This window comes from Streptomyces spiralis, from assembly GCF_014654675.1.
Classification (GTDB): domain Bacteria; phylum Actinomycetota; class Actinomycetes; order Streptomycetales; family Streptomycetaceae; genus Streptomyces; species Streptomyces spiralis.
Genome location: NZ_BNBC01000005.1, coordinates 173015 through 230685, shown reverse-complemented (window position 1 = coordinate 230685; position 57671 = coordinate 173015). Strand labels below are relative to the sequence as shown.

51 protein-coding genes and 2 pseudogenes (2 of these 53 running past the window's edge) are annotated in these 57671 nt (G+C 72.7%); 39 read left to right on the top strand and 14 right to left on the bottom strand.

What is annotated here, in order from left to right:
* From pheS to IE318_RS08215, 5 genes are all read left to right on the top strand, one after another.
* A protein-coding gene (gene pheS / locus IE318_RS08235; protein ID WP_189898102.1) for a phenylalanine--tRNA ligase subunit alpha crosses the window boundary here: on the top strand, positions 1-1118 show its 3' portion. 1 nt of this gene lie to the left of the window's left edge; 1118 of the gene's 1119 nt are visible here — the last part of the coding sequence; only part of the start codon is in view: it crosses the left edge, with 2 bases visible at positions 1-2; its stop codon occupies positions 1116-1118.
* Complete coding sequence (gene pheT / locus IE318_RS08230; RefSeq protein WP_189898099.1) at positions 1118-3622, top strand: phenylalanine--tRNA ligase subunit beta; 2505 nt, start codon at positions 1118-1120, stop codon at positions 3620-3622. The genes pheS and pheT overlap by 1 nt, the downstream gene beginning before the upstream one ends.
* Positions 3623-3876: 254 nt before the next feature.
* Positions 3877-4794 carry a PP2C family protein-serine/threonine phosphatase gene (locus IE318_RS08225; protein WP_229903398.1) on the top strand — a complete coding sequence of 306 codons (918 nt, stop codon included), beginning with the start codon at positions 3877-3879 and terminating at the stop codon, positions 4792-4794.
* 335 nt (positions 4795-5129) lie between these two features.
* Entirely contained in the window at positions 5130-6470 is a 1341-nt protein-coding gene (locus IE318_RS08220) for an NsdA family TPR-like regulatory protein (protein WP_189898097.1), read from the top strand.
* 93 nt (positions 6471-6563) lie between these two features.
* Positions 6564-7094: an NUDIX hydrolase gene (locus tag IE318_RS08215; RefSeq protein WP_189898094.1), complete on the top strand. Its 531-nt coding sequence runs from the start codon at positions 6564-6566 to the stop codon at positions 7092-7094.
* A 107-nt stretch (positions 7095-7201) separates the two neighbouring features.
* Here IE318_RS08215 and IE318_RS08210 read toward each other — a convergent pair whose 3' ends face one another.
* The gene (locus tag IE318_RS08210; RefSeq protein ID WP_030182922.1) at positions 7202-8062 is read right to left on the bottom strand and encodes a 3-hydroxybutyryl-CoA dehydrogenase; all 861 of its coding nucleotides are present in this window, start codon (positions 8060-8062) and stop codon (positions 7202-7204) included.
* Positions 8063-8280: 218 nt separating this feature from the next.
* Between IE318_RS08210 and IE318_RS08205 the strand changes: the two genes are divergently transcribed.
* On the top strand, positions 8281-9540 hold the full coding sequence (locus IE318_RS08205) for a glycoside hydrolase family 10-like protein (protein WP_189898092.1): 1260 nt from the start codon (positions 8281-8283) through the stop codon (positions 9538-9540).
* A 1-nt stretch (position 9541) separates the two neighbouring features.
* On the opposite strand, the gene IE318_RS08200 is transcribed toward IE318_RS08205, so the two are convergent.
* Positions 9542-9745 carry a DUF1918 domain-containing protein gene (locus tag IE318_RS08200; RefSeq protein WP_030182915.1) on the bottom strand — a complete coding sequence of 68 codons (204 nt, stop codon included), beginning with the start codon at positions 9743-9745 and terminating at the stop codon, positions 9542-9544.
* Positions 9746-9866: 121 nt separating this feature from the next.
* Positions 9867-10784, bottom strand: coding sequence for a DMT family transporter (locus IE318_RS08195; RefSeq protein ID WP_189898091.1), 918 nt, complete (start codon positions 10782-10784; stop codon positions 9867-9869).
* On the opposite strand from IE318_RS08195, the gene IE318_RS08190 reads away from it, so the two are divergent.
* The 3 genes from IE318_RS08190 to IE318_RS08180 all read left to right on the top strand — a co-directional run bounded on the left by IE318_RS08190 (position 10783) and on the right by IE318_RS08180 (position 13461).
* Positions 10783-12276: an aminotransferase-like domain-containing protein gene (locus tag IE318_RS08190; RefSeq protein ID WP_189898088.1), complete on the top strand. Its 1494-nt coding sequence runs from the start codon at positions 10783-10785 to the stop codon at positions 12274-12276. The genes IE318_RS08195 and IE318_RS08190 overlap by 2 nt on opposite strands.
* Before the next feature lie 18 nt (positions 12277-12294).
* Positions 12295-12792 (top strand): GNAT family N-acetyltransferase, encoded by a 498-nt coding sequence (locus IE318_RS08185; RefSeq protein ID WP_189898086.1) that lies wholly within the window; start codon positions 12295-12297, stop codon positions 12790-12792.
* Between the two features lie 75 nt (positions 12793-12867).
* Entirely contained in the window at positions 12868-13461 is a 594-nt protein-coding gene (locus tag IE318_RS08180; RefSeq protein ID WP_189898083.1) for a histidine phosphatase family protein, read from the top strand.
* On the opposite strand, the gene IE318_RS08175 is transcribed toward IE318_RS08180, so the two are convergent.
* Complete coding sequence (locus tag IE318_RS08175; protein WP_229903397.1) at positions 13443-13907, bottom strand: DUF6314 family protein; 465 nt, start codon at positions 13905-13907, stop codon at positions 13443-13445. The two genes, IE318_RS08180 and IE318_RS08175, sit on opposite strands and share 19 nt — an antisense overlap.
* 75 nt (positions 13908-13982) lie before the next feature.
* Here IE318_RS08175 and IE318_RS08170 point away from each other — a divergent pair.
* The 9 genes and pseudogenes from IE318_RS08170 to IE318_RS08130 form a co-directional block, all read left to right on the top strand.
* Positions 13983-14207: pseudogene (locus IE318_RS08170) on the top strand (hypothetical protein); the annotation flags it as partial.
* Positions 14208-14457: 250 nt separating this feature from the next.
* Entirely contained in the window at positions 14458-17124 is a 2667-nt protein-coding gene (locus IE318_RS08165; protein ID WP_189898081.1) for a YfhO family protein, read from the top strand.
* 20 nt (positions 17125-17144) lie between these two features.
* Positions 17145-18095, top strand: a complete 951-nt coding sequence (locus IE318_RS08160) for a glycosyltransferase family 2 protein (RefSeq protein WP_030182903.1) — start codon at positions 17145-17147, stop codon at positions 18093-18095.
* Positions 18096-18130: 35 nt separating this feature from the next.
* A complete protein-coding gene (locus IE318_RS08155; protein WP_189898175.1) occupies positions 18131-18541 on the top strand; it encodes a GtrA family protein in 411 nt (136 codons plus the stop codon).
* 44 nt (positions 18542-18585) lie between these two features.
* Complete coding sequence (gene argC / locus IE318_RS08150) at positions 18586-19614, top strand: N-acetyl-gamma-glutamyl-phosphate reductase (protein ID WP_189898078.1); 1029 nt, start codon at positions 18586-18588, stop codon at positions 19612-19614.
* Complete coding sequence (gene argJ / locus IE318_RS08145) at positions 19611-20762, top strand: bifunctional glutamate N-acetyltransferase/amino-acid acetyltransferase ArgJ (RefSeq protein WP_189898076.1); 1152 nt, start codon at positions 19611-19613, stop codon at positions 20760-20762. The genes argC and argJ overlap by 4 nt, the downstream gene beginning before the upstream one ends.
* Before the next feature lie 162 nt (positions 20763-20924).
* Positions 20925-21854, top strand: a complete 930-nt coding sequence (gene argB, locus IE318_RS08140) for an acetylglutamate kinase (RefSeq protein ID WP_030166275.1) — start codon at positions 20925-20927, stop codon at positions 21852-21854.
* The gene (locus IE318_RS08135) at positions 21851-23047 is read left to right on the top strand and encodes an acetylornithine transaminase (RefSeq protein WP_189898074.1); all 1197 of its coding nucleotides are present in this window, start codon (positions 21851-21853) and stop codon (positions 23045-23047) included. The genes argB and IE318_RS08135 overlap by 4 nt, the downstream gene beginning before the upstream one ends.
* A 7-nt stretch (positions 23048-23054) precedes the next feature.
* Positions 23055-23606, top strand: coding sequence for an arginine repressor (locus IE318_RS08130; RefSeq protein ID WP_030166281.1), 552 nt, complete (start codon positions 23055-23057; stop codon positions 23604-23606).
* Positions 23607-23794: 188 nt separating this feature from the next.
* Here the strand turns inward: IE318_RS08130 and IE318_RS08125 are convergent, their stop codons facing one another.
* The 5 genes and pseudogenes from IE318_RS08125 to IE318_RS08105 form a co-directional block, all read right to left on the bottom strand.
* The gene (locus tag IE318_RS08125) at positions 23795-24595 is read right to left on the bottom strand and encodes an FAD:protein FMN transferase (RefSeq protein ID WP_189898072.1); all 801 of its coding nucleotides are present in this window, start codon (positions 24593-24595) and stop codon (positions 23795-23797) included.
* Between the two features lies 1 nt (position 24596).
* Positions 24597-25067 (bottom strand): annotated as a pseudogene (locus IE318_RS08120) (FMN-binding protein); the annotation flags it as partial.
* Between the two features lie 27 nt (positions 25068-25094).
* Complete coding sequence (locus IE318_RS08115; protein ID WP_189898067.1) at positions 25095-26477, bottom strand: ferredoxin reductase family protein; 1383 nt, start codon at positions 26475-26477, stop codon at positions 25095-25097.
* A gap of 61 nt (positions 26478-26538) precedes the next feature.
* On the bottom strand, positions 26539-27045 hold the full coding sequence (locus IE318_RS08110) for an FMN-binding protein (RefSeq protein WP_189898065.1): 507 nt from the start codon (positions 27043-27045) through the stop codon (positions 26539-26541).
* A 7-nt stretch (positions 27046-27052) separates the two neighbouring features.
* A complete protein-coding gene (locus IE318_RS08105) occupies positions 27053-28405 on the bottom strand; it encodes a ferredoxin reductase family protein (RefSeq protein WP_189898062.1) in 1353 nt (450 codons plus the stop codon).
* 153 nt (positions 28406-28558) lie between these two features.
* Here IE318_RS08105 and IE318_RS08100 point away from each other — a divergent pair, with 153 nt between their 5' ends.
* Both IE318_RS08100 and IE318_RS08095 read left to right on the top strand, forming a co-directional pair.
* Positions 28559-29308 (top strand): response regulator transcription factor, encoded by a 750-nt coding sequence (locus IE318_RS08100; protein ID WP_189898060.1) that lies wholly within the window; start codon positions 28559-28561, stop codon positions 29306-29308.
* Between the two features lie 17 nt (positions 29309-29325).
* Complete coding sequence (locus IE318_RS08095) at positions 29326-30837, top strand: sensor histidine kinase (RefSeq protein ID WP_189898058.1); 1512 nt, start codon at positions 29326-29328, stop codon at positions 30835-30837.
* A gap of 9 nt (positions 30838-30846) precedes the next feature.
* Here the strand turns inward: IE318_RS08095 and IE318_RS08090 are convergent, their stop codons facing one another.
* Positions 30847-31434: a pyridoxamine 5'-phosphate oxidase family protein gene (locus tag IE318_RS08090; protein ID WP_189898172.1), complete on the bottom strand. Its 588-nt coding sequence runs from the start codon at positions 31432-31434 to the stop codon at positions 30847-30849.
* A 145-nt stretch (positions 31435-31579) separates the two neighbouring features.
* Here IE318_RS08090 and IE318_RS08085 point away from each other — a divergent pair, with 145 nt between their 5' ends.
* The 5 genes from IE318_RS08085 to IE318_RS08065 all read left to right on the top strand — a co-directional run bounded on the left by IE318_RS08085 (position 31580) and on the right by IE318_RS08065 (position 37486).
* The gene (locus tag IE318_RS08085; protein WP_189898056.1) at positions 31580-32782 is read left to right on the top strand and encodes an argininosuccinate synthase; all 1203 of its coding nucleotides are present in this window, start codon (positions 31580-31582) and stop codon (positions 32780-32782) included.
* Positions 32783-32854: 72 nt separating this feature from the next.
* Positions 32855-34282 (top strand): argininosuccinate lyase, encoded by a 1428-nt coding sequence (gene argH, locus IE318_RS08080; RefSeq protein WP_189898054.1) that lies wholly within the window; start codon positions 32855-32857, stop codon positions 34280-34282.
* Between the two features lie 80 nt (positions 34283-34362).
* Positions 34363-35334, top strand: a complete 972-nt coding sequence (locus tag IE318_RS08075) for an aldo/keto reductase (RefSeq protein WP_189898052.1) — start codon at positions 34363-34365, stop codon at positions 35332-35334.
* An 83-nt stretch (positions 35335-35417) separates the two neighbouring features.
* On the top strand, positions 35418-35966 hold the full coding sequence (locus IE318_RS08070) for a TetR/AcrR family transcriptional regulator (protein WP_189898050.1): 549 nt from the start codon (positions 35418-35420) through the stop codon (positions 35964-35966).
* Positions 35963-37486, top strand: a complete 1524-nt coding sequence (locus IE318_RS08065) for an MFS transporter (RefSeq protein ID WP_189898048.1) — start codon at positions 35963-35965, stop codon at positions 37484-37486. The genes IE318_RS08070 and IE318_RS08065 overlap by 4 nt, the downstream gene beginning before the upstream one ends.
* A gap of 132 nt (positions 37487-37618) precedes the next feature.
* On the opposite strand, the gene IE318_RS08060 is transcribed toward IE318_RS08065, so the two are convergent.
* Complete coding sequence (locus IE318_RS08060) at positions 37619-38239, bottom strand: lysophospholipid acyltransferase family protein (protein WP_229903396.1); 621 nt, start codon at positions 38237-38239, stop codon at positions 37619-37621.
* Positions 38240-38650: 411 nt separating this feature from the next.
* On the opposite strand from IE318_RS08060, the gene IE318_RS08055 reads away from it, so the two are divergent.
* The 3 genes from IE318_RS08055 (at position 38651) to IE318_RS08045 (ending at position 40994) form a co-directional block, all read left to right on the top strand.
* Positions 38651-39868 carry a glycerophosphodiester phosphodiesterase gene (locus IE318_RS08055; protein ID WP_189898045.1) on the top strand — a complete coding sequence of 406 codons (1218 nt, stop codon included), beginning with the start codon at positions 38651-38653 and terminating at the stop codon, positions 39866-39868.
* Positions 39869-39944: 76 nt separating this feature from the next.
* Positions 39945-40451 carry an RNA polymerase sigma factor gene (locus IE318_RS08050; protein ID WP_189898043.1) on the top strand — a complete coding sequence of 169 codons (507 nt, stop codon included), beginning with the start codon at positions 39945-39947 and terminating at the stop codon, positions 40449-40451.
* 45 nt (positions 40452-40496) lie between these two features.
* Complete coding sequence (locus tag IE318_RS08045) at positions 40497-40994, top strand: GNAT family N-acetyltransferase (protein ID WP_189898041.1); 498 nt, start codon at positions 40497-40499, stop codon at positions 40992-40994.
* Here the strand turns inward: IE318_RS08045 and IE318_RS08040 are convergent.
* Together IE318_RS08040 and IE318_RS08035 are read right to left on the bottom strand one after the other, a co-directional pair.
* Positions 40984-41427, bottom strand: coding sequence for a hypothetical protein (locus IE318_RS08040; protein ID WP_189898039.1), 444 nt, complete (start codon positions 41425-41427; stop codon positions 40984-40986). The genes IE318_RS08045 and IE318_RS08040 overlap by 11 nt on opposite strands.
* Before the next feature lies 1 nt (position 41428).
* Positions 41429-41788 carry a hypothetical protein gene (locus IE318_RS08035; RefSeq protein ID WP_030166326.1) on the bottom strand — a complete coding sequence of 120 codons (360 nt, stop codon included), beginning with the start codon at positions 41786-41788 and terminating at the stop codon, positions 41429-41431.
* Positions 41789-42514: 726 nt separating this feature from the next.
* On the opposite strand from IE318_RS08035, the gene IE318_RS08030 reads away from it, so the two are divergent.
* The 8 genes from IE318_RS08030 (at position 42515) to IE318_RS07995 (ending at position 53887) form a co-directional block, all read left to right on the top strand.
* Positions 42515-43555 (top strand): methionine ABC transporter ATP-binding protein, encoded by a 1041-nt coding sequence (locus IE318_RS08030; RefSeq protein WP_189898036.1) that lies wholly within the window; start codon positions 42515-42517, stop codon positions 43553-43555.
* Positions 43552-44289: a methionine ABC transporter permease gene (locus IE318_RS08025; RefSeq protein WP_189898033.1), complete on the top strand. Its 738-nt coding sequence runs from the start codon at positions 43552-43554 to the stop codon at positions 44287-44289. The genes IE318_RS08030 and IE318_RS08025 overlap by 4 nt, the downstream gene beginning before the upstream one ends.
* 138 nt (positions 44290-44427) lie before the next feature.
* The gene (locus IE318_RS08020) at positions 44428-45264 is read left to right on the top strand and encodes a MetQ/NlpA family ABC transporter substrate-binding protein (protein WP_030166331.1); all 837 of its coding nucleotides are present in this window, start codon (positions 44428-44430) and stop codon (positions 45262-45264) included.
* 146 nt (positions 45265-45410) lie between these two features.
* Positions 45411-46049 (top strand): GNAT family N-acetyltransferase, encoded by a 639-nt coding sequence (locus IE318_RS08015; protein ID WP_030166332.1) that lies wholly within the window; start codon positions 45411-45413, stop codon positions 46047-46049.
* 150 nt (positions 46050-46199) lie between these two features.
* The gene (cbiE, locus tag IE318_RS08010; protein ID WP_189898031.1) at positions 46200-47420 is read left to right on the top strand and encodes a precorrin-6y C5,15-methyltransferase (decarboxylating) subunit CbiE; all 1221 of its coding nucleotides are present in this window, start codon (positions 46200-46202) and stop codon (positions 47418-47420) included.
* 346 nt (positions 47421-47766) lie between these two features.
* The gene (gene cobT, locus IE318_RS08005) at positions 47767-51531 is read left to right on the top strand and encodes a nicotinate-nucleotide--dimethylbenzimidazole phosphoribosyltransferase (protein WP_189898028.1); all 3765 of its coding nucleotides are present in this window, start codon (positions 47767-47769) and stop codon (positions 51529-51531) included.
* A 240-nt stretch (positions 51532-51771) separates the two neighbouring features.
* Positions 51772-53004, top strand: a complete 1233-nt coding sequence (gene cobA, locus IE318_RS08000) for a uroporphyrinogen-III C-methyltransferase (protein ID WP_189898026.1) — start codon at positions 51772-51774, stop codon at positions 53002-53004.
* 64 nt (positions 53005-53068) lie between these two features.
* Positions 53069-53887, top strand: coding sequence for a TrmH family RNA methyltransferase (locus IE318_RS07995; RefSeq protein ID WP_189898023.1), 819 nt, complete (start codon positions 53069-53071; stop codon positions 53885-53887).
* An 89-nt stretch (positions 53888-53976) separates the two neighbouring features.
* Here the strand turns inward: IE318_RS07995 and IE318_RS07990 are convergent, their stop codons facing one another.
* On the bottom strand, positions 53977-55422 hold the full coding sequence (locus IE318_RS07990; RefSeq protein ID WP_189898020.1) for a serine/threonine-protein kinase: 1446 nt from the start codon (positions 55420-55422) through the stop codon (positions 53977-53979).
* Positions 55423-56013: 591 nt separating this feature from the next.
* Here IE318_RS07990 and IE318_RS07985 point away from each other — a divergent pair.
* The 3 genes from IE318_RS07985 to IE318_RS07975 all read left to right on the top strand — a co-directional run.
* Positions 56014-56193, top strand: coding sequence for a hypothetical protein (locus tag IE318_RS07985; RefSeq protein WP_030166345.1), 180 nt, complete (start codon positions 56014-56016; stop codon positions 56191-56193).
* Between the two features lie 248 nt (positions 56194-56441).
* Entirely contained in the window at positions 56442-57404 is a 963-nt protein-coding gene (locus IE318_RS07980) for a phosphotransferase family protein (protein WP_189898018.1), read from the top strand.
* 80 nt (positions 57405-57484) lie between these two features.
* Positions 57485-57671: the 5' portion of a TFIIB-type zinc ribbon-containing protein gene (locus IE318_RS07975; protein WP_189898016.1), read on the top strand. Its footprint extends 98 nt past the window's final position; only the first 187 of its 285 coding nucleotides appear in the window; it begins with the start codon at positions 57485-57487; its stop codon lies beyond the right edge, outside the window.

Here is a 57671-nt window from a genome sequence, read left to right as displayed (position 1 = left end):
TGTCGGCACCCAATAAGTCGTACGACCCTGTCGAGGTCGAGGCGTTGAAACCGGAAGAGATCGAGCGCATGCGGGACGAGGCGCTCGCCGCCTTCGCAGCCGCGGACTCCCTCGACGCGCTCCACGAGGCCAAGGTCGCCCACACCGGCCCCGCCTCCCCGCTGGCCCTCGCCAACCGCGAGATCGGCGCCCTGCCCCCGCACGCCAAGGCCGACGCCGGCAAACGAGTCGGCATGGCCCGCGGCGCGGTGAACAAGGCCCTCGCCGGCCGCCAGGCCGAGCTGGAGGCCGAGCGCGACGCCCGCGTGCTGGTCGAGGAGGCCGTCGACGTCACGCTGCCCTACGACCGCGTACCGGCCGGCGCCCGGCACCCGCTGACCACGATGATGGAGCGGGTCGCGGACGTCTTCGTGTCCATGGGCTACGAGATCGCCGAGGGCCCCGAGGTCGAGGCCGAGTGGTTCAACTTCGACGCGCTCAACATCGCGCCCGACCACCCGGCCCGCACCATGCAGGACACGTTCTTCGTCGAGGGCGGCAAGGGCGAGGACAGCGGCGTCGTGCTGCGTACCCACACCTCGCCGGTGCAGATCCGCTCCCTGCTCCACCGCGAGCCGCCGGTCTACGTGGTCTGCCCCGGCCGCGTGTACCGCACGGACGAGCTCGACGCCACGCACACCCCGGTCTTCCACCAGATCGAGCTGCTCGCCGTCGACGAGGGCCTGACCATGGCGGACCTCAAGGGCACCCTGGACCACATGGTCCAGTCGCTCTTCGGTGCCGACATGAAGACCCGGCTGCGCCCGAACTACTTCCCGTTCACCGAGCCGTCCGCCGAGATGGACATGCTCTGCTACGTCTGCAAGGGCACGTCCGTCGGCAACCCCGACCGGCCCTGCCGCACCTGCTCCAGCGAGGGCTGGATCGAGCTGGGCGGCTGCGGCATGGTCAATCCGCGGGTGCTCACCGCCTGCGGCGTCGACCCGCAGAGGTACAGCGGCTTCGCCTTCGGGTTCGGCATCGAGCGGATGCTGATGTTCCGCCACAACGTCGAGGACATGCGAGACATGGTCGAGGGTGACGTCCGGTTCACCCGGCCGTTCGGGATGGAGATCTGATGCGGGTCCCGCTTTCTTGGCTGCGGGAGTACGTCGACCTGCCGGCGACGGAGACCGGGCGCGACGTCCAGGCCAAGCTCATTTCGGCCGGCCTCGAGGTCGAGACCGTCGAACAGCTCGGCGCCGACCTCAAGGGGCCGCTCGTCGTCGGCCAGGTGCTCACCATCGAGGAGCTGGAGGGCTTCAAGAAGCCCATCCGCTTCTGCACCGTCGACGTCGGCCAGGCCAACGGCACCGGTGAGCCGCAGGAGATCGTCTGCGGCGCCCGCAACTTCTCCGTCGGCGACAAGGTCGTCGTGGTGCTGCCCGGCGCCGTGCTGCCCGGCGGCTTCGCCATCGCCGCCCGCAAGACCTACGGCAAGGTCTCGCACGGCATGATCTGCTCCGCCGACGAGCTGGGCATGGGCGACGACGGCAGCCACGGCATCATCGTGCTGCCGCCCGAGCACGAGGTCGGCACCGACGCCATCGAGCTGCTCCAGCTGGTCGACGAGGTCCTGGACATCGCCGTCACGCCCGACCGCGGCTACTGCCTGTCCCTGCGCGGCGTCGCCCGCGAGGCCGCCATCGCCTACGGCCGCCCGCTGCTCGACCCGGCGCTGCTGGACGTACCGGCGCCGAACGCCTTCGGGCACCCGGTGCGGATCTCCGACCCGTTCGGCTGCGACCGCTTCACCGCCCGCACGGTGACCGGCCTCGACCCCGAGGCCCGGTCCCCGATCTGGCTGAAGCGCCGGCTGCAGAAGGCGGGCATGCGCCCGATCTCGCTCGCCGTGGACATCACCAACTACGTGATGCTGGAGCTCGGCCAGCCGCTGCACGCCTACGACCGCGGCCGCGTCCAGGGCGCGATCGGCGTGCGCCGGGCCGAGCGCGGCGAGAAGCTCACCACCCTCGACGGCGTCGCCCGGACGCTGTCCACCGAGGACCTGGTCATCACCGACGAGCGCGGCCCCATCGGCCTCGCCGGTGTCATGGGCGGCGCCCACACCGAGATCGACGACACCGAGGGCACCACCACCGAGGTCGTCATCGAGGCCGCCCACTTCGACCCGGTCGCCATCGCGCGCACCGCCCGCCGGCACAGGATGTCCTCGGAGGCCTCCCGCCGCTTCGAGCGTGGCGTCGACCCGCAGGCCGCCTCCGCCGCCGCGCAGCGCACCGTCGACCTGCTGGTCCTCCTCGCCGGCGGCACCGCCGACGCGGGCGTCACCGAGGTCGTCGCGCCCTCCGCGCCGCGCACCATCACCATCCCGGCCGACCACCCCGACAAGGTCGCGGGCGTCACCTACGGCCGCGAGACCGTCGTACGCCGGCTCCAGCAGATCGGCTGCGACGTCTACGGGCAGGACGAGCTGATCGTCACCGTCCCGTCCTGGCGGCCTGACCTGACCGACCCGAACGACCTGGCCGAGGAGGTCATCCGGCTGGAGGGCTACGAGAACCTGCCCTCCACGCTGCCCAGGCCCCTGCCCGGGCACGGCCTGACCGACCGGCAGCGGCTGCACAGCCGCGTCGGGCGCGCGCTGGCCGGCGCCGGCTACGTCGAGGCGCTGAACTACCCGTTCATCGGCGAGGCCGCCCTCGACCAGCTCGGCCTGGAGGCGGACGACCCGCGCCGCACCGTGGTCAGCCTCGTCAACCCGCTCTCCGACGAGGAGCCGTCCCTGCGGACGACGCTGCTGCCGGGCCTGCTCGGCGCGCTGCGCCGCAACGACGGACGCGGCAGCCACGACCTGGCGCTGTTCGAGACCGGCCTGGTCTTCCGGCCCACCGGGCAGGAGGAGATCCCGGCCCGGCTGCCCGCCGACCGCCGGCCCACCGACGAGGAGCTGGCCGCCCTCGACACCGCGCTGCCGCACCAGCCGCGCCGGGTCGCCGTGGTGCTCGCGGGCGCCCGCGAGCAGGCCGGCTGGTGGGGCAAGGGCCGGCCGACCGACTGGGCGGACGCCATCGAGGCGGCCCGCCTGGTGGCCCGCGAGGCCGGTACGGAACTGACCGTGCGCGCCGACCAGCACGCCCCGTGGCACCCCGGCCGCTGCGCCGCGCTGTACGCCGAGGTGGACGGCGTGCAGACGCTCGTCGGCCACGCCGGTGAGCTGCACCCGCGCGTGGTGAAGGCGATGCACCTGCCCGAGCGCACCTGCGCGATGGAGGTCGACCTCGACCTGATCCAGGGGGCCGGGGACGGGATCGTGCGCGCGCCGCGGATCTCCTCGTTCCCCGTCGCCACGCAGGACGTCGCCCTCGTCGTCGACAAGCCGGTCCCGGCCGCCGAGGTCGAGGCCGCGCTGCGCGAGGGCGCCGGTGAGCTCCTGGAGGCCATCCGCCTGTTCGACGTCTACGAGAACGCCGAACAGCTCGGCGAGGGCCGCAAGTCGCTGGCGTACGCCCTGCGCTTCCGCGCCCCCGACCGCACGCTGACGGTCGACGAGGCGTCGGCCGCCCGGGACGCCGCGGTGGCCCTGGCCGCCGAGCGGACCGGGGCGGTCCTGCGCGGCTGAGACCGCGTCACGGAGGGGCGGGTCCGGTACGCCGGGCCCGCCCCTCCGCTGTGACCTGCATAAATGCACGCTCGGAGGGTGCTCACTCGTTCGGGTGAGAACGGGAGGCGATCCCGCCCTCGCGCCCCGTGCGCTCGACAGAATCGCAACCGGCCTCTTGGGGCCTGTCGTCACATTCCCGCCTGCCCGGCGGCGCTCTGACGACAGGGCCCGGGGCCGGTCCGCGCTGTCGGCGCCGTTTGGGGGTCATCGTCGTGATCCGCATCAGGGCTGGGGCTCCGCGCCGGATGCGGTCGGGCGCCGCATTCCTGGCGGTGGGCACCGGCCTCGTCCTCCACGCCCGGCGCGCGTTCCTGCGCGAACTGCGGCAGGCCCGCGCCGCCGTGGCCTCCGCCCGGAGCATGCCGCTGCGGCCCCTGCCGCCGCGCGTGGCCGGGCTGGACCTGGCGGCGGCCCAGCTGCCCGCCGACCGGGGCGCGGCCGTCGGCGGCGACCTGTACGAGGTGATCGCCACCGAGCACGGCGTGCGCGCCGTGATCGGAGACGTCCGGGGCCACGGCCTCGCCGCCCTCGGTACCGTCGCCGCCGTGCTGGGCACCTTCCGCGCGGCCGCCCACGACGAGGCGGACCTCGAAGGCGTGCTGCGCCGCCTGGACCGCGCACTGGCCCGACACGTCCGCGACCGGGAACCGGACCCCGAGGGGCCCGAGCACTTCGTCACCGTGCTCCTCCTGCAGATCGCCGGCGACGGCACCCTGCACACCCTCAACTGCGGCCACCCCTGGCCATACCGGCTGAACGGCACAGAGGCGGAGCCCGTCTCCCGCACCGAGCCACTGCCGCCCCTGGGCCCGTTCCCCCTTCCCCCCGACCTGCCCACCGAGAACCCCGGCTCCCTGCTCCCGGGCGAGACCCTGGTCCTCTACACGGACGGCGTGGAGGACGCCCGGAACACCGAGGGCCGCTTCTTCCCCCTGCCGTCGGTACTGACCGAGGCGACCCGAGCGGGCCCCTTGTCCCCACAGGCCGTCCTGCGCACCGTCTTCACCCAGCTCCTCGACCACACAACACAACGCCCCGCAGACGACGTAGCGGTCCTGGTGATCCACAACGTCGGGGACGTCGTAAGGGGGGCGACTGCAGAAAAAAGGGGCGCGGGGCTCCACCGATAGCGGCTCCGCCGCGGGGCGCGACCAGCCCCCACCGGCCGGCAGCCGACCAAGAACCGAAAGCCCCGAGCCAGTAGTCGCCCCGCACTGCCGGCGGAGCCGCCCGTTCCGCCACGGAGTGTCGGGCAGGCGGCGGAGCGGGCGGCGCGGATACGGGCCGCCGCACTGTACGAGGGGGAGCCGGCGGCCCGGCCGGCCTCTTGACGAGGCATCTCAGTCAACCGACTGCCCACGCTCCGCGACAGCGCGCGCACGGTGCGGATGCGGGCACTCCGTTCACACCCCGTGTGAATCCGGACGCACTACGCTGTCGGCACCGAGCCACCGGGGGGCAGGACATGCAGCCCAACACTCTGCTCGACGCGATCCTGGACGAGGCGGGGATGTCGCACGCGGGTCTCGCCGCGCACGTCAACCAGGCGGGACGGGCACGCGGACTCGTACTGCGATACGAACACACGGCGGTGGGGCGGTGGTTGAAGGGCCAGCGGCCGCGCGGCCAGGTGCCCGACCTGATCTGCGAGGTGCTCGCCGCCCGGCTGCACCGGCCCGTCACGCTCGACGACATCGGTCTGGGCGTGCCCGGTGAGCCGTCCGCGCCGCACGGCACCTCGCTGTCCGGCTTCGTCGAGCGGGCCACGGCCCTGTGGCGCTCCGACGAGCAGCAGCGCCCGCACGTCCTGGGCGCGCCCGCCGTGACCGGGACGCCCGCGGTGATGCCGGTGTGGGAGTGGGAGAACCCGCCCGAGGACGTGGACGTCTCCCGGGGCGGCCGGCACCGGGTCACCCCGGCCGACATCGAGATGCTGCGCGCGGCCCGCACGCACTACGAGCAGATGTACCGCAAGGCCGGCGGCGTGGCGACCCGCAGCCGCGTCGTGGGTTTCCTCAACGCCGAGGCGGCGCCGCTGCTGCGCGGCGGCTACACCGACGCCACCGGCCGTCAACTGCACCGGGCCACCGGCGGTCTGGTGGCGATCGCGGGGATCTGCGCGTACGACTCCGACGCGCACGGCCTGGCCCAGCGCTACTTCCACCAGGCGCTCAGGCTCGCCAAGGCCAGCGGTGACCGGGGACTGGGCGCCTATGTGATAGCGCTGCTCGTCAACCAGTCGCTGTTCATGCGGGAGCACCGCCAGGCCGTCGCCTTCGCGGAGGCCGCGCTGCGCGCCGCCGGCAAGCACATCACACCCGCGCTCGCCTCCGACCTGTACGCGATGCAGGCCAAGGCGTACGCCCACCTCGGCGACGGCACGAGCGCCCTGTCCTGCATCCGGCGTGCCGAGGCCGCCGCCGAACGCATCCGGCGCGGATACGAGCCCGACGAGACGGGCTATGTCCAACCGGGCCTGGTCAATGTGCAGGTGGCGGAGGCGCTGCTCAGCCTCGGCGAGCTGGCGGCGGCCGAGGAGCACGCCACGGCCGCCGTGGGCAACCCGGCGCACGACCGTGGCCGGGTGCACCGGCTGGCCATGCTCAGCACGATCGAGCTGCGTCGGGGCAACGCCGAGAAGGCGGTGGCCACCGCCGTGCAGATGGCCGAGCAGGCCCGGGGGATGGAGTCGCAGCGGCTGCGCGACAGACTGCGGGCGGTGCGTGAGCACCTGGTGCGCAGCGGCTGTGCCGGCACCGCCGAGGCGGCCGAACTCATCGACGGGGCGCTGCGCGTGCCGCTGTGATGAACCGTGCGCCATGAGTGGCGCACTGTGCGCCTGCTGCCGGGCCGCTTCGGCTGCGATATTGCCACTGACCCGACGGAAGGTGGCAGAACCGTGCAGTGGACGAAGCAGAACGAACAAACTGTGTATGCAAACCGCTGGTTCACCGTCAACCTCGCGGATGTCGAGTTGCCGGACGGCCGGCACCTCGACCACTTCCTGATACGGCTGCGGCCCGTCGCCGTGGCCACGGTGGTCAACGAGGCCAACGAGGTCCTCCTGCTGTGGCGCCACCGCTTCATCACCGACAGCTGGGGCTGGGAACTGGCCGCGGGCGTCGTCGAGGACGGCGAGGACGTCGCCCGCGCCGCGGCCCGGGAACTGGAGGAGGAGACCGGCTGGCGGCCGGGGCCCCTGCACCACCTCATGAGCGTGGAGCCGTCCAACGGCCTCACCGACGCCCGGCACCACATCTACTGGTCGGACGAGGGCGAGTACATCGGACACCCCGTGGACGACTTCGAGTCGGACCGCCGCGAGTGGGTGCCGCTCAAGCTCGTCCCCGACATGGTCGCCCGCGGCGAGGTCCCGGCCGCGAACATGGCGGCCGCCTTACTGCTCCTGCACCACCTCAGGCTCGGATGACGCGGGCCCGGCACCGTCGACGGCATCCCGTCGTACGGTGCCGGGGCCGGGCGGCAGCCGGGTCCGTCCCGCGGAGCCGGGACGGCCGTGTCCCTGTGAAGCCGGGGTCAGCCGTAGGTGTAGAAGCCCGAGCCGCTCTTGCGGCCCAGCCGCCCGGCGTCGACCATGCGCTGCAGCAGCGGGGGAGCGGCGTACAGCGGCTCCTTGTACTCGTCGTACATGCTCTGCGCCACCGAGGCGACCGTGTCCAGGCCGATCAGGTCCGACAGCTTCAGCGGGCCCATCGGGTGGGCGCAGCCCAGTTCCATGCCGTTGTCGATGTCCTCGCGGCTGGCGATGCCCGACTCGAACATCCGGATCGCGGAGAGCAGGTAGGGGATCAGCAGCGCGTTGACCACGAAGCCGGAGCGGTCCTGGGCGCGGATCGCGTGCTTGCCGAGCACCTTCTCGGTGAACAGCTGCGCGCGGCTCAGCGTGCCCTCGGAGGTGGTGAGCGCCGGGATCAGCTCGACCAGCTTCTGCACCGGGGCCGGGTTGAAGAAGTGGATGCCGATGACCTGGTCCGGCCGCGCGGTGGCGACGGCCAGCTTCACCAGCGGGATGGAGGAGGTGTTGGAGGCCAAGATGGCGTCCGGCCGGGTCACCACCTGGTCCAGGACCTGGAAGATCTCCGTCTTGACCTGCTCGTTCTCCACCACGGCCTCGATCACCAGGTCGCGGTCCGCGAACTCGCCGAGGTCGGTGGTGAAGCTCAGCCGCGCCTGCGTCGCGTCCCGCTCCTCCTCGGTGATCTTGCCGCGCTCGGCCGCCTTGGCCAGGGAGTTGAACAGCCGGGTACGGCCGAACTCCAGGGCCTCGCCGGTGGTCTCGGCGACCTTCACGTCCAGACCGGCCCGGGCGCACACCTCGGCGATTCCCGCGCCCATCTGGCCGCAGCCCACCACTCCGACGCGTTCGATGTCGGTCACATCGTCCCTTTCCGTTGCATGCGCGACACCGGCGCGCTCTTGGGGCGCCCTCGCCGGCGCTGATCTACAGCGTGGGGCAGGCGGTCCATGTGAGCGGTGCCTGCTCCGATCGTGCACGTTACCCCTGTCGCAGCGATGATCGATCGCCCGGGTCGTGCATGCTGAGCCGGTACACGATCCGTGATGGCGCGGATCCACGGCGTACGGGGAGCCCCGGGATGAGCCGAGTGACGCGACGGGCGTTCACCGTCGCCGCCCTGTCCACCCTGGCGATCACACAGGCGGCCGCCGCGGCACCGGCCGCGCCCCAGCCACCGGGCGCCTCCCGCGCCCGCCGCCCGCGCGCGGCCGCCGACGAGATGCGCGGCATGTGGCTGGCGACCGTGACGAACCGCGACTGGCCCTCGCGCACCGGCCTCAGCGCGGCCCGGCAGCGCGGAGAGCTGACCGCCCTGCTCGACGCGGCGGTGCGCCGCCGGCTCAACACGGTGATCTTCCAGGTGCGCCCCACCGCCGACGCGCTGTGGCCCTCGCCGTACGAACCGTGGTCGCAGTGGCTGACCGGAACCCAGGGCAAGGACCCCGGCTGGGACCCGCTCGGCACGGCCGTCGAGGAGGCGCACGCCCGCGGACTGAAGCTGCACGCCTGGTTGAACCCCTACCGCGTCGCCCTGCACGCCGACCCGTCCCGGCTGGTGGCCTCCCACCCGGCCCGCAGGCACCCCGACTGGGTCGTGCCCTACGGCGGCAAGCTGTACTACAACCCGGGCCTGCCCGAGGTCCGGGCCTTCGTGCAGCAGGCGATGTCCGACGCCGTACGGAGGTATCCGGTGGACGGCGTCCACTTCGACGACTACTTCTACCCCTACCCGGAGGCCGGCCGGTCCTTCGACGACGACGCGGCCTACGCCCGCCACGGCGGCGCCTTCGCGAGCCGGGCCGCCTGGCGGCGCGACAACATCGACCGCCTCGTGCGCGAGACGGCCGCCGGGATCCAGCGGCTGCGGCCCGGCACCCAGTTCGGGATCAGCCCCTTCGGGGTGTGGCGCAACGCCTCGACCGACACACGCGGCTCGGACACGAAGGCGGGCGTCGAGACGTACGACGACCTGTACGCGGACACCCGCAAGTGGGTCCGGGAGGGCTGGATCGACTACATCGTCCCGCAGCTGTACTGGTCCGTCGGCCAGCCGGCCGCCGACTACGCGAAGCTGGTGCCCTGGTGGGCCCGGGTCGCGCGGGGCAGCCGTACGAAGCTGTACGTGGGCGAGGCGCTGTACAAGGCGGGTGACGCGACGCAGGGCGCGGCCTGGCGGGACCCGGACGAGCTGTCGCGGCACCTCGCCCTGGCCGAGAAGTACCCCGAGGTGCGCGGGCATGTGTTCTTCGCCGCGAAGGACGTCGCCGCGGATCCGTCCGGAGCGATGGCACGGGTGGTCGCCGACCACTACCGGCAGCCGGCGAACGCCCCGCGCTGACCTACTTCGACCTTTGCTTCTTCTCCTCGTGCCGGACCTGGCAGTCGGGGCCCGGTGACATCACGGCTTCGTGCCCGTCCGGGAAACGGACGCGGTACGGAGGGTTGCCCTCCTGGCCCATGACCTCGACGACCTCGCTGACCTGGTCGTGCTGGCCGACCACCCGGCCGTGCTGGACGAGCTTGTCGCCCACGGTTGCTCGCATCTGCAGGGCCTCCTCACCACATGCGGGAGCAGCGTCCTCGGCTTCGAGTCTACGGCGCGGAGCGCGGCCGGAACCGGTGAAGCGGCCGGGGCCGGAGTGCGGTCGGAACCGGTGGCGCCGGTCAGCCGCGCGCCCGCTGGGTGACGGCGATGCAGACGAGCACGGCGACGGCCGTCAACGGGGCGGCCGGCGTCAGATGCTCGCCGAGCAGCAGCACCGACCACACCAGTGTGAGCAGGGGCTGCGCCAACTGCAACTGGCTGGCCTTCGGGATGCCCACGGCCGCCATGCCCCGGTACCAGACGACCATCCCGAGGAACTGCGATCCGGCCGCCACCCACAGCAGCCCCGCCACGCTGTGCCACCCCAGGTGCACCGGCTCGTACGTCAGCGCCAGCGCGGCACCGGGCACGGCCACCGGCAGACACAGCACGAGCGCCCAGGCGATCACCTGCCAGCCGGGCATGACCCGCGCCAGCCGCCCGCCCTCGGTGTAGCCGGCGGCGCACACCAGCAGGGCGGCGAAGAGATACCCGTCGGCGGCCGTCAGGGCGCCGCCGCTCTGCTGCACGGTGAAGGCGACCACGGCGGCGGCGCCCGCCAGCGCCGCCGCCCAGAACGCCCGCGACGGCCGCGTCCCCATGCGCAGGGCGGAAAGCAGCGCCGTGGTGAGCGGCAGCAGGCCGACGACGACCGCGGCGTGCGCGGTGGTCGAGGTGCGCAGGGCGAGCGTGGTGAGCAGCGGGAAACCGAGGACCACACCCGCGGCGACCACCGCCAGCCCCGGCCGGTGCGGGCGTGCGGGCAGCGGCACCCGCAGTGCCAGCAGGGCGCCGCCCGCGATCACGGCGGCGAGCATGCTGCGCACGGCCACCAGCGACCAGGGCCCGAACCCCTCCAGTCCCCAGGCGGTGGCCGGAAACGTGAGCGAGAAGGAGGCGACGCCGAGCGCCGCCAGTGCCGTGCCGAGGCCGCGGCGCTCGCCGGGAGCGGTGACCGCTATCGCGCTCGAGGCAGTAGCGCTACTCTGTGTACTCATGCACCAGCGTAGCAGTGTCGGTGAACTGGCAGAACAGCTCCGACAAGACCTCGACCGCTATCCACCGGGTGGAAAGCTCCCGTCGAGCCGGGCACTGGTCGAGCGGTTCCGTGTGAGCCCGGTGACCGTCTCGCGGGCCCTCGCCCAGCTCGCCGCCGAGGGCCTGGTGATCACCCGGCCCGGGGCCGGTGCCTTCCGCGCCCGGCCGCGCGCGACGGAGACCCCCGCCGGGGACACCTCCTGGCAGGAGGTCGCGCTCAGCGCCGACGGCACCCTCGACCTCGTCCCGCGCACCGTGGACGCCTCAGGGGTCACCGTCTCGCTCGCCGCGCCGCCGCCCGGCGTGCTGGAGTTCAACGGCGGCTATCCGCATCCCTCCCTCCAGCCCGAGCGCGCCATGGCGGCGGCCCTGGCCCGGGCCGGACGCCGGCCGGGCGCCTGGGGCAGGCCGCCGCTGGAGGGACTGCCCGAGCTGCGCGAGTGGTTCGCGCGGGAGATCGGCGGGAGCATGACCGCGGCCGAGGTGCTGATCGCCGCCGGCGGCCAGTCCGCGCTGGCCACCGCCCTGCGCGCGCTCGCCCCGCCCGGCGCACCCGTCCTCGTCGAGTCGCCCACCTACCCCGGCATGCTCGCCCTCGCCCGCGCGGCCGGCCTGCGGCCCGTACCCGTGCCCGTCGACCCCGACGGCGTACGTCCCGACCTGCTCGCGGACGCCTTCCGGGCCAGCGGCGCCCGGGTGTTCGTCTGCCAGCCCCTGTTCCAGAACCCGACGGGCGCCGTGCTGGCCGCCGACCGGCGCACAGAGGTGCTGCGCATCGCCCGAGAGGCCGGCGCGTTCGTGATCGAGGACGACTTCGTACGCCGCCTCGCCCACGCGGACGCGGGCCCGCTGCCCCGCCCGCTGGCCGCCGACGACCCGGACGGCGTGGTCGTCCATGTCGGCTCGCTGACCAAGGCGACCTCGCCCAGCTTCCGCGTGAGCGCGCTCGCCGCGCGCGGACCCGTGCTGGAACGCCTGCGCGCCATCCAGGTCGTGGACAGCTTCTTCGTCCCCCGGCCGCTCCAGGAGGCGGCCCTGGAACTGGTCGGCTCCCCGGCCTGGCCCCGTCATCTGCGGGCGCTCTCGGCCGAGTTGAAGGTCCGCCGCGACACCATGACGGCCGCGCTCGCACGCCACCTGCCCGAACTCGCCCTGCCGCACGTCCCGCACGGCGGATACCACCTCTGGCTGCGCCTGCCCGACGGCACGGGGGACGCCGCCCGGGCCTTCGGCTCCGGTGGAGAGTCCGCCCTGACCGCCGCCGGCCTGCGCGCGGGCGTCGCCCTCACCCCCGGCCGCCCCTACTTCAGCGCCGAACCCCCGGCCCCCCACCTCCGCCTGAGCTTCGCGGCGGTCGCCGGCACGGCGGAGATCACGGAGGGGGTACGCCGACTGCGGGCGGCCTGCGACGAGGTGCTCCCGGCGAAAACGTCTCGACGCCCGCTCCCGTGACCTGGAAATCTCTCGTCCATGACCGACACACCCCAGGCCGACACGCCCAAGACCGAGACGCACAGGACCGAGACGCACAGGACCGAGACGCCGAGCCTCGCCGAGGGCTACGAGATCTCCACCGACCCCGCCCGCATCGACGTCGAGCGGGTGCACCGCTGGCTGTCCACCGACGCCTACTGGGCACTCGGGCGCTCACGCGACAAGCAGGAACGGGCGATCGCCGGGTCGCTCAACTTCGGGGTGTACGAGGCGGCGTCGGGGCACCAGGTCGCCTGTGCGCGGGTGGTGACCGACCTGGCCTCCTTCGCGTGGCTGTGCGACGTGTATGTCGACCGCGCGGTCCGCGGCAAGGGCATCGGGACGGCGCTCGTGGGGGCCGTACGCGAACACCTGCGGCCGTACGGCCTCAAGCGCGTCCTGCTCGCCACGCACGACGCGCACGGGGTCTACGAGAAGCTCGGTTTCCGTCCGCTGGAACGGCCGGACCAGTGGATGGCGCACTTTTTCGACTGAGCCGGGCCCGCACGCCGCAGAACTCAGGACTCGTCGCCCCTTGACCTGCTGACACAGGAGGATCACCATCACCGCATGCCACTGAGGGTGACGTTCGTGGCCGCCGCACGCAGTTCACCGCTGCTCGCGGAGCGGTTCGAGGACGACCGGCCGCTGGACCAGGCGGGCTGGGACGAGGTCCAGCGCGCCGCCGGAGAGCTGCTGCCGCTGGCGGCGGCCGAGCTGCGCTACTGCTCGCCGACCCCGCGCAGCCGGGCCACCGGCGACGCCCTGGGGTACGCCCCGCTGGTCCAACTCGCGCTGCGGGACTGCGACATGGGCCGCTGGCGCGGGCTGACGCTGGGCGAGGCGATGGCCCGCGAGCCGCAGTCGGTGGACGCCTGGCTCGCCGACCCGCGCTCCACCCCGCACGGCGGGGAGTCCCTGCTGGCCTTCATCGCCCGGGTGGGCGGCTGGCTCGACACCCGGCCGGTGGAGGACGGCGGCCGGATCGTCGCCGTCGCCGAGCCCTCGGTGATCCGCGCCGCCCTGGTCTACGCCCTGAAGGCCCCGCCCTCGACCTACTGGAACATCGACGTCCGCCCGCTGTCGGCGACCACCGTCAGCGGCCGCTCCGGCCGCTGGAACCTCCGCCTCGACGGCGCCAGCGCTCAGCCCTCGCGCACATAGTCGGTGGTGAGCACCAGGTCCTTGGCCGGACCGCCGACCCGCCACACCGACCGCCAGCGGCCCGCGTCCCGGACGGTGAACTCACCGCGGTAGAGATCGGCCGCGCACGGGTGCTCGGCCACGTACCGGCCCGTCCTCAGATCCAGCGGGTGGAAGGGCCGCCCGTCCGCGAACCGCACGTCGGCCGTGCCCGGCACGCTCCCCGGCAGGAACCGCAGCGTCCGCGTCGCGGGCCGGGACACGCCCCGCCAGGTGAAGGTCCCCGACTCCTCGTGCAACAGCCCGCCGCCGGCCAGGGCGCTGAAGACGGTGACCCCTGCGAAGTGCCCCACGTCACCGCTCGTCAGGTCCCGGACCTCGCGCTCCACGCGCCACCGCCCGGCAAGATGCGCCAGCACGTCCGTCACCGGCCGGAACCCGACGTCCATCACCGTGCCTTTCGTCATGGTCGCAATCGCGATCGAGCTTACGGGGTGCGCTGTCCGCCCCATTGACGTGCTCATACGGCTTCCCCATGTGCGGTCGACGCCCAGTCCTCGGCCGCCGGTACGGCGATCGACCTGGGCGGGGCGAAGGTCGCCGCCAAGGCCGAGGCGATCACGCCGGCCGCCGCGTCCGACGCCGTCAACACCGAGACCGCCACGCCGGTCGCACCGGTCACCTCCACCGTCACCGGCGTCGCCGACGGCTTCACATACACCTTCCCGGCGAACTCCGTCACTTTCCTGCGGATCAGGCAGAAGTAGCCCCGAAGCCGTAACCTCCGCATCATTCTCGGGACGCATTCCGTTTTCCTTTCGGTGAACGGAGTGCGTCCCGAATTGTTTCGGCGTACCCCCGCGCGTATTCGTCATTCACCATTCGTCCACCGTTCACCGGTGGGGGTACGACCAAGGGGAAATACTCCGGGTCTAATCGGTCGAACAAAAGCGCACGGGGAGTGACGTCCCCACAAGAGGCGCTGTATGTACCGGATTTCCTGGGAGCCCGCCGAGAATGGATCGCTCAACCCTGCGCGGCAGACCGCGACAGGCCGCCGCACTGCTCGCCGCGGCCATCACCGTCACCGCGTTCTGCGCGGCCGACGCCGTCGCCCGCAGCTATCCCTTCGGCCCGCGCACCCGCGCGGTCAACGACCTGGGCAACCAGTACGTGCCGTTCCACGCCCACCTGTGGGACCTGCTGCACGGCCGGGCCGACGGCGGCCTGCTCGTCAACTGGCAGTCCGGCTTCGGCTCCAGCTTCCTGCCCGACCTCGGGACGTATCTGAGCAGCCCGTTCGCCCTGCTCGTGGCCCTGTTCCCGAGGGACGAGATCGACCTCGCCGTCTATGTGGTCACCGTCCTGAAGACGGCGTGCGCCGGCGCCGCCATGGCCTGGCTGCTGCTCAGGCTGCGGCCCGGCCGCTGGTGGGCGGCGGGGCTGCTGGGCGCCGCCTACGCCCTGTGCGGCTGGTCGCTCGCGGACGCCTCGTACAACCCGATGTGGCTCGACGGCCTCATCGCCCTGCCCCTGCTGTGCCTGGTCGGCGAATGGGCACTCACCGGCCGGCACCGGCTGCTCGGCGTGCCGATCGTGGCGCTCGCCTGGATCGCCAACTTCTACACCGCGTACATGGCCACCATCGGCGCCGGCCTCGTCCTGCTGCTCCGGCTGTGGCTCTCCGGTCTCCCGCGCCGGCGGGCGCTCGCCGCGGCGGGCCGGGCCGCGGTCACCGTCGCCCTGGGCGTCGGCCTGGCCGCGCCGCTGGTCACGGTCATCTACTTCGGCACCAAGCACGCCTACCCGGGCCGGGTCACGCACTTCGCCCCGGTCGCCACACAGGACCTGCTGGCCCGTCTGCTGCCGACGACGTACGGATTCGCCAGCCCGGGGCTCTTCGTCGGCACCACCGCGCTGCTGCTGGCCCTCGCCCTGCCCTTCCACCGGGCGGCCCCCGTACGGGTGCGCGCCGGGTGGGGCCTGCTGGTGGTCGCCGTCACGCTGTCGATGCAGTGGATGCCGACCCATCTGGCCTGGCACGCCTTCACCACCCCGAACGGCAGCCCCTACCGGCAGACGTTCGTGCTGTGCGCGCTGCTGGTGATCGCGGCCTGGCACACGCTGTCCTACGGCGTGCCCGGCCGGCGCGCGCTGGCCGCGGCCGCCGCGCTGCTCGCTCTCATGGCCGCCGTCGCGAGCCGCAGCGCTCTGGTGCGCTCCTTCGCCTGGCCGGTGCTGGCGCTGGCCGCGGTCGGCGCACTGGGCGGGCTGGTCCTCCTCGGCCTCGACCGGGCGGGCGGGGCCGCCGAGGGCGCACCCGCGGCGGGGCGGCGCCGTCGGCTGCTCGTCGGGTCCGCCGTCGTCCTCCTGGTCGGCGCCCAGCTCGGCGAGGCCACCGCCACCTCCGCCGTGGCCACCCGGCTGCGGCTGGACCACCTGGACGACTACGCGCCCTGGGGGAGCCGGCAGCAGCGTCAGTCGGAGGCGATAGCCAAGGCCGACGGCTGGCCCGCCTACCGCACCGACCCCGGCCGGGAGCAGACCGTCGGCAACGATCCGATGGTGGTGGGCGGCGAAGGCGCCCAGTACTACAGCAGCCTCACCGCCGACGTCCTCAGCCGCACCCTCACCGCTCTCGGCGACGGCTGGACCTCGCGCGGCCGGAACGTACAGAGCCTGGACAACGCCGTCACCGACGCGATCTTCTCCGTGGGCGCCCGGGTGCACTCCCCGCCGGACCAGCACCAGAGGTGGAACCCCCGCGACCGCAGTCCGGTGACCGTGTCCCGGCAGGACGTACCGCCCCTGGTCACCGTCCGGCCGTCCACCGATTCCTCCGCCCGCACCGGCGTCTCCGCCTTCGGGCCCTCGCCCTACCGCAACCAGGAACTGCTGCTGGGCACCCGCGTCTACACCGTGCCCCCGCTGACCGTGCGCACCGGCGACGGCGGGCAGCCCGAACGGGCCGCCGGCGACCGGCCGGACGCGGTGATCGAGGCCCCCCGCACCAAGGCAGCCGCCGCACACCGGCCGACGATCGCGGCCCAGTGCCCGGCCGGCAGCGAGGTCTACCTCTGGGCGCCGCACTTCTCGGGCACCGCCCGCCTCGCCGAAACCCCGGCCCACCCGCTGACCGGACGGTTCACCGCCGACGCCGCCAAGATCGCCGCCATGCAGCGGCTCGGCACGGCCCCGCAGTCCGGCCGGGTGCGGATCGAGCTGTCGCCCACCCGGGCCGGCAGCGTCCCGGACGGCGCGGTCGGCTGCCTGGACACCGCGCGGCTGCACACCGCCGTCCAGCGGCTCAAGACCACCGGCGCCACCGAGGTGACCGTCTCCGACGGCACCGTACGGGCGCAGCTCCCGGCCGGCAGCAAGGGCACCGCCGTCCTCGCCACCCCCCGGATCGCCGGCTGGCGGTGCGCCGCGGGCGACGCCCCGGCCGCACCCGCCGAGACGTACTACGGGCTGATCGCCATCCCCCTGGACGGCTCCGCGACCAGCGTCACCTGCACCTTCCACCCGCCCGGCCTGCGGCTGGGCGCGGCCGTCGGGGGCGTCTCGCTCCTGACCCTCGTCCTGCTCGGCATCGTCACCGCCGTCCGCGGACGGCGGGCCCCACACCGCACCGCGCTCCGCACCACCACACGCCCGCGCGAGCGCACCACCAGCGCCCTCTGACCGCGCCCCCGGAGAGAACCATGCTCATCTCGATCGTCGCCCCCTGCTACAACGAGGAAGACGTCATCGAACGCTTCCACGCCGCCGTGCAGAAGGTCGCCGACGACCTGCTGCCGCTCGGCCACGACATGGAGTTCGTCTACGTCGACGACGGCAGCCGCGACCGGACGCTCACCCTCCTGGAACAGCTCGCCGACCGCGACCCGCGAGTCCGCTATGTCTCCTTCAGCCGCAACTTCGGCAAGGAGGCCGCCCTGCTCGCCGGCCTGCGCCACGCCTCCGGCGACTCGGTGGTGGTCATGGACGCCGACCTCCAGCACCCGCCGGAGCTGATCGGGCGCATGGTCGAGCTGCGCGCCCAGGGCTACGACCAGGTCCTCGCCCGGCGCAGCAGGCGCGGCGACCGGTTCACCCGCACCCTCACCGCCCGTCTGTACTACCGACTGGTCAACCGGCTCGTCGACGTCGAACTCGTCGACGGCGTGGGCGACTTCCGGCTTCTGTCGCGGCGCGTGGTGGACGCGGTGCTGGCCCTGACCGAGTACAACCGCTTCTCCAAGGGACTGTTCGCGTGGGTGGGCTTCCCCAGCACCACCTTCGAGTACGAGAACGCCGTGCGCGAGCACGGCCGCAGCTCCTGGACGCTGAAGTCCCTGCTCAACTACGGGCTCGACGGGCTGCTGTCGTTCAACAACAGGCCGCTGCGCGCCGCCCTCCACCTCGGCATGGCCCTGCTGACGTGTGCCGGGCTGTACACGGCGTGGATCGTGGGCGCCGCGCTCGTCAACGGCGTGGAGACGCCGGGGTATGTCACCATCATCACCGCCGTCACCGCGCTCGCGGGGGTGCAGATGGTGATGCTGGGCGTCATCGGGGAGTACACCGGCCGGATCTACTACGAGGTCAAGGGACGCCCGCACTTCCTGGTGAAGGCGACCAACGTGGAACGGACGAAGGACCTCATTCCCTGATGCGTACCGCGACGACCCGCCCGACGCCGAGGCGGATGTCCCCACAGACGCCGAGACAGATGCCGAGACAGATCGCCACCTTCGCCGTGGTCGGCGTCGTCAACACCGGCACGTACTACGGTCTTTACCTGCTGTTCCTCACGCGTTTGCCCTATCTCCTGGCGCATGTTCTCGCGTTCCTGCTCAGCATGATCGGATCCTTTTTCCTGAACGCGCGCTTCACCTACCGGACCCGGCCGACCTGGCGGAAATTCCTGCTGTTCCCGCTGACGAACGCCGCGAATTTCGTGATCACCACGGCCGGTGTGTACGTGATCGTCGACGTGCTGCACGCCGGCAGCCGGTTCGCCCCCCTGCTCGCCTCCGCGGCCGCGATCCCGGTGACCTTCGTGGTCTCCCGCTGGATCATGCTGCCCAAGGTCGACCCCGCGGAGGAGATTGCATAAACGTGCAGCGATACGTATAGTCATGCCATCGAGGAGGAGGGTCCATGGCTGTACGTGTCGCGGTCGCCGGAGCGAGCGGATACGCGGGCGGAGAAGCACTGCGTCTGCTGCTGGCGCACCCCGAGGTCGAGATCGGCGCCCTGACCGGCAACTCCAACGCCGGCCAGCGGCTCGGCGCGCTCCAGCCGCACCTGCTGCCGCTGGCCGACCGGGTGCTCGCCGAGACCACCCCCGAGTCACTCGCCGGGCACGATGTCGTCTTCCTCGCGCTGCCGCACGGCCAGTCCGCGGCCGTCGCCGAGCAGCTCGGCCCCGACGTCCTGGTCATCGACATGGGCGCCGACTTCCGGCTGAAGGACCCGGCCGACTGGGAGCGGTTCTACGGCTCCCCGCACGCCGGCACCTGGCCCTACGGCCTCCCCGAACTTCCGGGTGGCCGCGCTGCGCTGGAGGGGTCCAAGCGCATCGCGGTGCCCGGTTGCTACCCCACCGCCGCCTCCCTGGCCCTCGTCCCGGCCTACGCCGCCTCCCTCGTCGAGAACGAGGCCGTGATCGTCGCCGCCTCCGGCACCTCCGGCGCGGGCAAGGCAGCCAAGCCCCATCTGCTCGGCTCCGAGGTCATGGGCTCCATGTCGCCGTACGGCGTCGGCGGCGGCCACCGGCACACCCCCGAGATGATCCAGAACCTCAGCGCGGCCGCGGGCGAGCCGGTCACCGTCTCCTTCACGCCCACCCTCGCGCCGATGCCCCGCGGCATCCTCGCCACCTGCAGCGCCAGGGCCCGCGACGGAGTCACCGCCGAGTCCGTGCGCGCCGCCTACGAGAAGGCCTACGCCGACGAGCCCTTCGTCCACCTCCTCCCGGAGGGCCAGTGGCCCGCCACCGCCTCCGTGTACGGCTCCAACGCCGCGCAGATCCAGGTGGCGTACGACCCCGCCGCGCACCGCGTCATCGCCATCAGCGCCATCGACAACCTGACCAAGGGCACCGCGGGCGGCGCCGTGCAGAGCATGAACATCGCCCTCGGGCTCGACGAGAGCACCGGACTTTCCACGATCGGAGTCGCACCGTGAGCGTCACGGCAGCCAAGGGATTCACGGCGGCGGGCATCGCCGCCGGGATCAAGGAGAACGGCAACCCGGACCTGGCCCTCGTGGTCAACAACGGGCCCCGCCGCGCCGCCGCGGGCGTCTTCACCTCCAACCGCGTCAAGGCCGCGCCGGTGCTGTGGTCCGAGCAGGTCATCAAGAGCGGCCAGGTGTCGGCCGTCGTGCTCAACTCCGGCGGCGCCAACGCCTGCACCGGCCCCAAGGGCTTCCAGGACACCCACGCCACCGCCGAGAAGGTCGCGGAGGCCCTCGGCCGGGGCGCCGTCGAGGTCGCCGTCTGCTCCACCGGCCTGATCGGCGTGCTGCTGCCGATGGACAAGCTGCTGCCGGGCGTCGAGACGGCCGCCGCCCAGCTCTCCGAGCACGGCGGCGAGAAGGCCGCCATCGCCATCAAGACCACCGACACCGTCCACAAGACCTCCGTGGTCACCAAGGACGGCTGGACCGTCGGCGGCATGGCCAAGGGCGCGGGCATGCTCGCCCCGGGCCTGGCCACCATGCTGGTCGTCCTCACCACCGACGCCGACCTCGACGACCAGACCCTGGACCGGGCCCTGCGCGCGGCCACCAAGGTCACCTTCGACCGTGTCGACTCCGACGGCTGCATGTCCACCAACGACACCGTGCTGCTGCTCTCCTCCGGCTCCTCCGGCATCACCCCGGAGTACGAGGAGTTCGCCGAGGCGGTCCGGCAGGTCTGCGACGACCTCGGCCGGCAGCTCATCGGCGACGCCGAGGGCGCCTCCAAGGACATCAAGGTCGAGGTGATCAACGCGGCGAGCGAGGACGACGCCGTGGAGGTGGGCCGCTCCATCGCCCGCAACAACCTCCTCAAGTGCGCCATCCACGGCGAGGACCCCAACTGGGGCCGCGTCCTCTCCGCGATCGGCACGACCAGGGCCGCCTTCGAGCCGGACGAGCTCAATGTCGCGATCAACGGCGTCTGGGTCTGCAAGGACGGCGGCGTCGGCGAGGACCGCGAGAAGGTCGACATGCGCTACCGCGAGGTCCACATCGTGGCGGACCTCGCGGCAGGCAGTGAGTCTGCGACCATCTGGACCAACGACCTGACGGCCGACTATGTCCACGAGAACAGCGCCTACTCGTCTTGACGTGCCCGCTTGGTTGTCGCGGGTCCCCGTCGTCGCCGACGAGGGTTCCTGTTTCACCGGCGACTGCTCGCCCCGGACGAGTCCGGGATGAGTCTTACATCGCCTCCGCAGGCCAACACCGCCCGCCCGGCGGCTGATCCGAGATCCTTCCGAAAGTCGGCTATGACGGTCAATCACCCACAAGAGCGAAAGTCCCCGACTCGCAAGCACACGGCCCTGCCGAAGGCCCAGATCCTCATCGAGGCGCTGCCCTGGCTGACCCGGCACCACGGCAAGATCGTCGTCATCAAGTTCGGTGGCAACGCCATGGTGAACGAGGACCTGAAGTCCGCCTTCGCCCAGGACGTCGTCTTCCTGCGGCACGCCGGCCTCAAGCCGGTCGTGGTGCACGGCGGCGGTCCGCAGATCAGCGCCGCCCTCGACAAGCACGGCATCGTCAGCGAGTTCAAGGCGGGCCTGCGGGTCACCACCGAGGACGCCATGGACGTCGTACGGATGGTGCTGGCCGGGCAGGTGCAGCGCGAGCTGGTCGGGCTGCTCAACCAGCACGGCCCGCTCGCCGTCGGCCTCACCGGCGAGGACGCGCACACCATCACCGCCACCAAGCACACCCCCGAGATCGACGGCGAGCCGGTCGACATCGGGCGGGTGGGCGAGATCACCGACATCGACACGGGCGCCATCGAGGCGCTGCTCGCCGACGGCCGCATCCCGGTCGTCTCCTCCATCGCCCGCAGTCAGGACGACGGACATGTCTACAACGTCAATGCTGATACGGCGGCTGCGGCACTCGCTGCGGCACTGGGCGCCGAGACCCTCATGGTCCTCACCGACGTCGAGGGCCTCTACGAGGACTGGCCGAACTCCGACGAGGTGATCAGCCGCCTCACCGCGTCCCAGCTGGAGAAACTGCTGCCGGAGCTGTCCTCCGGCATGGTGCCGAAGATGGAGGGCTGTCTGCACGCCGTGCGCAACGGTGTGCACACCGCCCGCGTCATCGACGGCCGGGTCCAGCACTCGATCCTGCTGGAGATCTTCACCGACGAGGGCATCGGCACCATGGTCGTGCCGGACGAACAGGGGGAGTCATGAGCAACCAGGAGCTGACCGCGCGGTGGCAGGGCGCGCTCATGAACAACTACGGCACCCCGCGCCTGCCGCTGGTGCGGGGCGAGGGCGCCAAGCTGTGGGACGCCGACGGCACGCAGTACGTCGACTTCGTCGGCGGGATCGCGGTCAACGCGCTCGGCCACGCGCACCCTGCCGTCGTCGAGGCGGTGAGCCGGCAGATCGCCTCCCTCGGCCACGTCTCCAACCTCTTCATCGCCGAGCCGCCCGTCGCCCTCGCCGAACGACTGCTCCAGCTCTTCGGCCGGGACGGCAAGGTCTACTTCTGCAACTCCGGCGCCGAGGCCAACGAGGGCGCCTTCAAGATCGGCCGGCTGACCGGGCGCACCCACATGGTCGCGACCCAGGGCGGCTTCCACGGCCGTACGATGGGCGCCCTCGCGCTCACCGGCCAGCCCGGCAAGCAGGACCCCTTCCTGCCGCTGCCCGGCGACGTCACCCACGTCCCGTACGGCGACGCGCAGGCGCTGGCCGCCGCGGTGACCGAGGAGACGGCCCTGGTGATCATCGAGCCGATCCAGGGCGAGAACGGGGTCGTGGTGCCCCCGGCCGGCTATCTCAAGGCGGCCAGGGCGATCACCGCGGCCACGGGTGCCCTGCTGGTCCTGGACGAGGTCCAGACCGGCGTCGGCCGCACCGGGAACTGGTTCGAGTACCAGGCCCACGAGGGCGTCCTGCCCGACGTGGTCACGCTCGCCAAGGGGCTCGGCGGCGGGCTGCCGCTCGGCGCCACCGTCGCCTTCGGACGGGCCGCCGAACTGCTCCGGCCGGGCCAGCACGGCACGACCTTCGGCGGCAACCCGGTCGCCTGCGCCGCCGGTCTCGCCGTCCTGGACACCATCGCGGACGAGGGGCTGCTGGAGAACGTCAAGCGGCAGAGCGAGAAGCTGCGGGGCGGCATCGAGTCCCTGGGCCACCCGCTGGTCTCCCACGTCCGGGGTGCGGGCCTGCTGCTGGGTATCGTGCTCACCGGGCCGCACGCGCCACAGGTGCAGCAGGCGGCCCAGGAGGCCGGGTTCCTGGTGAACGCGCCCGCCCCGGACGTCGTACGGCTGATGCCGCCGCTGAACCTCCGCGACGACGAGGCGGACGCCTTCCTCCGGGCGCTGCCCGGCGTCCTGGACGTGGCCGACGGGGACGGACGATCCGGAGAATGAGACGACGATGAGTCAGGCACAGGACAACGGGTACGCCGACGCCGGGGCCACCGGTCCCGCCGTGCCGCAGACCCGCACCGCACGCCACCGCCGGATCGTGGACATCCTCAACCGGCAACCGGTGCGCTCGCAGAGCCAGCTGGCGAAGCTCCTCGCCGACGACGGGCTGAGTGTCACCCAGGCGACCCTGTCCAGGGACCTGGACGAGCTGAACGCGGTGAAGATCCGCAACACGGACGGCGACCTCATCTACGCGGTGCCCAGCGAGGGCGGCTTCCGCACGCCCCGCGCGCCGCTGGGGGAGTCGGCGAAGGAGGAGCGGATGCGGCGGCTCTCCCAGGAGCTGCTGATCTCCGCGGAGGCCTCCGCCAACCTCGTCGTCCTGCGCACCCCTCCCGGTGCGGCACAGTTCCTCGCCTCGGCGATCGACCAGGCCGAGCTCCACGACATCCTGGGCACGATCGCCGGCGACGACACCCTGCTCCTGATCAGCCGCAACCCGACCGGCGGCCAGGCCCTGGCGGACCACCTGCTGCGCCTGGCCCAGAACGGCCACTGACGCCGCTGCAGGCAGTGGTACCGACATAGCTGCGGGCAGTCGTGCCTCCCCGGTGCTCAACGCCTGGGAGGTACCCCAGGCGGCACGGGTGGGCGCAGCGGCACCCCGCACGCGCGGTGAGCGCCCCGTCCACCTCGCAGCACGACGGCGCGACAGGCCGACGCATGCACGCGGCCCGCGGGCGTGCGTCACCCCAGCCGGCCGGCCAACCCGTCCGTGCACCGCACCTCGTCCCCCGCCGTGATCAGCAGCGCCTCCACCTCCGGCAGCGCCTGCAACCAGGCCAGCCCCTCCCGCGAGCCCATCGCGAACGCGGCCGTCGCCCAGCAGTCCGCCCAGGTCAGCCGGGGCGCGACCACGGTGACCGACACCAGGTCGGTCACCGCCGAGCGGCCGGTGCGCGGATCGACGATATGGGCGCCCCGCTCGGCGGTCCCGGACGTCGCCACCGCCAACTCCTCCGCGCCGGCCGCCGAGATCACCGCCGCCAGACCACCCGTGCGCAGCGGATCCGACACCCCCACCCGCCACGCCCGGTGCGCCTCAGGGGAGCCCAGCAGCTGCACGTCCCCGCCGCCGTTCACGCTCACCCCGCTCGCCCCCGCCGCCGCGATCCGCCGGGCCGCCCGTTCGGCCGCCCAGCCCTTGACGATCCCGGTCGGATCCAGCCGCCCCTGGTAGCGCAGGCTGAACCAGCCCTCGCTGGCCCGTTCCGCCTCGGCGCCCAGCTCCAGCACCTCGGCGACCTCGGGATCGCAGTCCTCCACGGTGAGTTCACCGCGCGCCAGCCGCGAGAGCTGGCTGTCGTCGCGATACGTGCTGAACCGCCTGTCGGCCCGCTGCAGCCCGGCGACCGCCTCGCGCAGCGCCGCACCGACCGCCTCGGGTTCCCCGCCGCGGACGTCGAAGGAGAAGACCGTCCCCATGACCTCCTCCATGTGACGCACCGCGGCGGGAGCGTTCGCCGGCTCCGCCACGGCCTCACCCATGGACCTGGTCCAGAGCCGACTGCAGCGACTTCAGATAGCCGCCGCTGGTGTAGGTCGCCCCGGACACCGCGTCGATGTCCGCGCTCTGCGCGGCGACCGCCTCCTGGTTGAGTTTCGGGACCGCCATGGCGGTCTTCTGGTCGCTGAGACCCCCCTTGGGCGCCTGCACCGCCTCCGCCTTGACGATCTTCCCGTCGCTCACGGTCAGCCGGACCTGGACGGCGCCGTACTGTGTCCGGGCCGCGTCCCCGGTGACGGTCCGGGTGCCCGTGCGCTGCGCGCCGCTGCCCCCTTGCGGCGACTCCTGCGCGGCCGCGGACGGCTGGGCCGCGGCCGTCTGCTGCGGTGCCGCGCCGGCGGCCGAGGCGGAGGCCGGGCCGGAGGCCGGCTTCAGCGACAGCAGCAGCACGATCCCGGACACGGTGGCGGCGCCGGCGAGCACCGCGCGCCGAACGGGGTGGTTCTTCCTCATGGCGTATGAGCTCCTGACGTCCCGTCGCTACATCTCGAACGACTCGTGATGGATGCGGCGCGCGGGAACCCCCGCGCCGCGCAGTGCCTCGTACACCGACTGCGCGAAACCGGTCGGGCCGCACATGAAGACGTCGTGGCGGTCGATGTCGGCGATCTTCCGCCGCAGGGACTCGGCGGAGATGTCGGGGCGTTCGCCGTCGGGGCTGTTGACCGCGTACATCAGCCGGGCGCCGCGTTCGTCGGCGATCTTCGCCAGCTCGTCCCACAGGGCCAGGTCCTGGGTGCTGTTGGCCCGGTAGAGGAGGGTGATGTCACCGGCCGCGCCGGGCAGCGTCTCGAACAGCGCGCGCATCGGGGTGATGCCGACACCGCCGGCGACCAGCAGCACCTTGCCGCGGCTGCGCCGGGCCGCGGTGAGCGCGCCGTAGGGGCCCTCCGCCCACACCCGGGTGCCGGGCTCGAGTTCGCGCAGCCGGGCGCTGTGGTCGCCGATCGCCTTGACGGTGATGCGCAGCAGGTCCGGGCGGGGCGCCGCCGACAGCGAGTACGGGTGGGAGCTGAACCGCATGCCGGGGGCCAGGAACCGCCACCGGAAGAACTGCCCGGCCTCCGCGCCCATCCGGTGCAGCTTCCGGCCCCCGATCAGCACCGACACGATTCCCGGCGTCTCCTCGACGACCGCCTCGACCCGCATCCGGTGCTTGGTGTTCAGCCGGATCGGGGTGAGGATCCGGTACCAGACGACCAGCGCGGTCACCGCGCCGTACAGCCCGTACCAGAAGGTCTTGGCGACCGGTTCGACGGCGAAGTCGTTGCCGGTTGTGATCTGGTGCCAGAACGTCAGGAACACCGCCGCGTACGTGAACAGGTGCACGTGGTACCAGGTGTCGTACGGCATCCGGCGGCGGACCGGGCCGACGGAGACCAGCCCGACGACCAGCAGCAGGCCGGTGCCGATGGCCGCCTTGCCCATGTCGGGCAGCTGCTCGACCGAGTCGATCGTCTGCCGGGCGATGTCGCCGAGCGACCTGCCCGCCTGGAGCGCGTAGCCCCACATGGTCAGGAACACGTGAGCGAGGACGAGGCAGAGCATGTAGCGGCCGCTCATCGCGTGCCAGCGGGCGACCCGGTCGGAGCCCACCCGCCGCTCCAGGGCGGGCACACGTGCCATCTGGAGCACGACCAGCGCCATGAGATAACCGGCGAGCAGGCCGGTGATGCGGCCCGCGTTGAGGATCTTCCCGTTCGTGTCGGCGATGGACGGGGTGTTCATCCACCACAGCCAGACGACGCCCGCCGCGCCCGCCCCGACGGCGAGCAGCAGCGGAACGGCGGGGGAGCGGCGCGGCCGGATGCGGCGCATCGTCTGGCGCCGGGCGGCGCGGCCTCCTGCGAGCGTGGTGGTCACGGTTCCTCCGTGGGATTTGACCCTTGGCCGCCCACACATACGTGGCGCGTGCGCCGAGTGTTCACAGCCCGGCGGAGTCCAGTGCCGACTGGAGCGACTGGCGGTAACCGTCACTCGTGTACGTCGCTCCCGAGACCGAGTCGATGTCCGCGCTCTGCGCGGCCAGGGCCTCCCGCCTCAGCTCGGGGAGGGCGTAGCTGTTGATCTCCTGGTCCCGTGGGTTGTCCGTGGGGTAGGAGACGGCGGTCACGTCGGTGATCCGGCCGTTCTTCAGCGTGATCCGCACCTGGACCGGACCCCAGCGGGTCTGCACCGTCTCGCCGGTGACGGTCTTCGTGCCGCTGGAGCTGCCGGACCCGCCGCTGGACCCGCTGCTGGAGCCGCTCCCGGACCCGCCGCCGGAGCCCGCGGAGGCACCGGCGCCGGCGGACGCCGCCGGGGCGGGCGCCGCGGCGATCTCCGGCGGGGTGTGCGGCTTCAGCGACAGCAGCATCACCAGCCCCGAGACGGTGGCGGCGCTCGCCAGGACGACACGGCGCAGCGGACGGTTCTTCTTCAACGCGTGCAACGGGGCCTCACAGCTCGAAGGACTCGTGGTGGATACGCCGGTCCGGCACTCCGGCGGCGCGCAGCACCTCGTACAGGCCCTGCGCGAAGGCGTGCGGACCGCAGAGGTACACGTCGTGCCCGGACAGGTCGGCGACGGACGCCCGCAGGGACGTAACGGTGATGGCGGGGCGCTCCCCGTTCGGGCCGTTGAGCGCGTAGAGCACCCGTGCCCCGCGCCACCGCGCGATCGCCTCCAGCTCGGCCCCCAGGGCGAGGTCCTCGGCCGTGCGCGCCCGGTACAGCAGGGTGACCTCGCCGGGCAGCGTCTCGAACAGCGCCCGCAGGGGGGTGATGCCGACACCGCCGGCGATCAGCAGCGACTTGTGCGCGGTGCGCCGGTCGGCGGTCAGAGAGCCGTAGGGGCCCTCCGCCCACACCCGGGTGCCCGGCCGCAGCAGCGGCACGGCGGCGCTGTGGTCGCCGAGCGCCTTCACGGTGATGCGCAAGCGGTCCGGGCGGGGCGGCGCCGACAGGGAGTACGGCGTGGAGGTCCATCCCATGCCCTCGGCGAGGAACCGCCAGCGGAAGAACTGGCCCGGCCGGGCGCCGAGTTCGTCCAGCCGGTGGCCGCGCACGACCACCGAGTACACCCCGGGCGCCTCCGGGTGCACCGACTCGACCCGCAGCCGGTGCCGCAGGTTGAGCCGCACCGGCGCCAGGACCCGGAACCAGAGCACGAGCGCCGCGACGCCGAGGTACAGCACGTACCAGGCGGCCGTGGCCACGGTGTGGCCGTTGAACTGGTCGCCCAGCGCAAGCTGGTGGCCGAAGGCCAGGAAGACGGCGGCGTAGGTGAGCAGGTGCACGTAGTACCAGAACTCGTGGCTGGTGCGGCGCCGCACCGCGCGCGCCGAGGTGACGCCCACGGCGAGGAGGATCACCGTGCCGAGGGCGGCCTTCAGCATCTCCGGGTAGTCGAGGACGATCGAGAGCGCCTCGTGCCGGACCGAGGCCCGGTCCTGGGCCGCGTAACCGAGAACGATCAGCACCACGTGCACGACCAGCAGGCAGACCGTGTACCGGCCGGCCATCGCGTGCCAGCGGGCCACCCGGTCCGAGCCGACCCTCCGCTCCAGCAGCGGCACCCGGGCCATCAGCCCGACGAGGACCGCGCAGGCGTATCCGCACAGCAGGCCCGCGATGCGTCCCGCGCCGGTCAGCACGCCCGCCGAGCCGACGACGGAGGGGGTGCCGTACCACCACAGGCCGACCACCGCGGCGGCCCCCGCCCACAGCAGCGCCAGCACGGCACCCGCCGGGGAGCGCCGGGGCACCACCGGGACGGGCGGTGCGGCCCGTCGTCCGTACACCGTGGTCATCTGTCGTACGTCCTTTCACCGGTCCAGGACGCCACTGTGCGGGCCGAACCTCTGAAAGAGCTCTGAGTACGGGGGTGGCGACCACCACTCACAGAGAACTCAGAGGCACCTCACGCACCACCCCGCCGCGCGACCGGCGATGCTGGAAGAGCCATGAACGCATCCCGCCCGGCCCCTTCCGGTCTTCCCGTGCTCACCCGCCCCGACGGCACCCCCGTCCGGGTCCTGGTCGTCGACGACGACCCGGACCTCGCCGAGGTGCTCTGCGGCGCCCTGCGCTACCAGGGCTGGGAGGTCGAGGCCGCCGGTGACGGCGCCACCGCCGTCGCCCGCGCCCGTGAGCTGCGGCCCGACGCCGTCGTGCTCGACGTGATGCTCCCGGACATCGACGGCTTCGCCGTGCTGCGGGACCTGCACGAAGTGCGCCCGGACGTCTGTGTGCTCTTCCTCACGGCACGGGACGCGGTGGAGGACCGCATCGCCGGGATCACCGCGGGCGGCGACGACTACGTGACCAAGCCGTTCAGCCTGGAGGAGGTGGTCGCCCGGCTGCGCGGGCTGCTGCGCCGCGCCGGGATGGCCCGGCAGCCGGACGACGGGCCGCGGCTGACCGTGGGCGACCTGGTGATGGACGAGGACGCGCGCGAGGTGACCCGGGCCGGGGAGCTGATCGAGCTCTCCCCGACCGAGTACGAGCTGCTGCGCTTCCTGATGCGCAACCCCCGCCGGGTGCTCAGCAAGGCACAGATCCTGGACCGTGTCTGGTCCTACGACTTCGGCGGCCGGGCCCATGTGGTGGAGCTGTACATCTCCTACCTGCGCAAGAAGGTGGACGCGGGCCGCGAGCCCATGATCCACACGGTGCGCGGGGCGGGCTACGTGCTGAAGCCGGCGGTCCGGTGAGGGCGCGGCTCGCTCGGGTGGCACGGCGGGCGGGGCGGCTGCCCCGGCCGCGTACGCTGCGGGCCCGGCTCACCTTCGGCCTGGTGGTGCTGCTCGCCGCCGGCTGCGCCGCCGTCGGCGTGGCCGCGGTCGTCGAGCTGAACGGCTTCCTCATCGGCCGGCTCGACCAGCAGCTGGAGCAGACCGGGCCGAGCTTCGCGCAGAGCCTGGAGCACGGCACCGGCGCTGGCACCGTCACGGGCAAGCCCTCCGACCACGACGGCGACGAGCACGGCGACACCCGCCGGCAGGCCGCCGAGACGTTCGGCGCCCGGCTGCTGGGCGGCGCGGTGACCAACGCGGCGGTCGTCCCCTCCCGTACCCACCCCGGCTTCGCCATCCCCCTCACCGCCGCCGACCGCGAGGCCCTGGCCACGCTGCCGGTGGACCGCCACGGTCACACCGTGCGCCTGTCGGCGCTGGGCGACTACCGGCTGGCGGCCTGGCCTGGCCGGGACGGCGACGTGCTGGTCACCGGGTTGCCGATGGAGCCGGTACGGGCCACGGTCCACCGGCTGGAACTGGTCGCCGGGGGCGTCTTCGGGCTCGCCCTGGCCGCCGCCGGAGTCGCGGGCGCCCTGTGGGTGCGCTGGTCGCTGCGGCCGCTGAGCCGGGTCGCGGCCACCGCCACCCGGGTCAGCGAGCTGCCGCTGGCCAGCGGTGAGGTGGCGCTGCCGCCCCGGGCGCCCGAAGCGGATCCGCACAGCGAGGTGGGCCGGGTCTCCACCGCCTTCGACCGGATGCTCCACCACGTCGAGGACGCTCTCACCAAACGGCACGCCAGCGAGGAGCGGCTGCGCAGCTTCGCCGCCGACGCCAGCCACGAGCTGCGCACCCCGGTGGCCTCGGTGCGCGGCCACGCCGAACTCGCCCTGCTGCACCCCGGCCCGGTACCGCCCGAGGTGTCGCGCGCCCTGGAACGCATCGCCGCCGAGTCCGCGCGCATGGGCGAGATGGTCGACGAGATGCTGCTCCTGGCCCGGCTGGACGCCGGCCGCCCCCTGGAGCGCCGCCCGGTCGACCTCACCCGCCTGGTCCTGGACGCGGTGACCGACGCCCGGGCCGTGGGGCCTGGGCACCGCTGGGCGCTGGACCTGCCGGAGGAGCCGGTGACGGTGACCGGCGACGCCCACCGGCTCCAGCAGGTCCTGGCCAACCTGCTGGCCAACGCCCGTCTGCACACGCCCGAGGGCACGAAGGTGACGGTCACCCTGGAGACCGACGCCTCCACGGCGGCCCTGTCCGTCCACGACGACGGCCCCGGGATCCCGGAGGAGATCCGTCCGGGCGTCTTCGACCGCTTCACCCGCGCCGACCGCCGGCGCACCGACCCCTCGGCCGGTGCCGGAGCCGGAGCGGGCCTCGGCCTGTCGATCGTGACAGCGGTGACCGAGGCCCACGGCGGAAGCGTGGAGCTGGAGAGCCGCACGGGCTCGACGACGTTCACGGTGCGGCTGCCGGCCGGCGCGGTGGGCGGCGGCACCGGCTGAGCACGCCGCTCAGACCGGCGACGGCGGCAGCGGCAACGGCAGCCCCGGCAGCCCGTCCAGGCTGGTGGCGATGTGCTCCTTCCTGGCGAAGTACTCGCTCAGCGAGGCGTCGTCCTCGCGGGCGAACCGCCTGCCGTGCAGATCGCGGTCCTCCTCGTACGCCATGAAGGGGACCGCGTACCCGCAGGTGTCCCGGATCAGTTCGGCGCGGACGACGATGACGGCGCGCAGCCCGTGCGTGGTGGGGTCGATGTCCGGGAAGCGGGCGAGGAGCTCCGGGAAGCGCGGGTCGTCGCGGAAGACCGGCTCGCCCCGGCCGTGCACGCGCACGATGTTGGGCGGCCCCTGGAAGGCGCACCACATCAGGGTGATCCTGCCGTTCTCCCGCAGGTGGGCGATGGTCTCCGCGTTGGATCCGGCGAAGTCCAGATAGGCCACGGTCTGCTCGTCGAGCACCGCGAAGCAGCCCTTGAGGCCCTTGGGCGAGAGGTTGACCGTGCCGTCGCCCGACAGCGGGGCGGTCGCGGTGAAGAAGAGGGGCTGCTCCTCGATGAACGTGCGCAGCCTGCCGTCAATGCGTTCATAGGTCTTTCCAATGTCTAACGATTATCGGGGCATTTCTTTCGGCTGTCTAATGAATTTTGGCGTCCGTTTCAGATGTCCGCAGGCGGTGTCGATTGACGAATCATGCAGGGCTCTGCATACTCATGCATAGAGGGCAGGGCACTGTGAGGAGAGACCCGTGACCGAGCGCGTCGTACTCGCCTACTCGGGCGGTCTGGACACCTCCGTCGCCATCGGCTGGATCGCCGAGGAGACGGGCGCCGAGGTCATCGCCGTCGCGGTGGACGTCGGCCAGGGCGGCGAGGACCTGGACGTCATCCGCAAGCGCGCGCTCGCCTGCGGTGCCGTCGAGGCCGAGGTCGCCGACGCCAGGGACGAGTTCGCCGACGAGTACTGCCTCCCGGCGATCAAGGCCAACGCCCTCTACATGGACCGCTACCCGCTGGTCTCCGCGCTCTCCCGGCCGGTGATCGTCAAGCACCTGGTCGCCGCCGCCCGGAAGCACGGCGCCACCACCGTCGCCCACGGCTGCACCGGCAAGGGCAACGACCAGGTCCGCTTCGAGGCCGGGATCGTCGCCCTCGCCCCCGATCTGAAGTGCGTCGCCCCGGTCCGCGACTACGCGATGACCCGCGACAAGGCCATCGCGTTCTGCGAGGAGAAGAACCTCCCCATCGCGACCACCAGGAAGTCCCCGTACTCCATCGACCAGAACGTCTTCGGCCGCGCCGTCGAGACCGGCTTCCTCGAGGACATCTGGAACGCGCCGATCGAGGACATCTACGAATACACGCGGAACCCGGCCGCCCCGCGCGACCCCGACGAGGTGATCATCACCTTCGCCGAGGGCGTCCCGGTCGCGATCGACGGCAGGCCCGTCACCGTCCTCCAGGCGATCCAGCAGCTCAACGAGCGGGCCGGCGCCCAGGGCGTCGGCCGGATCGACATGGTCGAGGACCGCCTCGTCGGCATCAAGTCCCGCGAGGTCTACGAAGCACCCGGCGCGATCGCCCTGATCACCGCCCACCAGGAGCTGGAGAACGTCACCGTCGAGCGCGAACTGGCCCGCTACAAGCGGCAGGTCGAGCAGCGCTGGGGCGAACTCGTCTACGACGGCCAGTGGTTCTCCCCGCTCAAGCGCGCCCTGGACGGCTTCGTCGACGAGGCCAGCCGGCACGTCTCCGGCGACATCCGCATGACCCTGCACGGCGGCCGCGCGGTCGTCACCGGCCGGCGCTCGGCTCAGTCGCTGTACGACTTCCACCTCGCCACCTACGACACCGGCGACACCTTCGACCAGTCCGCGGCCAAGGGCTTCATCGACATCCACAGCCTGTCCTCGAAGATCGCCGCGCGGCGCGATCTGGCAGGCGGAGCCTGACACGGACCCCGCTTCGGTACGGTTCCACGGTTTCTCACCTCAAGACCCTCTCTAGCTCTAGGAGCAGCGCAAGTGAGCAGCAACAGCGGTGACGTACGGCTCTGGGGCGGCCGTTTCGCCGACGGTCCCGCCGAGGCCCTGGCGAAGCTGTCCGCGTCCGTCCACTTCGACTGGCGGCTCGCGCCCTACGACATCGCCGGCTCACGCGCCCACGCACGCGTGCTGCACAAGGCGGGTCTCCTCACCGAGGACGAGCTGCGGCGCATGATCGCCGGGCTCGACCAGCTGGAGGCGGACGTCGCCGACGGCTCCTTCACCGGCACCATCGCCGACGAGGACGTCCACACCGCGCTGGAGCGCGGCCTGCTGGAGCGCCTCGGCCCGGACCTCGGCGGCAAGCTGCGCGCCGGCCGCTCGCGCAACGACCAGGTCGCGACCCTGTTCCGCATGTACCTGCGCGATCACGCCCGGATCGTCGGCGGCCTGATCGCCGACCTCCAGGACGCGCTGATCGGCCTCGCCGAGGCCCACCCCGACGTGGCGATGCCCGGCCGCACCCACCTCCAGCACGCCCAGCCGGTGCTCTTCGCCCACCACGTCCTCGCCCATGTGCAGTCCCTGTCCCGGGACGCCGAGCGGCTGCGCCAGTGGGACGAGCGCACGGCCGTGTCGCCGTACGGCTCGGGCGCCCTGGCGGGCTCCTCCCTGGGCCTGGACCCGGAGGCGGTGGCGCGGGACCTCGGCTTCGAACACGGCAGCGCCGCGAACTCCATCGACGGCACGGCCTCGCGTGACTTCGTCGCCGAGTTCGCCTTCATCACCGCGATGATCGGCGTGAACCTCTCCCGGATCGCCGAGGAGGTCATCATCTGGAACACGAAGGAGTTCTCCTTCGTGACCCTGCACGACGCGTTCTCCACCGGCTCGTCGATCATGCCGCAGAAGAAGAACCCGGACATCGCCGAGCTGGCGCGCGGCAAGTCGGGCCGACTGATCGGCAACCTGACGGGTCTCATGGCGACGCTGAAGGCCCTCCCGCTGGCGTACAACCGCGACCTCCAGGAGGACAAGGAGCCGGTCTTCGACTCCATCGACCAGCTGGAGATCCTGCTTCCGGCCTTCACCGGGATGATGGCGACGCTCACCGTGCACCGCGAGCGCATGGAGGAACTGGCCCCGGCCGGCTTCTCGCTCGCCACCGACATCGCCGAGTGGCTGGTCAAGCAGGGCGTGCCGTTCAGGGTGGCGCACGAGGTCGCCGGCGAGTGCGTGAAGGCCGCCGAGGCCGAGGGCAAGGAGCTGGACGAGCTGACCGACGAGCAGTTCGCGAAGATCTCCGACCGTCTGACCCCCGAGGTGCGCACCGTCCTGAACGTCCCCGGCGCCCTCGCCTCCCGCAGCGGACGCGGCGGCACCGCCCCGAGCGCGGTCGCCGTCCAGCTCGCCGAGGTGAAGGCGGACGTCGCCGCGCAGCACCAGTGGGCGAACGCCAAGAAGTAGCGCCTCGGTTGCCGTTGCCACCGGGACATCGCGGGTTACGTTGGTCTGAGCCGTAAGGAGCCGACCGAACGGAGCCCGCGATGCCCTTCGCCCGACTGGCCGCAGCCACGACTCCCACCTGTCACCTGGGCCTGGGCCTCGCTGCCGTCGGGCGCCCCGGATACATCAACCTCGGCCGCGACGGTGACCTCCCGGCCGACCGCACCGTCGACGCCCTGCGCGAGCGCACCCACGAACTGCTCCAGGCGGCCTACGCGCAGGGCGTCCGCTACTTCGACGCCGCCCGCTCCTACGGCCGCTCCGAGGAGTTCCTCGCCGGCTGGCTGCGCGCCCACCCCGAGATCGACGACGTCGTGATCGGCAGCAAGTGGGGCTACACCTACACCGCCGGCTGGACCACCGACGCCGAGCGGCACGAGGTCAAGGACCACAGCCTCGCCGCCTACGAGCGGCAGCGCGCCGAGACCGCCGAACTGCTCGGCGACCGGCTCGACCTCTACCAGATCCACTCGCTGACCCCGGACAGCCCGGCGCTGACCGACAAGGAACTCCACGCCCGGCTCGCCGAGGCCGCCGCCTCCGGCCTGACCGTCGGCTTCTCCACCAGCGGCCCCGCCCAGGCCGACACGGTCCGTGCCGCGCTTCAGGTGACCGTCGACGGCGAGCCCCTCTTCCGTACCGTGCAGTCGACGTACAACGCCCTGGAGACCTCGGTGGGCCCCGCCCTCGCCGAGGCGCACGACGCCGGACTGACGGTGATCGTCAAGGAGGGCATGGCCAACGGCAGGCTCGCCGAGCCCCACGCCCCGGACGCGCTGAAGGCCGTGGCCGCCGAGACGGGGCTCGGCTGCGACGCCGTGGCCCTCGCCCTGATCCTGCGTCAGCCCTGGGCCGGTGTCGTCCTCTCCGGCGCCGCGACCGCCACCCAGCTCGCCTCCAACCTCCACGCGGCCGTCGTCGACCTCGACGCGGACCAGCTGACCCGCCTCGCTGCGCTCGTGGAGGACCCGCGCGCCTACTGGGAGCACCGCGGACAGCTGCCCTGGCACTGACGGACCACCTCACCGAGCGGCAGCCATGAGATGTCCGCGCCTATAATGAGACATGAATGTCTCACATGGGCTATGCTCGTCTCATGGCCCTCGATCGTGAGCACGTACTGCGCAGCGCAGCCGCCCTGCTGACCCGCAAGTCCACCGCGACCATGGACGAGGTCGCCAAGGCCGCCGGGATCAGCCGGGCCACACTCCACCGCCACTTCGCGGGCCGTGACGCACTGGTCCGGGCGCTGGAGGCGCTCGGCATCGCCGAGTGCGAGGCCGCGCTGACCAGGGCCCGGCTGGACGACGGGTCGGCGAGCGACGCGGTGCGCAGACTGGTGCGCGAGATCCAGCCCGCGGCCGGGCTGCTCGCCTTCTTGTACGGCGAGAACCAGCTCTGGGAGACCGAGGGCGACCCCGGATGGTCCCGGATCGACGCACGGATCGGCACCGTGTTCGTGCGCGGTCAGCAAAGCGGCGAGTTCCGCATCGATCTCAGCCCGGTCTGGCTCACCGAGGCGCTCTACGGGCTGATCGCCTCCTGTGCCTGGGCCGCGCAGGACGGCCGGGTCGCCCCCAAGGACTTCACCCACATGATCGTCGAGCTGCTGCTCGGCGGTGCTCTGCGAAGAGAGGAACCATGACCAGCACCCTGCGGCCGGCGGCCGCGACGGAGACGGAGCAGCGGCCGGGCCGGTGGCTCGCGCTGGCCGTCCTCGTGCTCGCCGTGCTGCTGGTGGCCGTCGACGCGACCGTCCTCGGCCTGGCGACCCCGTACATCAGCGAGGACCTCGAGCCCTCCGGCACCCAGCTGCTGTGGATCGGAGACGTCTACTCGTTCGTCATCGCCGGTCTGCTCGTCTCCATGGGCAGCCTCGGCGACCGCATCGGCCGCAAGCGCATCCTGCTCGGCGGCGCCACGGCGTTCGGCGCGATCTCCGTGCTCAACGCCTACGCGACCACCCCGGAGCTGATGATCCTCGCCCGGGCGCTGCTCGGTGTCGCGGGCGCCACGCTGATGCCCGCCACGCTCGCCCTGATCCGCAACATCTTCCACGACCCGCGCGAGCGCAGCCTCGCGGTCGGCATCTGGGGCGCGACCGCCTCCGCCGGCACGGCGGTCGGCCCGATCGCCGGCGGATTCCTCCTCGAACACTTCTGGTGGGGCTCGGTCTTCCTGATCAACCTGCCCGTGATGGCGGTCCTCGTCCTCGTCGGCGTCCGCCTGCTGCCCGAGTCCCGCAACCCGGACCCGGGCCCCTGGGACCTGGCCGGCGTCCTGCTGTCCCTGGTCGGCGTGATCGGCATCGTCTACGCCGTGAAGGAGGCCGCCGCGCACGGGTTCACCCCGGCGGTCCTCGGCGCGGGAGCGGTGGGCGCGGCCGCGCTGTACCGGTTCGTCCGCCGGCAGCTCACCCTGCCCACACCGCTGCTGGACATCCGGCTCTTTCGCAACCGCGGCTTCAGCGGCGCGGTACTCGCCGATCTGCTGACCGTCCTCGGCATGTCCGGACTGGTCTTCTTCCTCTCCCAGTACCTGCAACTGGTCCAGGACAGGCGGCCGTTCGAGGCGGGCCTGGCCGAAGTCCCCGCGGCCGTGGGCGCGGTGGCGGCCGGTCTGGTGGCCGGCCGGGCCGCCCGGCGCTTCTCGGTACGGGCCGTGGTCTCGGGCGGTCTGGCCGCCGTCGGCCTGGCGCTGGCCGCGCTGACGACGCTGGACGCCGCGACGGGCTACCCGCTGCTGGGTGCGGCCCTGCTGGTGGTCGGCGTGGGCGCCGGGTTCTCGTTCACGGTCACCGCCGACGTGATCCTCTCCAGTGTGCCCAAGGAGCAGGCGGGCGCCGCCTCGGCGGTCTCCGAGACGGCGTACGAACTCGGCGCGGCCCTGGGCATCGCCCTGCTCGGTTCCATCGTCACCGCCGCCTACCGCGGCTTCCCGGGCCCGCCGGGTACGCCGTCCCAGGCCCGCGAGTCACTGGGTGGCGCGGTGGAGGCGTCGGAGAACCTGCCCGCACACACCGCTCAGGAGCTGCTCGGGGCTGCCCGCGACGCCTTCGTCCACGGCCTCCACCTGGCCTCGGGCGCGGGCGCGGCGGTCCTGCTGGGAGCGGCGGCAGCGGCGTGGGTCCTGCTGAAGGGACAGAAACTGGAAGACGCGGGGTGAGGTGAGCAACCCAGGGGGCGCGGGGCTGTATCGATATGCGGCTCCGCCGCGTGGGCGCGACCGGCCACGACGGCGCCGCACCCGAAGGACTTGAAGAACCCCTACGGCGCAACCCGCCCAACCGCCGGAGGCCTACGCCGCCTTCGCCTTGGTGGCGTACATGTCCACGTACTCCTGCCCGGACAGCCGCATCACCTCGGTCATCACCGAGTCGGTCACCGCCCGCAGCACATAGCGGTCGCGGTCCATGCCCTCGTACCGCGAGAACTCCATGGGCTCACCGAAGCGGACCGTGACCCGGCTCGGCCGGGGGATCCCCGCACCGCCGGGCTGGATCTTGTCGGTGCCGATCATGGCGAAGGGGACCACGGGCGCGCCGGTCATCAGCGTCAGCCGCGCGATGCCGGTGCGCCCCCGGTACAGGCGGCCGTCGGGGGAGCGGGTGCCCTCGGGGTAGATGCCGAAGATCCTGCCCTCCTCCAGGATCCGGCGGCCGGTCATCAGCGCCGCGACACCGCCCTTGCCGCCGTCGCGGTCGACCGGGATCATGCCGACGCCGGTGAAGAACCAGGCCATCAGCCGGCCCTTGAGTCCCTTGCCGGTGACGTACTCGTCCTTGCCGATGAAGAAGACCTGACGGTCGCAGACCAGCGGCAGGATCATCGAGTCGATGAACGTCAGATGGTTGCCGGCCAGGATGACCGGGCCGTCGCCGGGGATGCGCTCCGCGCCCTCCACCTGTGGGCGGAACATCAGGCGCATGATCGGACCGAGCACTGCCTTGATGAGCGCGAAGCGGGACAACGGGCCCTCCGGTGTCAAGGGATTGTCTGGGGAAGCTGTATGAGTCTGTGCAGGTGAGGACGATACTCGCGGCGCGGTCCGGATTGCACATCGGGCTCACCAGGTCTTACGCAGTGTTGACGTACGTTCACCTGGGAAGGGGGCACGTTGCCTCCCGGTAACCGGTGTGTGGCGGTGTGACGGAGCTCGCGCGCCGGCCTGCCGCCGGCCCGCCACGGCCGGCCGACGCGGCCTCACCCGGGCCGTGCCCCAGGCGACATCCCGCGTCACCCCGGTGTTCGGTACGAGGTCTCCCGTAGGTCATCCGCGCCCACCTACCATCGGCGCGCCACGCAGGACACGAGAGGCAGGAGGCGGTCCATGGGGACGCAGACGCCGGACGAGCGGGCCGGGACGCGGAAGTCCGACGGAAAGGCGGGCGGGACCGGGCGCCGGGCGCTGCTCGGGGCAGCGGTGCTCGGGGCCGGGGGAGCGGTCCTCGGGCTGCCCGGCGCGGCCAGGGCCGCAGGGAGCGGGGCCCGGGGTCACGGGGGCGGCGGGCTCGGCAGCCTGCCCGTGCCCACGGTCATCGGCCACCGCGGCGCCAGCGGCTACCGGCCCGAGCACACCTTCGGCTCCTACGAGCTGGCCCTCGACCTCGGCGCCGACATCGTCGAGGCCGGTGACCTGGTGCCCACCAAGGACGGTCACCTCGTCTGCCGGCACGAGCCGGAGATCGGCGGCACCACGGATGTCGCGGACCATCGTGAGTTCGCCGACCGGAAGACCACCAAGACGCTCGACGGCGTGCCCACCACCGGCTGGTTCACCGAGGACTTCACCCTCGCCGAGCTGAAGACGCTGCGGGCGGTCGAGCGCATCCCGGCCAACCGCCCGCACAACACCCTCTACAACGGCCGCTGGGAGATCCCCACCTTCGAAGAGGTCCTGAGGTGGCAGGACGAGCAGACCCGCAAGCGGGGCAAGCAGGTCTTCATCTACCCCGAGACCAAGCACCCCACGTACTTCCGGGCGCTGGGTCTCGGCCTGGAGGAGCGGGTCGCCAAGCTGCTGCGCAAGTACGGCAAGGACCAGCGGAACTCGCCGGTCATCCTCCAGTCCTTCGAGCCGAGCAGCATCCAGCGGCTGAACAAGCTCGTGGACAACCCGCTCGTGGTCCTGCTGTCCGGTGCGAACACCCGGCCCTGGGACTTCGTCGAGGCGGGTGACCCGCGCACCGTCGCCGACCTGATCACCAGGAAGGGCCTGCGGGAGATTGCCTCCTACGCCCAGGGCATCGGCCCGACCGTGGACCTCGTCATCCCCAAGGACGCGAGCGGCAACTTCACCGAGCCGAGCAGCCTCGTCCGGGACGCCCACGCCGTGGGCCTGGTCCTGCACCCCTACACGGTCCGCAACGAGAACCCCTTCCTGCCGCCGGCCTTCCGCAAAGGCGGCGACCCGGACGCCTACGGTGACGTCTTCGGCGTGTTCCAGAGGTACTTCGAGACCGGTATCGACGGCATCTTCACCGACAACGCCGACACCGGACTGCTCGCCCGTGCGGACTTCCTCGCCCACCGGTCCGTCAACAACTGAGCCCGCCCCGCCCTCGTCGGAGGGAATCGACGGCCGCCCCGGCAACTTTCGCCGGGGCGGCCGCGTCGTGCCGCATATGACACACAACCTGCTCGCCTCCCTGCGTCCCCTGCTCGTCGCCGAGGCCTCGGCCGAGGCACATGCCGCCGGAACCGAGCCGGGCGACCTGGAGCAGGCGGTCTGGCTACGGCTGCTGGAGCGCCTGGAGGCGGGTGGGCCGCCGCACGATCCGCAGGGCTGGCTGCGCAAGGCCGTCCGCTCCGAGGCGCGCCGCACCCGACGGACGATCAGCATCGAACGGCCGTACGGCCTGGAGCCCGCGGACGACAGTGAGAGCGGCCCCGAGCACCTCGTCCTGGCTGCGGCCGGCCGGCGCGCCCTGCGCGAGGCGGTGCGCCGGCTGCCCGGCCGCTGCCCCCGGCTGCTGGAGGCGCTGCTGTCGCCGAGGGACCTCACCTACCGGGAGATCGCGGGGGAGTTGGGTATCTCACAGGGCAGTCTCGGGCCGGAACGCTCCAGATGTCTGGGATGTCTGCGTCGTTTGCTGACGCCGGAGGTTGCGGCCCGCGAACCGCGGGGATAGGAGTGATGGACGACCGGTGATCAGGTGAGCGGGAGGCGTGCGCACATGGGCATGAGCGTGACCATCTCTGCGGCGACCGAGCAGGACGCGGAGCAGATCTTCAAGCTGCAGTACCTGTGCTTCCAGAGCGAGGCGGCGCTGTACGGCAACTACCGCATCGACCCGCTGGTCCAGAGCCTGGACTCGGTCCGTCAGGAGGTCGCCGGGGACTGCGTGTTCGTCGCCCGGCTCGGCGAGGAGGTGGTCGGCTCGGTGCGCGGCCGGGTCGCCGAGGACGGCGCCGCCTCCATCGGCAAGCTCTGCGTCCACCCGCGCCTGCAGGGGCACGGCATCGGGGCCCGGCTGCTGCGCGCCGTCGAGGCGGCGCTCGCCGAACAGCGCGGCGCCACCAGGTTCCGCCTCCACACCGGCCACCGCAGCGAGGGCAACCTGCGCCTGTACCGGCGCGTGGGCTACCAGCCGGTGGGCACCTCCGAGGGTTCCGACGGCGTACCGATGATCGTCCTTGAGAAGCCGGCGGGGACCTACGCGGCTACCGCGTGACGCCGCTGACGTCGCGGGACGTGCGCAGCCAGTACAGCGCGGACAGCGGCAGCAGCACCGGGATGAAGATGTAGCCCATGCCGTAGTCGGACCAGACCGTCGCGTCGGGGAACGCGGACGGCTCGACGAGCGTCCACGTCCCGACCGTCAGCACGCCCACGAGCTCGGCGGCGCAGCACACCAGCGCCGCCTTGCGGGCCGTCTCCCCGCCGCGCACCAGTGAGTACGTGATGAAGCCGTAGACCACGCCCGCCACGGCGGACAGCGAGTAGGCGAGCGGCGCCCGGTCGAAGTCGGTGGCGATCTGGTAGACGGAGCGGGAGACCGCACCGACGACCATCACGCCGTAGAGCCAGACGAGCAGCATGCCCGGCCCGCTGATGAGCCGCTTCGGCCGCTGTTCTTTCTGTTCCCTCTGTTCCACGGTGGCCATCTCACCCTCCCCAGATGTCGTAGAGCCGCACTTCGAGGACGGCGAGGACGACACCGCCGGCCGCGGCCGTCACCGAACCCCAGCGCGTGCGCTCGGCCAACGACATGACGCCCGCCGCCGGGACGCAGGCGAAGGCGCCCAGCAGATACGCCACGAAGATGGCCGTCCCCTGGTCCGCCTTCTCGCCCCGCGCCAGCGCCACGATCCCGATCACCAACTGGACCAGTGCCAGCAGCGAGACCACGGCCATCCCGATGAAGTGCCAGTCCTTCGTCGGCTGGTCGCGATAGGCCGCCCACCCGCACCAGGCGGCGAGCAGCAACGCGGCGACGCCGGTCACCAGGGTCAGGGCATCAAGCATGCTGTGACCTTATTACGGCGTAATCCCCCCTCCACGCCCACCCCGCCCCCAGCCTCCCGCCCACCCGGGCCTCGGGCTCCCGCCCATCCGCGCCCGGGGCTCTTGCCCCGCCCGGCCCGGCCCCTGTGCCCGCCTGGCAGGCCGCGAGCCCGCGTCCCGGCGACAGAGGGCGGCCGCCCGGACTGGGGTGGTTCGGACGGTCTTGCGGGTGGGGCGGTGTCGTGGTGTTGGCCACAGCGAGCGGTCGGCAGACCGGGTGGCCGCACGGGGGCGAGTGGTCCGCGGGCTTGTCCGTGCTGGTCATGGGGGCGACAGGAGCGAGCGGCGGGGTGTTTCACGGGTGTCCAGTATGCGGACAGCGATGCCGGGTCAGCGGTGTCGGTCTGGTTTACTGGCCGCATGACCACGACGAGCGACCGCATCCCTGCGACCGGGGCGACCACGACGCCCGGTGCTCGTTGTATGTGTCCCGAGCGTCGAATGTGCGCCTTCTAGAGGGCCCCTGCACCACCTGAGCCTCGCGCCCCGAAGCGAGTGCCCGCTCATCGCGTCCGCCCGTCCGTCCGGCACGCCCGGTACGACCAGACCCGCGGCTGAGCCCCGCCCCCGCGCACACGTTCTCCCCGATTCCATCGCCACAGCGAGAACCCTGCCGCGTTCCCGACCGCATGCACCCGTGCCCGGGCACACCCACGCCCGCGCACTCGACAGTGACGGAAACCCAACGTGATCACCACATCGGGCCTCACCAAGGTCTACCGCTCGCGCGGCCGCGAGGTCACCGCCCTCGACGGCGTCGACCTGCACGTCCGCGAAGGCGAGGTGTACGGCGTCATCGGCCAGTCCGGCGCCGGAAAGTCCTCGCTGATCCGCTGCGTCAACCTCCTGGAGCGTCCCACCGCCGGCACGGTCACCGTCGCCGGACAGGACCTCACCGCCCTCGCCGGCCGCGGGCCGCGCGCCGGCAAGGAACTCCGCCGGGCGCGCAGCCGGATCGGCATGGTCTTCCAGCACTTCAACCTGCTGTCCTCACGCACCGTGCGGGACAACGTCGAGCTGCCCCTGGAGATCCTCGGAAAGTCGGGGAAGGAACGTTCCCGCAGGGCGCTCGAACTGCTCGACCTGGTCGGCCTCGCCGACAAGGCCGGCGCCTACCCCGCCCAGCTCTCCGGCGGCCAGAAGCAGCGCGTCGGCATCGCCCGCGCCCTGGCCGGCGACCCCAAGGTGCTGCTCTCCGACGAGGCCACCAGCGCCCTGGACCCCGAGACCACCCGCTCCATCCTCCAGCTGCTGCGCGACCTGAACCGGCAGCTCGGCCTGACCGTCCTGCTCATCACGCACGAGATGGACGTCGTGAAGTCCATCTGCGACTCCGCGGCGCTCATGGAGAGGGGCCGCATCGTGGAGTCCGGCACGGTGAGCGAGCTGCTCGCGACCCCCGGCTCCCAGCTGGCCGCCGCGCTCTTCCCGGTCGGCGGCGACGCCACCGGCGAGAACCGGACCGTCGTCGACGTCACCTTCCACGGCGAGGCCGCCACCCAGCCCGTCATCTCGCAGCTGTCCCGCACCTACAACATCGACATATCGATCCTCGGCGCCGCCATCGACACCGTCGGCGGCCTCCAGGTCGGCCGGATGCGCATCGAACTGCCCGGCCGCTACGAGGACAACGTCGTGCCCATCGGTTTCCTGCGCGAGCAGGGCCTGCAGATCGACGTCGTGGGCGACGACAAGCCCGTTCTGGTCAAGGAAGGTGCCGAGCTGTGACCTGGTCCGAGATGCAGCCGCTGCTGTCCCAGGCGTGTTGGGACACGCTCTACATGGTCGGCTGGTCCACGCTCATCGCCGTCGTCGGCGGGCTTCCCCTCGGCATCCTGCTCGTCCTGACGGACAAGGGCGGGCTGGTTCAGAACGTGGTCGCCAACAAGCTCATCGGGCAGATCGTGAACATCGCCCGGTCGATGCCGTTCATCATCCTGATGGTCGCGCTGATGAGCTTCACCCGCTGGGTCACCGGGACGACCATCGGCCGCGAGGCCGCCATCGTCCCGCTCGCCATCGGCGCCATCCCCTTCTTCGCGCGCCTGGTCGAGACGGCCGTCCGCGAAGTGGACGGCGGGCTCGTCGAGGCCGTGCAGTCGATGGGCGGCAACACCTGGACCGTCGTACGGAAGGTGCTCGTACCGGAGTCCCTGCCGTCCCTCATCTCCTCCACCACCACCACGGTCGTCGCCCTCATCGGCTACTCCGCCATGGCCGGCACCGTCGGCGCCGGCGGCCTCGGCGACATCGCCATCCGCTACGGCTACCAGCGCTTCGAGAGCCAGCTGATGTGGATCACCGTGGCGATCCTCGCCGTGGTCATCTCCGTCATCCAGTTCGCCGGCGACCTCGCCGCCCGCTCCCTGCACCGGCGCGGCGGCCGCTCCGGCCCGGCGCCCAGGCTGCGGCTGCTCAAGGCCAAGGAGCCCGCGCCGGCCGAGGTCGGCAAGGTCGCCTGACGCCGCCCCGGCTCTCCGACCTTCCCCTAAGACTCCCCGTCCGCCCACCCGTCGCCCGACCACCACCCCTCAACGACGGCGCTTCGCGCCGGCACCCCTTGTTCCAAGGGACCGCACCACCAAGGAAAGGCACTTTTCGTGCGTAACACCGCCAAGATCACCACCGCCGTCCTGGCCGCCGGGGCCCTCACCTTCGGGCTCTCCGCCTGCGGCTCGGGTTCCGACTCCGGCAAGAAGGACGCCGACGCCCCCCTGACGGTCGCCGCCACTCCCACCCCGCAGGGCGAGATCCTCACCTACGTCAAGGACCACCTGGCGCAGAAGGCCGGCCTCAAGCTGGAGGTCAAGGAGTTCACCGACTACGTGACCCCGAACACGGCCGTGCAGCAGGGCCAGGTCGACGCCAACTACTTCCAGCACAAGCCGTACCTCGACGACTTCAACAAGAAGAACGGCACCGACATCGTCCCGGTGCCCGGCGGCAGCGTGCACCTGGAGCCGCTCGGCGTCTACTCCAAGAGCGTCAAGAAGCTCGCGGACCTCGGGAAGGGCGCCACGATCGCCCTCCCCAACGACACCACCAACGAGGCCCGCGCGCTGAAGCTGCTGGAGGCCAACGGCGTCATCAAGCTGAAGGCCGGCGCCGGATACGAGGCGACCCCCAAGGACGTCACCTCCAACCCCAAGGACGTCAAGTTCAAGGAGCTGGAGGCGGCCCAGCTGCCGCGCTCCCTCGGTGACGTCGACGCCGCGGTGATCAACGGCAACTACGCCCTGGAGGCCAAGCTCTCCCCGGCCAAGGACGCGCTCGTCGCCGAGTCCGCCACGGGCAACCCGTACGCCAACTTCCTCGCCGTGAAGAAGGGCAACGAGAACGACCCGCGCGTGAAGAAGCTCGCCGAGCTGCTCACCTCGCCCGAGGTGAAGAAGTTCATCGAGGACAAGTACGACGGCGCGGTCATCCCGGCGTTCTGACCGGAACACCGTCACCGCCCGGCCGGCCCGCACGGGGTCCACTCCCTCATCAGGGGTGGACCCCGTGGTGCGTTCCGGTGCTTCCATGCTGCATGCTGGGCAGTTCAGCAGTCCCTGAAGGTTCACCGAAGGTTACGGAGCGGCGCATGACGAGCACCTTCCCCAACGTCTCCATCAGCACGGAGCGGTTGGTCCTGCGCCCCTTCGAGGAGTCGGACATCGAGGCCTTCGCCGAGATGATGAACGACGAGCTGGTCACCGCCTGGACCTCCGTGCCCCACCCCTACACCGAGGCCGACGCCCGCGCCTGGATCACCGAACTCGCCCCCGCCGAACGGGCGGAGGGCCGCGGCATAGTCTTCGCGGTCGACGAGTTCCTCACCCAGCGCCTGGTCGGCACGGTCCATCTGAGCAACACCGACTGGCGGGTGCGCTCCACCGAGATCGCCTACGTCGTCGCCCCCTGGGCCCGCGGCGAGGGCTACGCCTCCGAGGCAGCGCTCGCCACCGCCCAGTGGGTCTTCCAGGACCGCGGGTTCGAGCGCCTGGAGCTGCGCACCGCCGCCGACAACACCGCCTCCCAGCAGGTCGCCCAGAAGATCGGCTGCATCAGCGAGGGAGTGCTGCGCGGCGCCTGGATGGCCCGCAGCAGGAACGGGGACGGCGAGTGGACCGACGTACGCACCGACCTCATCGTCTGGAGCCTGCTGCCCGAGGACCTGGAGGGCGTGGGCGAGCAGCTGGCGGACACCGGCGGCTTCACGTCGTACGCCGACTGGAACTGACGGTGATCCGGCGACAACCGTCGGCGACGCGCCCCGCCCCGCGCTCCGGCGCACGACCGAACCGGGGTACTCTCACGGGGCCGCCTTGCGGGTCGCCCTGACGACCGGCGCGAACAACACCCTGAGAAGACCCCCAGGAGACTGACGACGATGGCCGACCGGGTCACGGTGATCGGCTGGGACGGTTCGCCGCTGACCGAGGCGGCGCGCGGCGCACTCGGCGCCGCCACGCTGGTGGCGGGCGCCGCCCACCACCTGGCGCTGCCCGAGGTGCCGCCGTCGGCCGAGCGGATCCGCCTCGGCAGCGTCGCCCTCGCCGCCCGCCGTATCGCCGCCCACCGGGGCACCGCCGTGGTGCTCGCCGACGGCGACCCGGCCTTCTTCGGGGTGGTACGAACCCTGCGCGCGCCGGAGTTCGGCCTCGAGGTCGAGGTCGTCCCCGCCGTCTCCTCCGTGGCCGCCGCCTTCGCCCGGGCCGGAATGCCCTGGGACGACGCACAGGTGGTCGTCGCACACAAGCGCACCCTGCGACGCGCGGTGAACGTATGCCGAGCCCACACCAAGGTCGCCGTGCTGACCGCGCCCGGCGCCGGACCGGCCGAACTGGGCCTGCTCCTCGACGGCGTGCACCGCACCTTCGTCATCTGCGAGGAACTCGGCACCGAACGCGAACAGGTCACCGTCGTCACCTCCGACAAGGCCGCCGACCACACCTGGCGCGACCCCAACGTCGTCATCGTCATCGGCGGCCGGGCCGGGGCCGGTGAGGGCGGCGGCTGGATCGCCGGACGCGACCCCGCCGCCGGACCGCGCGGCTGGACCCAGCCCGCCGCCTCCTACGCCTCCCACGGCGGCCCGCTCGGCGAGGGAGAAACGGATCTGCTGAGGGCCGCTCAGCTCGCCCGGCTGGGACCGCGCGTCGGCGACCTCGTCTGGGACATCGGCTGCGGCAGCGGGGCGTTCGCCACCGAGGCCGCCCGCGGCGGCGCCGCCGTCATCGCCGTCGACCGCGACCCGGAGTCCTGCGCCCGCACCGAGGCCACCGCACGCCGCTTCGGCGTCCAGCTGCAAGTGGTGCAGGGCAACGCCCCGCACATCCTGGAGAACCTGCCCGAACCGGACGTCGTCCGTGTCGGGGGCGGGGGAGCCGCCGTGGTCTCCGCGGTCGCCGACCGGCGCCCGCAGCGCATCGTCGCGCACGCCTCCAACCGCGACGCCGCCGAACTCGTCGGCCGCGACCTCACCGAGCACGGCTACCAGGTCGAATGCGCCCTGCTGCAGTCCGTCGAACTCGACACCCGCGCCTGGACGGAGAGGGAGCGGAGCGTCGCTTTCCTGCTCTGCGGTGTGCTCCCCGACCGCGCCCCGTGATCGGATCGTCGTACCGCGCGCGGTAGGCTGGCCGATCGTTGTACCGCACTGGGTGGTCCGGAACTTCGTTCGTCAATGTCCGGAAAACCCGTCCGTTTTGCGGTGGGTGTGGTACGGCAGAACCAGGGGACGCGCAACGTGGCGCAGTCCACAGCGGACCATGGCGGATCACGCTGTCGCCGCGGCCGAACGACCGCGACAATGCCACTCAATGGCTTTGTCGCCTTTTACGGGCGGGTCGTTCGTGCCGCCGGGCGGGGACGCTCGTTCTTCACTGGGGGGCGGTCGGTGCGCCGTTCCCGGTGAGCTGGTCGTAGAAGCACTAACCGATGGGCGAGGGGTACGCATGACCGACACCGGCCAGGTCCCGGGCGAGGGGCAGCCGGAGAGCGCAGGCATGGTGGAGCAGCCGGGCGTCCCCGCGCACGGTGCGTACACCTACCTCTCCGAGTCTGCCGTCGAGGACGAAGAGCTGCTGCTGCCCGGTTCCCAGGGCGCGTGGGGCAACGAAGTGCCCCCGCCCGCCCCGGAGCCGGTCGTCGAGGCCGTCCACCAGCCGGGCCCGCACGAAATCGCCGGCCGGGACAGCGGCTCCGTCGACCTCGGCGGCGTACTGCACCCCGACCCGACCGCCACGCCCCACGTCGCGCCTGCCATGCCCGCCGCGGCGACGCCCCCGCGGCGGCCCCTGCACCTCGGCCCGCCCATCCCCGACGTCTCCGCGAGCCCGGTCCGCTCCCTGGCCGACCGCGGCCCCGCGGGCGCACCGGTCCGGCACTCCGGGCCGCCCACCGTCGGGCCCGAGTACCTCGACGTCCAGCAGCAGCCGGAGACGGCCCCGCAGGGCGCCGCTCCCTGGGGCGTGCAGACCGCACAGAGCGTGCAGGCGCCCGTGGTGCCTCCGGTGGGGGCGACGGTTGCGGCTGCGGAAACGGTTGTTCCGGGTGACGGCGAGCCGGTCGGTGCGGCCCAGGCCGCCGTGGCCCGGCTCGCGGCCCAGGCAGGCGCCGCCGTGCCCGCTGCTGGATACGCCTCGGAGGGCGGCCAACCGCCCCAGGACCAGACGGGCGTGCAGGACGACGTACAGGCCGCGCACGAGGCTGACGGCGCGGAGTTCGCGCAGGTGACCGAAGGCACGGGCGGCGTGGACGGCGTGCACGCTTCCGGCGCCGGCCAGGAGCCGGTGGGTGCCCACGGCGTCTCGGACGCCCAGGTGCCCGGCGCCGGGTATGTGGGGCCTTCGGCCGAGTCCGTACCGGCAGCGGAGCCGGACCAGGCCCCGGACACGCCCGCCGCGGAGGCCGACCCGGCTCCGGAAGACGCGCAGTCCACGCACGGTGGGCAGGCGCCCGAGGCGACCCGCCCCCCGCAGGCCGTCGAGGCGGAGGAGGTTCCCGAGGCCGCTCACGGTCCGGAGGGCGTGCAGGCTCCCGAAGGCGCGCAGCTCACGGAAGCCGCGCAGGCCACGGACGGCGTGCAGGTCACCGGACCGGTGGAGGCTCCTGCCGAGCAGGCTCCCGCCCCCGAGCAGCTCCCCGTGGACGCGTCCGTCACGGAGACGATCCCGCAGCCGGAGGTCGCGCCCGTCCCCGTACCCCAGCCCGAGGCCACGCTCCACCCTGAGGCCGAGGGTGCGGTCGAGCCGACGGCGTCGGCCGAAGGCGAGCCTTCGGCCGGCCACGACACGGCCGCAGAGCAGGACCGGTCGGTGGTTCCCGCAGCGGCCCCGGCCGACGAGGCAGCCGCCGTGGCCCAGGTGCCGGCAGCCGCCGAGGCTCCCGTGACCCCCGAGGGACATCAAGAGGCACACACCGAGGCACACCCCGAGGCCCAGGCAGCCCCTGAAGCCCCGCACAGCGACACACCCCTCACCACGGAGCAGGCACCCGCGGAGCACGCATCCGCGCCCGCACCGGCGCCTGCCGCGGCCTCCCCCGAGGGCGCCCCGCTCCCCAGCAGTGTTCCGGCCCAGGCCCAACCCGGCCTGCCGCTGGGGCAGTTCGTGCCGGTCGAGGGCACCGTGCCGACCACCCCGCACCTGGCCCCGACGCCCCCGCACCCGCTCGTCGTCCCGACGGACCAGCCGCAGGCCCAGCCCGAAGCGCAGGCCCAGACCGCGCCGCAGCCCCAGGCCCAGACCGAGCAGCAGCCGGAGGCCGCTCAGGAACCCCAGCCGCGGCCCGCCGAGGGGACCTCGCAGGACCCGGTCGCCATGGTCCCCGCCCCCCGCGACGGCGACACCGTTCCCGCCGCGGCCGGCGAGGAGCCGGACCCGGCGGTGGTCCAGCACGCGGACGACCTGGACACCCAGGTCGCCGACCAGGAAGAGCACCAGGAAGAGGGCACGGCCGCAGTGGCGGAAGCACGACAGTCCACCGGCCCGGCCGCGCCCGGCTACGACGAGGCCGAGCGCGAGGCCGTGCTCAAGGTGATGCGCGAACGCCGCGACATCCGCAACGGCTTCCGCAGCGACCCGATCCCGCACGAGGTGCTGCTCCGCGTCCTGGAGGCCGCGCACACGGCCCCGTCCGTCGGCCACTCCCAGCCGTGGGACTTCGTCGTCATCCGCTCCGCCGACACCCGTCGCGCGATGCACGAACTGGCCATGCGCCAGCGCGACGCGTACGCCAAGTCGCTGCCGAAGGGCCGGGCCAAGCAGTTCAAGGAACTGAAGATCGAGGCCATCCTCGACACCCCGGTGAACATCGTCGTCACCGCCGACCCCACCCGCGGCGGCCGCCACACCCTCGGCCGGCACACCCAGCCGCAGATGGCGCCGTACTCCGCCGCGCTCGCGGTGGAGAACCTCTGGCTCGCCGCCCGCGCCGAGGGCCTCGGTGTCGGCTGGGTCAGCTTCTTCGACGAGCGTGAGATGGTCCGCGCCCTCGGCCTGCCCGAGCACCTGGAGGTCATCGCCTACCTGTGCGTCGGATACGTCGACGAGTTCCCGGACGAGCCCGAGCTGATGCAGGCCGGCTGGTCCAAGCGCCGCCCGCTGTCCTGGGTGGTCCACGAGGAGACGTACGGCCGTCGCGCCCTGCCCGGTGAGGAGCCGCACGACCTGCTCGCCGAGACCGTGGCCCAGATCCGCCCGCTCGACGCCAAGGCGCTCGGCGAGGCCTGGGAGCGGCAGAAGCGCATGACCAAGCCGGCCGGCGCGCTGGGCATGCTGGAGATCATCTCCGCCCAGCTGTCCGGGCTGTCCCGGCAGTGCCCGCCGCCGATCCCCGAGCCCGCGGCCGTTGCCATCTTCGCCGGCGACCACGGAGTGCACGCCCAGGGCGTCACCCCCTGGCCGCAGGAGGTCACCGCCCAGATGGTGGCCAACTTCCTCGGCGGGGGAGCGGTCTGCAACGCCTTCGCGGCCCAGGTGGGCGCCGAGGTCTGCGTGATCGACGTGGGCGTCGCAGCCGACCTCCCGGCCACGCCCGGCCTGCTGCCGCGCAAGGTGCGCGCGGGCACGTCCGACATGACCACCGGCACCGCGATGACCCGCGAGGAGGCCAAGAAGGCCATCGAGGTCGGCATCGAGACCGCCCGCGACCTGGTCGCGGCGGGCAACAAGGCGCTGCTCACCGGCGAGATGGGCATCGCGAACACCACCGCGTCCGCGGCCCTCATCTCCGTCTACACCGGAGCCGACCCGGCCGAGGTCACCGGCCGGGGCACGGGCATCAACGACGAGACCCTGGCCCGCAAGACCGAGGTCGTCCGCCGCGCCCTGGAACTCCACCAGCCCGACCCGGCCGACCCCATCGGAGTGCTGGCCGCGATCGGCGGCTTCGAGCACGCGGCCATGGTCGGCCTGCTCCTCGGCGGCGCCTCGCTGCGTACGCCGGTGATCCTGGACGGCGTCAGCGCCGGTGCCGCCGCGCTGGTGGCCCGCGCGATCGCCCCCGAGGTGCTCGCGGCCTGCATCGCCGGCCACCGCAGCGCCGAACCGGGTCACGTCGCCGCCCTGAACAAGCTCGGCCTGCGCCCCCTGGTCGACCTCGACCTCCGCCTCGGCGAAGGCACAGGCGCCCTGCTCGCCCTGCCGCTGGTACAGAGCACGGCGCGAGCGATGCACGAGGTGGCGACGTTCGACTCGGCGGGCGTGACAGAGAAGTAGCGGCACCTCGGAAGCGGGGGACTCCGGGTACAAGAGTGCCGGTGGTGGTGGGCACCCGTTCCTCCCCCAGTGCCTTGACGCCTGGGAGGTGCCCCCCAGGCGGAACGAGTGCCCACAACCACCCGAAGGCCGCACCCGGCCACGCTGCCCAGCCACCGGACACCTGCCCGCCGCAACCCGCGCGCACCTTAAAATCCGCACGTCAGGACCTCTGCACCGCCCCAAGAGGAGCCGCACCCCATGGCCGAACACCCCGCCTACCCCGTAGGCCTCCGCCTCACCGGCCGCCGCGTGATCGTCCTCGGTGGCGGCCAGGTCGCCCAGCGCCGTCTCCCGGCGCTCATCGCCGCGGGCGCGGACATCGTCCTCGTGTCGCCCGAGGCGACCCCCTCCGTCGAGGCCATGGCGGACGCGGGCGAGATCACCTGGGAGCGGCGCCCCTACCGGGACGGCGACCTCGCGGACGCCTGGTACGCCCTGATCGCCACCAGCGACCACGACGCCAACGCCCGTGCCTCCGCCGAGGCGGAGCGGCACCGCGTCTGGTGCGTCCGCTCCGACGACGCCGACCAGGCCACCGCCTGGACCCCGGCCACCGGCCACAGCGAGGGCGTCACCGTCGCCGTGCTCACCACGAGCGCGCGCGGCCGCGACCCCCGGCACACCGCGGCCATCCGCGACGCCGTGGTGGAGGGCCTGCGCGACGGCACCCTGGTCGCCCCGCACCACCGCACCCGCACCGCCGGCGTCGCGCTCGTCGGCGGCGGCCCCGGCGACCCGGATCTGATCACCGTGCGCGGCCGCCGGCTGCTGGCCGAGGCCGATGTCGTCATCGCCGACCGCCTCGGCCCCCGCGACCTGCTCGCCGAACTCCCGCCGCACGTCGAGGTGATCGACGCCGCGAAGATCCCCTACGGCCGCTACATGGCCCAGGAGGCCATCAACAACGCGCTCATCGAGCACGCCAAGCAGGGCAAGTCGGTGGTCCGGCTCAAGGGCGGCGACCCCTTCGTGTTCGGCCGGGGCATGGAGGAGGTCCAGGCCCTCGCCGAGGCCGGCATCCCCTGCACCGTCGTGCCCGGCATCTCCAGCTCCATCTCGGTGCCGGGCGCGGCGGGCATCCCGGTCACCCACCGTGGGGTGGCCCACGAGTTCACCGTGGTCAGCGGGCATGTGGCGCCCGACGACGAGCGTTCCCTGGTCGACTGGCCCAGCCTGGCCAAGCTGACCGGCACACTGGTGATCCTCATGGGCGTCGACAAGATCGGGAAGATCGCCGAGACGCTCGTGGCACACGGCAAGTCCCCCGACACCCCGGTCGCCCTGGTCCAGGAGGGCACGACGGCGGCCCAGCGCCGCGTCGACGCCACCCTGGCGACGGTCGCCGAGACCGTACGCGCCCAGGACGTGAAGCCGCCCGCGGTCATCGTCATCGGCGCGGTCGTCGCCGTGGGCCCGTCGGCCTCCGAGTAGCCCCGGGGAACCCACCCGCTTCCGAGCCGCCCGCACCGCAGACAGGACAAGGCAGTATCACGCTGTGGCCGATCTCATCACCGTCGAGGACCCCGACGACCCGCGTCTCACCGACTACACGGGCCTGACCGACGTCGAGCTGCGCCGCAGACGCGAACCCGCCGAGGGGTTGTTCATCGCCGAGGGCGAGAAGGTGATCCGCCGGGCCAGGGACGCGGGCTACGCGATGCGCTCGATGCTGCTGTCCGCCAAGTGGGTCGACGTCATGCGGGACGTCATCGAGGAGGTCCCGGCCCCGGTCTACGTGGTCGATCCCGAACTCGCCGAACAGGTGACCGGCTACCACGTGCACCGCGGCGCGCTCGCCTCCATGCAGCGCAAGCCGCTGCCCACGGCCGCCGACCTGCTGCGCACGGCCCGCCGGGTCGCGGTCATGGAGTCGGTCAACGACCACACCAACATCGGCGCGATCTTCCGCTCGGCCGCCGCCCTCGGCATGGACGCCGTCCTGCTCTCCCCGGACTGCGCCGACCCGCTGTACCGGCGCAGCGTCAAGGTCTCGATGGGCGCGGTCTTCTCCGTGCCGTACGCCCGTCTCGACAGCTGGCCGGGGGGCCTGGACTCGGTCCGCGAGGCCGGCTTCACCCTCCTCGCCCTCACCCCCGACGAGAAGGCCAAGGCACTGGACGCCGTCGCCCCGCACCGGATGGACCGGGTCGCCCTGATGCTCGGCGCGGAGGGCGAGGGCCTGTCCAGGCAGGCCCTCGTGGCCGCCGACGAGTGGGTCCGCATCCCCATGTCCCACGGCGTCGACTCCCTCAACGTCGGAGCGGCGGCCGCCGTCGCCTTCTACGCGGTGGCGACGGGGCGCCCCGAGACGTAGGACGACGTACGACGACGTAGGCGACGTAGGTCGAGATACGACGACGCAGGAACGACACGGGCACGGGGGCCGCCGGTCGACTCCGGGTGCTACGACTGCTCGACCGGCCCGTGGGGCGAAGCCGTCGACGCGTGCTCCGGTCCCACCTGTTCCGCCTGTCCCACCTGCACGCCGCCGTCGCCTCCGAGCCCGCGCGCGGGTCCCTGGCAGCCCTGCGCCGCCGCGATGCCGAGCGCCACCAGCAGCGTCACCACCACGAACACGAACAGCCGCTGCCGCAGCAGCCTCGGATTGGCCGGCCGCAGGCCCGTCGCCGTGGTCCGCGGCCCCGGCCGCCGGGTGCCGCCGCGCGGGGCGGGCCGGCTGCCGCCGACCGGTCGCCCGCCGTGGCGGGACACCGGCGTGGACCGCCCGCCGGCGGACCGGGCGGGCACGCCCGTCCCGCGCGGCGCGCCCGCGTCGCGGGGCGCACCGCCCGTGCGCGACGGGGTGCCACCCCGCGAGGGCGGAACGGTGCCGCGCGGGGGCGGCGTACTGGAGGAGGAGGCCGGCGGGCGCCGACGGAGCCGCTGCTGCTCGGGGCGGCCGGCCCGCTGCTGTTCCGGGTAGGTAGCGCGCAGCTCGTCCGGGTAGGTGTCCACGAGCCGGCCGGTGGGCCGGTCGGCCTCGGCGGAGCGCGGCGCCGGCGGACGCAGATCGCCCAGGTCCTGCGCCTCGCGTGCGGCGATCTCCTTCAGCCGCAGCGAGAGCTGCAGCGTGCTGGGCCGGTCCTCGGGGTCCTTCGCCAGACAGGCCCGCACCAGCGGGCCCAGCGCGTCCGGCACGCCGTGCAGCTGGGGCTCCTCGTGCACCACCCGGTACAGCATGACCTCGGAGCTGCCGTGCCCGAACGGCGAGTCGCCCGTCGACGCGTACGCCAGCGTCGCCCCCAGCGAGAAGACGTCGGTGGCCGGGGTGACGGCGGCGCCGCGCACCTGCTCCGGAGCGAGGAACCCGGGGGAGCCGACCGCGGTGCCGACGTGGGTGAGCGTCGAGGCTCCGGTCGCCCAGGCGATGCCGAAGTCGATGATCCGCGGTCCCTTGGGGGACAGCAGGATGTTGGAGGGCTTCAGGTCCCGGTGCACCACACCGGCCTCGTGCACGGCGACCAGACCCTCGGACAGGGCGGCCCCGATCGCCGCGGTCTCGGCCGCGCTCAGGGCACCCTCGTCGGCCACCTTGTCGTGCAGGGAGGGGCCGGGCACGTACTGCGTGGCGAACCACGGGCGGTCCGCCTCCAGGTCCGCCGCCACCAGCCGGGCCGTGCAGCCGCCCCGGATCCGCCGGGCCGCGGACACCTCGCGGGCGAACCGTGAGCGGAACTCCTGGTCCTCCGCCAGATCCGGCCGGATGACCTTCAGTGCGACCCGCTGACCCTTCCGGTCGGAGCCGAGGTAGACCACGCCCATCCCGCCCGCGCCGAGCCGTCGGTGAAGCCTGAACGAGCCGACGACGCGCGGGTCCTCGCGCCTCAGGCGCATCATCGCCATGTTCATCCCCGCTGCCCGGTCCCTGTGACGAGCCACAGCTTACGTTTTCGGGGCCGTTCGCGCGCAGAGGCCGCGCCCGCTCTACCCGATCGATTGTCGGTACGGGGCAGCGAAATTGAAGGTCGGTCAGGAACTCGGGGAGCCCGGTACCCCGACTCCGCCCGTTATCCCAACGACCTGCCTCGGAAAGGGCGTTGGGTCGCCGGAGGGCGATCCAGCGGAGAGGGACGTGGAGGCCGGGGACCCGGCGCGTACACGGCGGGGAGTGGCGGACCGGGTGGGGCAACGGGCGCGGAGGGCGACGCTCCGGGACATGCCGGAAGTGAGCGAAGTCACCACCCGAGGGCAGGAAAAGCCAGGACACTCCGGACGGCCCCTCCGGGAAGACCCCGAGACCAGGGACCGCGTCTCCACCCTGGGGAGTAGTCCCCAGCTCACGGCTCATCCTCCGGGAGGCCCGGCAATCGGTACGAGGGCATGACGTCCGGCCGTCGTCGCACGCCTAGATTTGAGGTCAAGCGGCGGGTGCAGCACTCGTCCCCCGAGGTCAGACACCCGCCGCTGCCAATGACAACCGAGACGGTCAGGAGAGGGACCATGGCCCACACGGCACCGCGGACACTGCTCCGCCCACGCCCCCGCCGTACGGGCCGTCGCCACCCCCTGGTGGCGACCGTGATGGCCCTTCCCCTGGCGGCCCTGCTCCTGCTGGTCTTCGACGGCTGGGACACAGTGGCCACACAGGCGTCGTCCGTGGGTGTGATGCTGGGGCGCTGAGCGGCGACCCCAGGCCCGGAAGAGCGGTCCGGGCGGGGACATCCACCCATGAAACCCCGTGGGGACGGGGGTGCGGCGGACGGCAAAAATGCCGGCGCAGCTGGGGAGCTGCGCCGGCATTGTCATTTCCCACGGACGAACGCAGCGACTTTCCACGGACGTACGCAGCTGCGGGCAGTCGTGCCGCAGGGCGGCTCGCACACCCACCCACGTAAGCTCTCGCTCGCCGCAGCAGACCAGGGAGTTCCGTGACAACCGCCCCGCTCCTGCCCGAGCTGACCGCACAGGCCGCAAGGGCGGCCCACACCGACGGCAGGAACTGCCCCTGCGAGGCAACCGTCCTCGCCACCCGCCCGGACGCCACGGTCGTCCGCCACGCCGGCACCGTCGCGAAGGCCCACGCCCCCGGCACCGACCCCACCGAACTCGCCCTCCGCCTCACCACGGCCGCCCGCCTCCCCGGCATCCTGCTGCCCCCGCTGCCCGGGCCGCCCCCGGCGACCACCACTCCCACCGCACTCCACGACCGCCTCGTCACCTTCTGGCCGTACGGCACGCCCGTGGACCCCGACGCCCCCGAGGCCGCACCCTGGGAAGCCGCCGCCACGCTCCTGGCCCGCCTCCACCGCAGCCCAGCCCCGCCGGGCCTGCCCCCGATGCGCGGCCCCGAGAAGGCCGCCCGCGCGGTGACCCGGCTGCGCACCGCCGCCCCCGGCCATCCCGCCGCGCGCCCGATCCTGCGCGCCTGGACCGCCCTGCCCGCCTGGGCCCGCGCCGAGGCGCCCATGCCGCCCGCCGCCTCCGGCGCCCTCTGCCACGGTGACCTGCACCTCGGTCAGCTCGTCCGGTACCCGGCCCCGGGCGGGCCCTGGCTGCTGATCGACGTGGACGACCTCGGCACCGGCGTACCGGCCTGGGACCTGGCCCGCCCCGCGGCCTGGTTCGCCTGCGGACTGCTGCCGCCCGAGGAGTGGACGCGCTTCCTCGGCGCCTACCGTGCCGCGGGCGGACCGGCCGTTCCCGCGGACGGCGATCCGTGGGCCGCCCTGGACACCGCCGCTCGCGCGCTCACCGTGCAGACCGCCGCGCTGGCGGTCGCCAGGGCGACCGCGGCGCACCGGCCGCTGGACGAGGTGGAACAGGCCGTGGTGGACGCCTGTGACCGAATGAGCGGCGTTCCCGTGGAGTTGGCCGGCGACCCGGCGAAGTAGGCTGCAACCGGGCCGCGGTCGTACGGAGTCTGTCCTGGCGGTACCCGAAGCAGAACCTACGGCGAGGAGTTGAGCCGACCATGCAGTGTCCGAAGTGTCATGCGCCGATGCACACCTACAACCGCAACGGCGTCCAGATCGAGCAGTGCAGCGGCTGCCGCGGCATCTTCCTCGACTACGGCGAGCTGGAGGCGCTGACCCGCCTGGAGTCCCAGTGGTCCCAGCCGGCGCCGCCTCCGCCGGCCCCGCAGGCCTACCCGGCGCCGC

Bases quoted from the DNA above. Each gene is read 5' to 3' on its own strand.
- IE318_RS08070 (WP_189898050.1), top strand. From the start codon at position 35,418: ATGGCCCTCGATCGTGAGCACGTACTGCGCAGCGCAGCCGCCCTGCTG.
- IE318_RS08180 (WP_189898083.1), top strand. From the start codon at position 12,868: ATGCCACTGAGGGTGACGTTCGTGGCCGCCGCACGCAGTTCACCGCTG.
- IE318_RS07985 (WP_030166345.1), top strand. From the start codon at position 56,014: ATGGCCCACACGGCACCGCGGACACTGCTCCGCCCACGCCCCCGCCGT.
- IE318_RS08125 (WP_189898072.1), bottom strand. From the start codon at position 24,595: ATGGGTGAGGCCGTGGCGGAGCCGGCGAACGCTCCCGCCGCGGTGCGT.
- IE318_RS08045 (WP_189898041.1), top strand. From the start codon at position 40,497: ATGGGCATGAGCGTGACCATCTCTGCGGCGACCGAGCAGGACGCGGAG.
- IE318_RS08130 (WP_030166281.1), top strand. From the start codon at position 23,055: ATGAGTCAGGCACAGGACAACGGGTACGCCGACGCCGGGGCCACCGGT.
- IE318_RS08200 (WP_030182915.1), bottom strand. From the start codon at position 9,745: ATGCGAGCAACCGTGGGCGACAAGCTCGTCCAGCACGGCCGGGTGGTC.
- IE318_RS08100 (WP_189898060.1), top strand. From the start codon at position 28,559: ATGAACGCATCCCGCCCGGCCCCTTCCGGTCTTCCCGTGCTCACCCGC.
- IE318_RS08050 (WP_189898043.1), top strand. From the start codon at position 39,945: ATGACACACAACCTGCTCGCCTCCCTGCGTCCCCTGCTCGTCGCCGAG.
- IE318_RS08105 (WP_189898062.1), bottom strand. From the start codon at position 28,405: ATGACCACGGTGTACGGACGACGGGCCGCACCGCCCGTCCCGGTGGTG.
- IE318_RS08190 (WP_189898088.1), top strand. From the start codon at position 10,783: ATGCACCAGCGTAGCAGTGTCGGTGAACTGGCAGAACAGCTCCGACAA.
- IE318_RS08035 (WP_030166326.1), bottom strand. From the start codon at position 41,788: ATGCTTGATGCCCTGACCCTGGTGACCGGCGTCGCCGCGTTGCTGCTC.
- IE318_RS08065 (WP_189898048.1), top strand. From the start codon at position 35,963: ATGACCAGCACCCTGCGGCCGGCGGCCGCGACGGAGACGGAGCAGCGG.
- IE318_RS08165 (WP_189898081.1), top strand. From the start codon at position 14,458: ATGGATCGCTCAACCCTGCGCGGCAGACCGCGACAGGCCGCCGCACTG.
- cobA (WP_189898026.1), top strand. From the start codon at position 51,772: ATGGCCGAACACCCCGCCTACCCCGTAGGCCTCCGCCTCACCGGCCGC.
- IE318_RS08040 (WP_189898039.1), bottom strand. From the start codon at position 41,427: ATGGCCACCGTGGAACAGAGGGAACAGAAAGAACAGCGGCCGAAGCGG.
- argC (WP_189898078.1), top strand. From the start codon at position 18,586: ATGGCTGTACGTGTCGCGGTCGCCGGAGCGAGCGGATACGCGGGCGGA.
- IE318_RS08175 (WP_229903397.1), bottom strand. From the start codon at position 13,907: ATGACGAAAGGCACGGTGATGGACGTCGGGTTCCGGCCGGTGACGGAC.
- IE318_RS08135 (WP_189898074.1), top strand. From the start codon at position 21,851: ATGAGCAACCAGGAGCTGACCGCGCGGTGGCAGGGCGCGCTCATGAAC.
- IE318_RS08060 (WP_229903396.1), bottom strand. From the start codon at position 38,239: ATGTTCCGCCCACAGGTGGAGGGCGCGGAGCGCATCCCCGGCGACGGC.
- IE318_RS08185 (WP_189898086.1), top strand. From the start codon at position 12,295: ATGACCGACACACCCCAGGCCGACACGCCCAAGACCGAGACGCACAGG.
- IE318_RS08160 (WP_030182903.1), top strand. From the start codon at position 17,145: ATGCTCATCTCGATCGTCGCCCCCTGCTACAACGAGGAAGACGTCATC.
- IE318_RS08015 (WP_030166332.1), top strand. From the start codon at position 45,411: ATGACGAGCACCTTCCCCAACGTCTCCATCAGCACGGAGCGGTTGGTC.
- argB (WP_030166275.1), top strand. From the start codon at position 20,925: ATGACGGTCAATCACCCACAAGAGCGAAAGTCCCCGACTCGCAAGCAC.
- IE318_RS08220 (WP_189898097.1), top strand. From the start codon at position 5,130: ATGCAGCCCAACACTCTGCTCGACGCGATCCTGGACGAGGCGGGGATG.
- IE318_RS08205 (WP_189898092.1), top strand. From the start codon at position 8,281: ATGAGCCGAGTGACGCGACGGGCGTTCACCGTCGCCGCCCTGTCCACC.
- IE318_RS08155 (WP_189898175.1), top strand. From the start codon at position 18,131: ATGTCCCCACAGACGCCGAGACAGATGCCGAGACAGATCGCCACCTTC.
- cbiE (WP_189898031.1), top strand. From the start codon at position 46,200: ATGGCCGACCGGGTCACGGTGATCGGCTGGGACGGTTCGCCGCTGACC.
- cobT (WP_189898028.1), top strand. From the start codon at position 47,767: ATGACCGACACCGGCCAGGTCCCGGGCGAGGGGCAGCCGGAGAGCGCA.
- IE318_RS08195 (WP_189898091.1), bottom strand. From the start codon at position 10,784: ATGAGTACACAGAGTAGCGCTACTGCCTCGAGCGCGATAGCGGTCACC.
- pheT (WP_189898099.1), top strand. From the start codon at position 1,118: ATGCGGGTCCCGCTTTCTTGGCTGCGGGAGTACGTCGACCTGCCGGCG.
- IE318_RS08055 (WP_189898045.1), top strand. From the start codon at position 38,651: ATGGGGACGCAGACGCCGGACGAGCGGGCCGGGACGCGGAAGTCCGAC.
- IE318_RS07990 (WP_189898020.1), bottom strand. From the start codon at position 55,422: ATGAACATGGCGATGATGCGCCTGAGGCGCGAGGACCCGCGCGTCGTC.
- IE318_RS08075 (WP_189898052.1), top strand. From the start codon at position 34,363: ATGCCCTTCGCCCGACTGGCCGCAGCCACGACTCCCACCTGTCACCTG.